The 57,671-nt window shown below is 66.1% G+C and carries 43 protein-coding genes and 4 pseudogenes (2 of these 47 cut by a window edge); 12 read left to right on the top strand and 35 right to left on the bottom strand.

Annotation, left to right across the window (positions count from 1 at the left end):
* From L1080_RS33940 to L1080_RS33950, 3 genes are all read right to left on the bottom strand, one after another.
* A protein-coding gene (locus L1080_RS33940) for an acetate--CoA ligase family protein (protein WP_250776723.1) crosses the window boundary here: on the bottom strand, positions 1-1,497 show its 5' portion. It extends 609 nt beyond the left edge of the window; 1,497 of the gene's 2,106 nt are visible here — the first part of the coding sequence; it begins with the start codon at positions 1,495-1,497; its stop codon lies beyond the left edge, outside the window.
* Entirely contained in the window at positions 1,494-3,197 is a 1,704-nt protein-coding gene (locus L1080_RS33945) for an FAD-dependent monooxygenase (RefSeq protein WP_250776722.1), read from the bottom strand. Before L1080_RS33945 ends, L1080_RS33940 begins: the two co-directional genes overlap by 4 nt.
* Positions 3,198-3,289: 92 nt before the next feature.
* Positions 3,290-4,087, bottom strand: a complete 798-nt coding sequence (locus L1080_RS33950) for a PaaX family transcriptional regulator (protein ID WP_250776721.1) — start codon at positions 4,085-4,087, stop codon at positions 3,290-3,292.
* A gap of 213 nt (positions 4,088-4,300) precedes the next feature.
* On the opposite strand from L1080_RS33950, the gene L1080_RS33955 reads away from it, so the two are divergent.
* Genes L1080_RS33955 through L1080_RS33970 form a run of 4 tightly spaced genes read left to right on the top strand, consistent with a single transcriptional unit; the run spans position 4,301 to position 9,045 of the window.
* Positions 4,301-5,650 carry an MFS transporter gene (locus L1080_RS33955; protein ID WP_250776720.1) on the top strand — a complete coding sequence of 450 codons (1,350 nt, stop codon included), beginning with the start codon at positions 4,301-4,303 and terminating at the stop codon, positions 5,648-5,650.
* Positions 5,651-5,671: 21 nt separating this feature from the next.
* Positions 5,672-6,403 (top strand): alpha/beta fold hydrolase, encoded by a 732-nt coding sequence (locus L1080_RS33960; RefSeq protein WP_250776719.1) that lies wholly within the window; start codon positions 5,672-5,674, stop codon positions 6,401-6,403.
* A gap of 34 nt (positions 6,404-6,437) precedes the next feature.
* Entirely contained in the window at positions 6,438-7,544 is a 1,107-nt protein-coding gene (locus L1080_RS33965) for an NAD(P)-dependent alcohol dehydrogenase (RefSeq protein WP_250776718.1), read from the top strand.
* A gap of 55 nt (positions 7,545-7,599) precedes the next feature.
* Positions 7,600-9,045 (top strand): aldehyde dehydrogenase family protein, encoded by a 1,446-nt coding sequence (locus L1080_RS33970; protein WP_250776717.1) that lies wholly within the window; start codon positions 7,600-7,602, stop codon positions 9,043-9,045.
* Positions 9,046-10,584: 1,539 nt separating this feature from the next.
* On the opposite strand, the pseudogene L1080_RS33975 reads toward L1080_RS33970, so the two are convergent.
* From L1080_RS33975 to L1080_RS34000, 6 genes and pseudogenes are all read right to left on the bottom strand, one after another.
* Positions 10,585-10,911, bottom strand: a pseudogene (locus tag L1080_RS33975) (transposase); the annotation flags it as partial.
* A 48-nt stretch (positions 10,912-10,959) separates the two neighbouring features.
* Positions 10,960-12,009, bottom strand: a complete 1,050-nt coding sequence (locus L1080_RS33980) for a site-specific integrase (protein WP_250776716.1) — start codon at positions 12,007-12,009, stop codon at positions 10,960-10,962.
* A 563-nt stretch (positions 12,010-12,572) separates the two neighbouring features.
* Complete coding sequence (locus tag L1080_RS33985) at positions 12,573-12,890, bottom strand: helix-turn-helix domain-containing protein (protein WP_250776715.1); 318 nt, start codon at positions 12,888-12,890, stop codon at positions 12,573-12,575.
* A gap of 2 nt (positions 12,891-12,892) precedes the next feature.
* Positions 12,893-13,945: a tyrosine-type recombinase/integrase gene (locus L1080_RS33990; RefSeq protein ID WP_250776714.1), complete on the bottom strand. Its 1,053-nt coding sequence runs from the start codon at positions 13,943-13,945 to the stop codon at positions 12,893-12,895.
* Positions 13,946-14,088: 143 nt separating this feature from the next.
* A pseudogene (locus L1080_RS33995) lies at positions 14,089-14,795 on the bottom strand (IS256 family transposase); the annotation flags it as partial.
* A gap of 148 nt (positions 14,796-14,943) precedes the next feature.
* Positions 14,944-15,222, bottom strand: a pseudogene (locus L1080_RS34000) (ATP-binding protein); the annotation flags it as partial.
* Positions 15,223-15,387: 165 nt separating this feature from the next.
* Between L1080_RS34000 and L1080_RS34005 the strand changes: the two are divergent.
* The 3 genes from L1080_RS34005 (at position 15,388) to L1080_RS34015 (ending at position 18,512) form a co-directional block, all read left to right on the top strand.
* Positions 15,388-16,599 (top strand): tyrosine-type recombinase/integrase, encoded by a 1,212-nt coding sequence (locus L1080_RS34005; RefSeq protein WP_250776713.1) that lies wholly within the window; start codon positions 15,388-15,390, stop codon positions 16,597-16,599.
* A gap of 138 nt (positions 16,600-16,737) precedes the next feature.
* Positions 16,738-17,502 (top strand): tyrosine-type recombinase/integrase, encoded by a 765-nt coding sequence (locus L1080_RS34010; RefSeq protein WP_250776712.1) that lies wholly within the window; start codon positions 16,738-16,740, stop codon positions 17,500-17,502.
* A gap of 20 nt (positions 17,503-17,522) precedes the next feature.
* Entirely contained in the window at positions 17,523-18,512 is a 990-nt protein-coding gene (locus tag L1080_RS34015; protein ID WP_250776711.1) for a tyrosine-type recombinase/integrase, read from the top strand.
* A gap of 531 nt (positions 18,513-19,043) precedes the next feature.
* Here the strand turns inward: L1080_RS34015 and L1080_RS34020 are convergent.
* From L1080_RS34020 to L1080_RS34135, 24 genes and pseudogenes are all read right to left on the bottom strand, one after another.
* On the bottom strand, positions 19,044-19,946 hold the full coding sequence (locus L1080_RS34020; RefSeq protein WP_250776710.1) for an SMP-30/gluconolactonase/LRE family protein: 903 nt from the start codon (positions 19,944-19,946) through the stop codon (positions 19,044-19,046).
* A gap of 28 nt (positions 19,947-19,974) precedes the next feature.
* A complete protein-coding gene (locus tag L1080_RS34025; RefSeq protein WP_250776709.1) occupies positions 19,975-21,288 on the bottom strand; it encodes an MFS transporter in 1,314 nt (437 codons plus the stop codon).
* 822 nt (positions 21,289-22,110) lie between these two features.
* Entirely contained in the window at positions 22,111-23,307 is a 1,197-nt protein-coding gene (locus tag L1080_RS34030) for an acyl-CoA dehydrogenase family protein (protein WP_250776708.1), read from the bottom strand.
* A gap of 35 nt (positions 23,308-23,342) precedes the next feature.
* Positions 23,343-24,239 (bottom strand): LLM class F420-dependent oxidoreductase, encoded by an 897-nt coding sequence (locus L1080_RS34035; RefSeq protein WP_250776707.1) that lies wholly within the window; start codon positions 24,237-24,239, stop codon positions 23,343-23,345.
* A 1-nt stretch (position 24,240) separates the two neighbouring features.
* Positions 24,241-25,851, bottom strand: coding sequence for an outer membrane protein assembly factor BamB family protein (locus tag L1080_RS34040; protein WP_250776706.1), 1,611 nt, complete (start codon positions 25,849-25,851; stop codon positions 24,241-24,243).
* Positions 25,852-25,921: 70 nt separating this feature from the next.
* The gene (locus L1080_RS34045) at positions 25,922-27,394 is read right to left on the bottom strand and encodes an aldehyde dehydrogenase (RefSeq protein ID WP_250776705.1); all 1,473 of its coding nucleotides are present in this window, start codon (positions 27,392-27,394) and stop codon (positions 25,922-25,924) included.
* A complete protein-coding gene (locus L1080_RS34050) occupies positions 27,391-27,690 on the bottom strand; it encodes a hypothetical protein (RefSeq protein ID WP_250776704.1) in 300 nt (99 codons plus the stop codon). Before L1080_RS34050 ends, L1080_RS34045 begins: the two co-directional genes overlap by 4 nt.
* Positions 27,687-28,109 carry a Zn-ribbon domain-containing OB-fold protein gene (locus L1080_RS34055; protein WP_250776764.1) on the bottom strand — a complete coding sequence of 141 codons (423 nt, stop codon included), beginning with the start codon at positions 28,107-28,109 and terminating at the stop codon, positions 27,687-27,689. Before L1080_RS34055 ends, L1080_RS34050 begins: the two co-directional genes overlap by 4 nt.
* 2 nt (positions 28,110-28,111) lie before the next feature.
* Positions 28,112-29,242: a thiolase family protein gene (locus L1080_RS34060; RefSeq protein ID WP_250776703.1), complete on the bottom strand. Its 1,131-nt coding sequence runs from the start codon at positions 29,240-29,242 to the stop codon at positions 28,112-28,114.
* A gap of 2 nt (positions 29,243-29,244) precedes the next feature.
* A complete protein-coding gene (locus tag L1080_RS34065) occupies positions 29,245-30,285 on the bottom strand; it encodes an alcohol dehydrogenase catalytic domain-containing protein (RefSeq protein ID WP_250776702.1) in 1,041 nt (346 codons plus the stop codon).
* A complete protein-coding gene (locus tag L1080_RS34070) occupies positions 30,267-31,670 on the bottom strand; it encodes an FAD-binding oxidoreductase (protein WP_250776701.1) in 1,404 nt (467 codons plus the stop codon). The genes L1080_RS34065 and L1080_RS34070 overlap by 19 nt, the downstream gene beginning before the upstream one ends.
* On the bottom strand, positions 31,667-35,194 hold the full coding sequence (locus L1080_RS34075; protein WP_250776700.1) for an indolepyruvate ferredoxin oxidoreductase family protein: 3,528 nt from the start codon (positions 35,192-35,194) through the stop codon (positions 31,667-31,669). Before L1080_RS34075 ends, L1080_RS34070 begins: the two co-directional genes overlap by 4 nt.
* On the bottom strand, positions 35,191-36,162 hold the full coding sequence (locus L1080_RS34080) for a TIGR03620 family F420-dependent LLM class oxidoreductase (RefSeq protein WP_250776699.1): 972 nt from the start codon (positions 36,160-36,162) through the stop codon (positions 35,191-35,193). The genes L1080_RS34075 and L1080_RS34080 overlap by 4 nt, the downstream gene beginning before the upstream one ends.
* Complete coding sequence (locus L1080_RS34085) at positions 36,159-36,560, bottom strand: Zn-ribbon domain-containing OB-fold protein (RefSeq protein WP_250776698.1); 402 nt, start codon at positions 36,558-36,560, stop codon at positions 36,159-36,161. The genes L1080_RS34080 and L1080_RS34085 overlap by 4 nt, the downstream gene beginning before the upstream one ends.
* 5 nt (positions 36,561-36,565) lie before the next feature.
* On the bottom strand, positions 36,566-37,738 hold the full coding sequence (locus tag L1080_RS34090) for a thiolase family protein (RefSeq protein WP_250776697.1): 1,173 nt from the start codon (positions 37,736-37,738) through the stop codon (positions 36,566-36,568).
* Between the two features lie 31 nt (positions 37,739-37,769).
* Positions 37,770-38,750 carry a cyclase family protein gene (locus L1080_RS34095; protein WP_250776696.1) on the bottom strand — a complete coding sequence of 327 codons (981 nt, stop codon included), beginning with the start codon at positions 38,748-38,750 and terminating at the stop codon, positions 37,770-37,772.
* Positions 38,747-40,342 (bottom strand): class I adenylate-forming enzyme family protein, encoded by a 1,596-nt coding sequence (locus L1080_RS34100; RefSeq protein ID WP_250776695.1) that lies wholly within the window; start codon positions 40,340-40,342, stop codon positions 38,747-38,749. Before L1080_RS34100 ends, L1080_RS34095 begins: the two co-directional genes overlap by 4 nt.
* A 644-nt stretch (positions 40,343-40,986) precedes the next feature.
* Positions 40,987-41,724: an MmgE/PrpD family protein gene (locus L1080_RS34105; protein WP_250776694.1), complete on the bottom strand. Its 738-nt coding sequence runs from the start codon at positions 41,722-41,724 to the stop codon at positions 40,987-40,989.
* A 61-nt stretch (positions 41,725-41,785) separates the two neighbouring features.
* Positions 41,786-42,325, bottom strand: a pseudogene (locus L1080_RS34110) (MmgE/PrpD family protein); the annotation flags it as partial.
* Positions 42,322-43,677: an MFS transporter gene (locus L1080_RS34115; RefSeq protein WP_250776692.1), complete on the bottom strand. Its 1,356-nt coding sequence runs from the start codon at positions 43,675-43,677 to the stop codon at positions 42,322-42,324. The gene L1080_RS34115 and the pseudogene L1080_RS34110, both read right to left, overlap by 4 nt.
* Before the next feature lie 230 nt (positions 43,678-43,907).
* Positions 43,908-44,534: a TetR/AcrR family transcriptional regulator gene (locus L1080_RS34120; RefSeq protein WP_250776691.1), complete on the bottom strand. Its 627-nt coding sequence runs from the start codon at positions 44,532-44,534 to the stop codon at positions 43,908-43,910.
* 756 nt (positions 44,535-45,290) lie between these two features.
* Positions 45,291-45,623, bottom strand: a complete 333-nt coding sequence (locus L1080_RS34125) for a hypothetical protein (RefSeq protein ID WP_250776690.1) — start codon at positions 45,621-45,623, stop codon at positions 45,291-45,293.
* Positions 45,624-45,637: 14 nt separating this feature from the next.
* Entirely contained in the window at positions 45,638-45,997 is a 360-nt protein-coding gene (locus L1080_RS34130; RefSeq protein WP_250776689.1) for a histone-like nucleoid-structuring protein Lsr2, read from the bottom strand.
* Positions 45,998-46,465: 468 nt separating this feature from the next.
* The gene (locus L1080_RS34135) at positions 46,466-47,779 is read right to left on the bottom strand and encodes a ribbon-helix-helix domain-containing protein (protein ID WP_250776688.1); all 1,314 of its coding nucleotides are present in this window, start codon (positions 47,777-47,779) and stop codon (positions 46,466-46,468) included.
* A 244-nt stretch (positions 47,780-48,023) separates the two neighbouring features.
* On the opposite strand from L1080_RS34135, the gene L1080_RS34140 reads away from it, so the two are divergent.
* Together L1080_RS34140 and L1080_RS34145 are read left to right on the top strand one after the other, a co-directional pair.
* The gene (locus L1080_RS34140; protein ID WP_374435721.1) at positions 48,024-49,196 is read left to right on the top strand and encodes an IS30 family transposase; all 1,173 of its coding nucleotides are present in this window, start codon (positions 48,024-48,026) and stop codon (positions 49,194-49,196) included.
* A 123-nt stretch (positions 49,197-49,319) separates the two neighbouring features.
* Positions 49,320-49,724, top strand: coding sequence for an Lsr2 dimerization domain-containing protein (locus tag L1080_RS34145; RefSeq protein ID WP_250776687.1), 405 nt, complete (start codon positions 49,320-49,322; stop codon positions 49,722-49,724).
* 544 nt (positions 49,725-50,268) lie between these two features.
* Here the strand turns inward: L1080_RS34145 and L1080_RS34150 are convergent.
* Both L1080_RS34150 and L1080_RS34155 read right to left on the bottom strand, forming a co-directional pair.
* Entirely contained in the window at positions 50,269-50,478 is a 210-nt protein-coding gene (locus L1080_RS34150; RefSeq protein WP_250776686.1) for a hypothetical protein, read from the bottom strand.
* A 200-nt stretch (positions 50,479-50,678) separates the two neighbouring features.
* A complete protein-coding gene (locus L1080_RS34155) occupies positions 50,679-51,953 on the bottom strand; it encodes a DUF7373 family lipoprotein (RefSeq protein ID WP_250776685.1) in 1,275 nt (424 codons plus the stop codon).
* A gap of 275 nt (positions 51,954-52,228) precedes the next feature.
* On the opposite strand from L1080_RS34155, the gene L1080_RS34160 reads away from it, so the two are divergent.
* The 3 genes from L1080_RS34160 to L1080_RS34170 form a co-directional block, all read left to right on the top strand.
* Positions 52,229-54,118 (top strand): dynamin family protein, encoded by a 1,890-nt coding sequence (locus L1080_RS34160; RefSeq protein ID WP_250776684.1) that lies wholly within the window; start codon positions 52,229-52,231, stop codon positions 54,116-54,118.
* Entirely contained in the window at positions 54,115-55,542 is a 1,428-nt protein-coding gene (locus L1080_RS34165) for a GTPase (RefSeq protein WP_250776683.1), read from the top strand. Before L1080_RS34160 ends, L1080_RS34165 begins: the two co-directional genes overlap by 4 nt.
* Before the next feature lie 236 nt (positions 55,543-55,778).
* Positions 55,779-57,671, top strand: partial view of an Hsp70 family protein gene (locus tag L1080_RS34170; protein ID WP_250776682.1) — the 5' portion only. The gene runs 24 nt beyond the window's last position; the window shows 1,893 of its 1,917 coding nt (coding positions 1-1,893); the start codon lies at positions 55,779-55,781; its stop codon lies beyond the right edge, outside the window.

The raw sequence follows: 57,671 nt of genomic DNA on the forward strand, positions 1-57,671 counted from the left end.
GATTCCGAGGGCGTCGAGGAGGTCCTTGGCGGTGGCCTCGTCGGCGGGCAGCGAGATCGCCGGGGCCGTGACGGTAGTGGCCGGCCGGGGGTCGGCGGCGCGCAGGAAGCGACTCCGCGCGTCGTGCACCAGCGCACTGACGCCGGTGGCGAGGGCGGTCGGGCTCGGCAGCACCGGGACACCGATCTCTGCGGCCGACGCGGAAGTCTTGCCGACGGCCTCGGCGGGGCCGCCGATGCCGAGGACGACGGGGATGTCGGTGTGGACTCCGGAGTCGCGGACGGCGGCGGCGAGGTCGATGGCGTCGGGTTCGGCGAGGGCGTAGACCGCGAGGGCGTCGATCCCGGGGTCGGCGGCCGTGGCCGCCAGGACATCGCCGAAGGTGGCGCCGGGCCGTCCGGTGTCGACGGGATTGGCCTGGAACGTCAACGGCGGCAGCAGTTCCGACAAACCGGATTGGGTCGATTCGGTGAGGGTGGGTACCTGGACGTCCTGGGCGAGCAGTTCGTCGAGGATCATCAGACCGGGGCCGGCCTGGGCGGTGACGAGGCCGATGCCGGGGGCCGGGGCGGGCTGCAGTCGGGTGCGGCTGAGCACGGCGAGCGCATCGACGAGGTGCTGCTCGGTGTCGACGACCACGGCGCCCGCCTCGCCCAGCAGCGCCCGGGTGGTTTTCCACGACGTTGCGAGGGCGCCGGTGTGCGATTCGGAGAAGGCGGAGACGTCGCTGCGCCCGACGACGATCGCGACGATCGGCTTCTCGGCAGTGACCTTGCGCACCGCGGCGAGGAGCGCCTGGCCGTCGTCGACTGATTCGACGTGCAGTGCGATCGCGGTGACGGACGGGTCGCCCCCCAAGTAGTCGAGTACGTCGACGCTGGTCACGTCGACGCTGTTGCCCAAGCCGACCCCGAGTCCGACGCCGACTCCCTGCTCGGAGAGCAGGAACGACAGGGCGTGATTCATGCCGCCGCTGGCCGCGACGACCGCGACGGTGCCAGGGTTGATGTGTTCGACCGTCGGCACGAAGCTCACGGTGGTGCTTTCGGGGCGGAAGAAGCCGGAGGTGTTCGGTCCGAGCAACCGGATTCCGGTCTCGACAGTGATGTCGGCGAGCTGGTGTTGCAGCGCGATACCGTCGGGGCCGGCCTCGGCGAATCCGCCGGAACAGATCAGGGCGGCACCGACGCCGCAGTCCGCGGCCTCACGCAGCGCGGCTGGGGTGGCCGCGGCCGGAATGCAAAGCACTGCCAGGTCGATCGGCGTGCCGTGCGATTCGGTGGCGGCGGCCAGCGACACGTGGAATCCGTCGCCCGCGCTGTTGGGGTTGATCCCGTACGCGGTCACGGAGCCGTCGCCGCCGCGAGTGATCGCGTCGAGCATCACCGACCCCAGCTTTCCGGGGGAGGCGGATGCTCCGACCACGGCGATCGAGGTCGGGGCGAACAGCCGATCCAGTCGTGTATTCGTCCTCGCGGGAAAGTGAGTCAATGTCATTTCGCCACCTCGGTGGAAGTGAGGACACGCGGATGCGCGTCGGGGGCGGATTCGAAGGCGACGGCGTCGGCGCGACCGGACAGGATCAACGTTGCAGCGCAGTCCCGTTCGTCGACCGCGCGGCGGGCGCGCAGAGAAGCGGGCTGGTCGATAACGATCACCGGGATGCGGTGGGTGAAGCGGACGTGTTCGGCGCACAACACGCGGGAGAGCGCGGTGCCGCCGCGGACCACGACAGCAGCCGGTGTGCGCGCACACAGCTCATCGAGTTCGGTACGGGTGACCACGTCCAGGGAGGTCTGGTCGGCGTCCGGTGCGGCGAAGATCGCCGCACCGTCCGGTTCGGAGGCTGTACCGGCGGTCACCGAGGTCGTGTCGTCGTTGAACTGCAGGGAGTCGCCGAAGGACTCGGTGATTCGTAGCAGCCGGGAGCTGAGTGTCACGGCTCCGATGGTCAGAGGGGTGTCCAGGGGCGCGGCACTGTGCTCGGTGGTCCAGGAGCGTTCGGCATCGGAGACGAACCGGGGGTCACGCACGCGCATCTTCTCGGCCGAGATGGCGCGGCTGAAGAAATGGAATCCGAACTGCCACGGTTCGAGTGCACGGTAGTACTCCCCGAAGTGGTCCCACCAGGACAGGCTGGGCATCGCCGAGTCCTGGATTTTCGCGACCTGCGGGCGGCGGATGTCCTCGAACGCGGCCAGAGCGGCATTGAGGTCCCGGCGGTGATCGGCGACGGTCTGGGCGAGGACGGCGGCGTCTTCCATGGCCATCTTGGTGCCGGAACCGACCGAGAAGTGGGCGGTGTGTACGGCGTCGCCGAGGAACACGATGGGGGTGCCGTGAGCGGCGCGGGTGTGCCAGTGCTGGGTGCGGCGGGTACGGAAGTTGGCCCATCGGGAGTTGTTGGCCACCAGCGGGTGTCCGTCGATGTGGTCGGCGAACAAGTCCTCGAGGTAGCGCTGGGTCACCAGGTCGGATTGCCCGGGTGGGGTGGACATGTCGAAGCCGTCCAGTCCCGCGCGCCGCCACGTGGCCTCGTCGGTTTCGACGATGAAGGTGCTCAGGCCGGAGCCGATCGGGTAGGTGTGCACGGCGAAGTTGCCGTGTACGGACTGCTTGTGGAGGAAGGTCAGGCCGTCGAACTGGAAGGTGGTGCCGAACCAGATGAACTTGACCGCCGCCTCGTCGACCGAATGCCCGAGTTCGTCCAGGAAGTGCTGCCGCGACGCAGAATTCGTTCCGTCCGCGGCGATGATCAGGTCGTAGTCGCCGCTGGCGTCGAGGGTGTCGACGTCCACGGCGGCCGAGTAGTGCAGTCGCGCCCCCAGCTCGGTGGCGCGGTCACGCAGTGCTCCGAGCAGGACCCGGCGGTGCACGGCGGACATTCCGTTGCCACCGGCGGAGGCGGTGACGCCCTTGCTGCGCACCTCGATGGTGTCCCAGTGCCGACCCTGCTCGGCCAGGGTGTCCCGCAGCACGGGATCGACCCGGTCGACGTTGTCGAGCGTCGCGTCGGAGAAGACAACCCCGAATCCGAAGACGTCGGATTCGTTGTTGCGTTCGAAGACGTCGATGGTGGTTCCCGGCACGGTCTGCGCCAGCGCGATCGCGGAGAACAATCCGCCGGGCCCCCCGCCGATGCAGGCGACTCGCAGCGGTGCCGCGTCAGGTGTCTGGTTGTGATCTGGGATGGACATCGATGTCGGCCCCTCGTGTGACTGTGGCCCGGATCTCGGGCGAACTCTCACTCAACTATGTAACACGTTAGGCGGATGAGTCAAGATTTTTGTTACATGTTGTCAGCGATGTGGACGACGAATTCCTCGGAACCTGCGCGCAGCGTGTCGTGGCATTCGGTGAACACCTCATGGGCGTCCCGGCCACGCCAGCCCGGCGGTAGAAGCGATTCGGGGAGGTCGGGGTCCCGGAAGGGATATTTCCGATACTCCTGGATCAGGTGCATTCGCTCGATCAACGCCTCAGCCCCGCCCAGCCCGCGGCGGTAGCGCACGAGCCGGGGTTGGAACTCTTCGATGAAACCCTGATAGTCGGTGCCGAGTTCCCGCAGGTCCCAGCACCGTTCGGCGATGAGTCGGTCACTCGGCAGGCCCGCGGTCTGGCTGCGCAGGAACTGAATATGGAGTTCGTCGTCGCCGGAAAGCATTTCGCGCAGCTGCTTTTCGCGATCGTGCGGCGAGAACCATGCCGTTCCGCCGTGGTAGCCGAATCCCCACCAGGTCAATGCGGTTTCGATTCGCTTACGCCGCTCTCGATCGAGACTGGACTCGTCGACGAGCGCCTGCGTCCAGGTGCGGTTCCACTCGTCGAAGTGTCGTTCGAAGATGCGGGTGCGGCCGTCGTCGAGCAGGTGCCAACTCTTGTCGTTGAGCAGGTACGACACCTCGCGCCCATTCTTCGCCGAGTCGAACCACCCTTCCTTGCGCAGGCGTGCCATCACCACCCGCACCGTGGCCGGCTCGACGCCGAAGACCCCCATCAGCTCGGTCAGGGCCCCGAGCTTGGCTGCCCCCCCGGTGTAGCGGAAATATTCGCCGTACAAATCGAACACGAGCGCCCGTGGTCGCATGTGTGCCATCCCTTCGCCCGTGATCGAAACTCTCGTCGTCGACCAGCATATGTGTCATCGGTATTGACATCTTATCGAATCATGTCACATAGTGACTGTGCTCACATAGCAACGTGCGGGCGTACCGGGCCGATCAGCACCCAGCGTCTGACCCCCACGCCCTGATCGGACGTCCCGTCATTGCCTCCACACCCCCACATCCGGAGGAAACAGTTGACCCCCCTGACCACATCCGCACCCCACGGCCCCGGCGCCCGGCGTTCCAGCGCTTCGATCGTCGCCCTTTGCTTCGTGATCATCGTCTACGACGGATACGACCTGGTCGTCTACGGCGCCACCGTGCCCTCGCTCCTCGCCTACGAGCCGTGGCACCTCGATGCGGGCCAGGTCGGTGCGATCGGGAGCTACGCGCTCGTCGGCATGCTGCTCGGCGCCTTGTTGTCGGGGTGGCTTGCCCCCCGGATCGGCGCCCGCGCCATCATCCTCGGCTCGCTGATCTCCTTCTCCGTGCTCATGGGCCTGACCGCGCTCGCCCCCAACCCCGAGGTGTTCGGCCTGCTGCGCTTCCTCGGCGGTCTCGGCCTCGGTGGTGTCGTCCCCACCGTCATCGCACTGACCGTCGAGTACTCACCGCCGTCGCGCCGGCAATTCCACAATGCGCTCATGTACAGCGGCTACTCCGTCGGCGGCATGCTCTCCGCCCTCGCCGCGCTGGCACTTCTGCCGGAGAACAGCTTCCGGATAATGTACGCCCTCGGCCTGCTGCCACTGGTGACGATCGTGCCCCTGGCCTGGCGGTACCTGCCCGAATCCGCCGCATTCCTGGCCGGCAAGGGCCGAACCAGCGAAGCGCGGACGCTCGCCGACACGTTCGGCATCGACCTTCCCGCACCGTCGGCCACCACGTCGAACGGCAGCATGGCGGCGCTGGTGACCGGCCCCCGCCGGATCCCCTTGCTCCTGCTCGTCGTCGCCTCGTTCTGCGGCCTACTCCTGGTCTACGGGGTCAACACCTGGTTGCCCAACATCATGCGCCAATCCGGTTACTCCCTCGGGAGCTCGCTCAACTTCCTGCTGATGCTCAACCTCGGAGCCATCATCGGCGCTCTCCTGGCATCGCGAGCCGCTGACCGATTCGGCAGCAAACCGGTGACCGTCACTTCATTCGTGCTGGCTGTGCTCTCAATACTCGCGCTCGGAACAGGACTACCGGTTGCTGCTGCCATGGCCGTGGTCGCTGTCGCCGGACTCGGCACCGTCGGCACCCAGATCCTCGTCAACGGCTACGTCGCCACCTACTTCGGTGAGAACGAGCGCACCGCCGCCCTGGGACTCTCACTCGGACTCGGCCGCGTCGGCGCCATCTTCGGCCCGATCCTCGGCGGCTGGATCGCCTCCTCCGCCCTCGGAGTCGAATGGAACTTCTACGCGTTCGCGGCCTTCGCCGCGCTCGGCTGCCTCGCCGTCACCCTCGTCAGCCGCTCGGCCGCAAGCACGCCTTCGCCGAGCAGCGTTCCCGCCACCTCGCAGCTCACGGCCTCGGCATCGTCGGAACGACTCTGACGCCCCTCGATTGGAGACATCATGTCCACAACCTTCGTCCTCGTCCACGGCGCCTGTCACGCCGGCTGGTCCTGGCGTCCCGTGGCCGGCTATCTGCGCGCTCAGGGACATCGCGTGTACACGCCGACCCTGCCCGGACTCGGCACCGAAGACACGAAATCCGACATCCACCTCGCCGACTCGGTCGATTACCTGGTCGACTACGTCGAGAAGCGGGACCTCACCGACGTCGTCCTCGTCGGACACAGCTGGGGCGGCTTCCCCGTCTCCGGCGCCTCCATCCGACTCGCGACACGCATCTCCCGGTTGGTCTACTGGAGCGCGTTCGTTCCCCAGACCGGAGAGTCGCTGATCGATCTGTGCCCATCCCCCTACGGCGACATGTTCCGCGCCTCGGCGGCAGCCTCCACCGACAACTCGGTGACGTTCCCGTTCGAAGTGTTCTGCGCCGCCTTCATGCAGGACGCATCCCCCGAGACCCAACGCATCGTCTACCCACTGCTCGAAAGCCAACCGTTCCACACCATGAACGAGTCCCTCGACCTCGACGAGTGGGAACGGCTCCAACTGCCCTCTAGCTACGTGCTGTCCAAGGATGACCTCGCCCTGCCGCCCGGGGAATTCGGTTGGGCCCCTCGCTTCACCGAACGGCTTCCAGGCGCACCCGTGATCTACACCCCTGGCAGCCACGAATCCCAGATCACCCAGCCGGAGCCGCTCGCCGCCGCCCTCGTCGAGGCCGCAGCGAGCTGACCGGATAGCCGTTCATTCCGAGAGAAGAGAGTTCATGACCACGACCGTCACCGCCGCCGTCGCCCGGACCACCGGCGAACCACTCACCATCGAGCACCTGCAGCTCGACGGGCTGCGTTCGAACGAGGTGCGGGTGCGAATGGTCGCCACCGGCATCTGCCACACCGACGCCATCGTGCGCGACGGCATCTACCCCCCCCCTCTCCCCGCCGTCCTCGGCCACGAGGGTGCCGGCGTCGTCGAGGCGATCGGAGAGGCAATCACCACCGTCGATGTGGGCGATCACGTCGTCCTGTCCGCCGCCTACTGCGGGCACTGCAGGCAGTGCAGGTCCGGTCGAATGGCATACTGCGAGAACCTCTTCGAAGAAGATTTCGGCGGACACCGACACGACGGCACGACGGCACTATCGGTGGACGGCGCACCGATCTCCTCCCACTTCTTCGGGCAGTCCTCGTTCGCGACGCACGCCAACGTCGTCGAGACCAGCGTCGTCAAGGTCGATCCCGGAGCGCCACTCGCCACCCTCGCCCCGCTCGGCTGCGGCCTGCAGACCGGTGCCGGCGCCGTCCTCAACGACCTGCGTCCCGAGCCGGGAACCTCCCTCGTGGTATTCGGGACCGGCGCCGTCGGCTCGGCCGCGATCATGGCAGCCCGCGTCGCCGGATGCACCACCGTTATCGCCGTCGACCTCCACGATTCCCGGCTCGAGCTCGCCCAGCAGACCGGCGCCACGCACACTGTCAACGCCGGCACCGTCGATGTCGTCGACGAACTGAAGAAGATCACGAACGGGGACGGCGTCGACTACGCCATCGACACCACCGCGGTACCGGCGGTGCTGCGCCAAGCCGCCGACTCCCTCGGAATTCGAGGAACACTGGCCCTCGTCGGTGCGGCCGCCCCCGGCACCGAGGTGAACTTCGAGATCGGCGCATCGCTGGTCAAGGGGTGGACGTTCAAGACGATCATCCAGGGCAGTTCGGTGCCCCAGGTGTTCATCCCCCGATTGGTCGAACTGTGGAAACAAGGCAGATTCCCGTTCGACAAGCTGATCCGCACCTACTCCCTCGCCGACATCAACACCGCGTTCGCCGACTCCGCGGACGGGTCGACGATCAAGCCAGTTGTCGTGTTCTGAGCACACCCCCGCACCGGCAAACCCCAATCCCCGCAACCAGCCAAGGAGCAATCTCATGACCACCACCCACGATGTCCTGTCGATCGGCCACCTCATCGGCCACACCCTGACCGACGTCGACAACTGCGACGAGGTCCGTGACCCCGGCCGCCTCGACGACATCGTCGCCCGCGTCGCAGTCGGCACCCCCGCCGATGTGAACCAGGCGGTGGAACTGGCGCACCGAGCGTTCACGTCGTGGAGGAACGTCCCGCCCACCGAGCGGGCTCAGCTGTTGCTCCGCGCCGCAGACGTGCTCGCCGACTGCGCGGAGGACCTCGCGCCGCTGCTCGTCCGCGAGCACGGCGGTGTGCTGTGGGAAGCTCAAACCGACTTCGCCCTCGGCACTGGTGTTCTCCAGCACACCGCGAGTCTCGTCGACGGGTTCTTCACCCCCGTCCAGTACGACGACGAGCAGAGCTTCATCAGCATCGAGCGCGTTCCCCGCGGCGTCGTCGCAGCGGTCGTGCCGTGGAACATGCCCGTGGTGCTGACCATGATGAAGCTCGCGCCCGCGCTCGCGACAGGCAACACCATCGTGCTCAAGCCGTCTCCGTTCGCGCCTGCCGCGCTGACCCTGGCCTTGCAACGCATCGCGCAACAGCTTCCCGAGGGTGTGGTCAACGTCGTCCACGGAAACGCGGACGTCGGACAGGCACTCACCTCCCATCCGCTGGTGCGCAAGGTCGGCTTCACCGGCGGCACCGCCACCGCCCGGCACGTCATGGCCTCGGCCGCAGGCACGATCAAGAATCTGACCCTCGAACTCGGTGGCAACGACCCGGCGGTCGTCCTCGACGATGTCGACATCGATGCCGCTCTGGACCGGATGCTCAAGGGTGTGTTCACCCGATCCGGGCAGATCTGCTTCGCGGTCAAGCGCATCTACGTACCCCGCTCGCTGTATGGCACCTTCGCCGACGCCTTCTGCGAACGAGTCGACCAGTACGCCGTCGGACACGGCCTGGACGAAAACGCCAGCTTCGGACCGCTGAACAACAAGGCCCAGTTCGACAGCGTCACGAATCTGATCGAGGGGACGAAGAACTCCTCCGCGACGATCTTCCAGCTCGGAAAGAAGCTCGACTCGGCCGGTGACGGGTACTACGTTCTCCCGCACGTGGTTCGCGACGTCGAACACTCCGCGCCGATCAGTAGTTGTGAACAGTTCGGACCCGTCATCCCCCTCATCGCCTACGACGACGAAACTCAGGTCGTGGAGTGGGCGAACGATTCCGAATACGGGCTCGGCTCATCAGTCTGGACTACCGATATCGATCGCGGGCTTTCAATCGCGCGTCAAATCGAGGCCGGCAGTACGTTCATCAACTCGCACGCATTCGAATCCCTCGACCTGCGTATGCCTTTCGGCGGTGTCAAGCAGAGCGGTATCGGACGGGAGTTCGGCGAAGCGGGCATGAGCGAGTACGTCGAGGACCACGCGATCCGCGTCGTAAAGTAGCTGACCCAAGAGTGTGGCGGTGCGTTCGTCATCACGAGCACCGCCACACTCGGCACACTTGCATCCGCCGGTTCCTGGTCGCTCCACTGCTGCACACGGGCGGCGAATGGACCGGGCCGGGACCGGCACCCGCATGACAACTCCGGACCACGAGGTCTTACCGAACACGGACGTACGCATGGGTGTGCTGATCCACTTCCGAGCGCTCCGGCGTGCCGCCGCTCTTGACTCACCAACCGCAATGTTTCGAGGAATTCGAGCGCCCAATTCAAGTATCGTCGCAAGTCACAGCAGATGTTCGGCCGCGCTTTCAGATTGGAACAACTACGGCACCTGTGTCCCCTTCCATGATGGTGCCAAGCAAGTGGCGCACGCCACACCACGCGAGACCGAAGGAACATGTGCCATGGATGCAACCGCCCACGATCAGGTCCAGGAGCTCGACGCCCTCGTCGTCGGAGCCGGATTCGGCGGATCTACATGCTGTACAAGCAACGCAACGAGCTGGGCCTCGACGCCGTCGCCATCGACAAGGCCGGCGGAGTCGGTGACACCTGGTACTGGAACAAGTATCCCGAAGATCTGTCGGACCCCTAGGGCTTCGTCTACCAGTACTCGTTCGACCAGGACCTGTACGAGCAGACCCCGTGGAAGACCAAGTTCGTGACCCAGCCCCGAGATCCTCGAGTACCTCAACGGCGTCGTCGACCGGTACAGCCTGCGTGAGCATATCCAGCTCGAAACCGGCATGACCGACGCCGAATTCGACGAGACCTCGGGCACCTGAACCGTGCGGACCGACCGCGGCGTGACGTACCAGTGCCGGTTCCTGGTCACCGGCCTCGGTCTGCTTTCCGCGACGAATATGCCCAGCTTCCCGGTCATCGAGACGTTCGAGCGCCGCCTGGTGCACCGGCGCGTGGCCCGAGGACCTGGACCTGACCGGCAAGCGGGTCGGTGTCATCGGTAACGGATCGACCGGCAACCAGGTGATCACCGCCAGCGCCCCGATCGCCGCGCATCTGACATCGTTCGAGCGCACCCCGCAGTACAGCGTGCCCGCCGGTAACCGCGAGCTCACCCCGGAACAAATTCAGCATCACCGCGACAACTTCGACGCGATCCTGGGACCAGGTCCACAACTCGAGCACCGCCATAAGTTTCGTAGAGAGCACCGTCGAGACCTTCAACCTCTCCGCAGAGGAACGCGAAGCCGTGTACGAGAAGGCGTGGAACGAGGGAGGCGGGTTTCGGTTCATGTTCGAGACGTTCGGCGACATCGCCACCGACGAGGACACGAACGAAGAGGCGGCAAAGTTCATCCGCCGCAAGACCGCCGAAATCGTCACGGACCCGGAGACCGCCCGCAAGCTCACCCCCACCGACCTGTACGCGCGGCGGCCGCTGTGCGACTCGGGAAACTACGAAACCTTCAACCGCCCCATCGTCACACTGGTGAACGTCAAGGAGAACCCGATCGCGAAGGCGACAGTGAAGGGAATCGTCACCGAGGACGGCACTCTCCACGAACTCGATGTCCTCCCAGGCGTTCTGCCAGAGCCGGATGATCGCCGGATACCGCGAGCCCCACTTGCCGGTGAACTCGTCGAACTGCTCCCGCGCCGCAGCCTCGTTTGCAGCGGTATAGATCGGTCGCAGATCCCGTGACATCTCGTCCCAGTATCTGCGGGACGCGTACCGAAACGTGTTGCGGAGCAGATGAATGACACATGTCTGGACAATCGTTCGATCCCACACCGCGGTGATCGCGTCCGGCAGGCCCTTCAGCCCGTCACACACCACAATGCACACATCGGCGACACCTCGATGCTTGAGCTCGGTGAGGACGGCGAGCCAGAACTTCGCAAAAGCGCACATGTTCGCGCGAACGTGTGCGAGGTGGCGCCTGAACTGTCACGGGTTCGGCAGGCGGGCGGTGTCGACGTGGTCGAAGAGGTAGGCGATGACTGCCTCGTTGGTCATGCCGTAGGCGGCGGCGACGAGTTTGGCGTCGACCGTGCCGACGAGGTCGACCAGTCGGGTGGAGCGCAGGATTCTGGGTTGGATAGCGACCGCGCGCAGGGTGTGCTTGACGTAGCTGTCGGAGGCGGCCGTGCGGGTGGCCTTGGTCTGCATGGTGATCAGCACATGGGGGTTACCGCTGCTCAGGTTCCGCCGGTGCTGCAGGCAGCGGTGCAGCGCGGTCCAGGTCCACGGGTCCAACGGAGTGGGATGCGGTCGACGCCCCAGCCTGATGCGGCGCTGGTCATGGTCGATGTCGTCGTCGGTGAGGTGCTGCAGGTCCTGGGTGGTCGCGCCGTGCAGCAGGGCGGCCAGCCCGACGAACGCCTCATGCGGGTGCACGTCGGGGTCGGTGCTCCATCGCCGGAACAATTCGCGCTGGCGGTCGACGGGAAGCGTCGGTCCGCGGAATGCCATGGTCTGCGGCGCTTGCACCCCTGCGGTGGGGTCGATGAGCAGCAACCGTCGGCGCAGCGCGTAGCGGCAGAACTGCCGCACACCGGTCAGATAGAAGGAGCGCCGGCGGGGATGCGCGTGCAAGAACGCTTCGACGTCGCCGACATCGACGACGGCCCAGTCGGTTTTGCCGCGGCGGGTGGTCAGAAACTCGGTGAAGTCGCGCAGGGCGGTCAAGCGCGCTTCGAGCGTGGCGTGCCCGCGGGGCTGGGTGCCGGTGCGGCGGGCGCGGTCGCGGCCGGCGACCAGGTGCTCGGCGAATCCGGCCACGGCTGGTCGCAGGGGTGCGGGGACCGCGTCGATGCGGGACTGGCGGCGGACGGCGGCGCGGCGTTCGTCCCGGTCCGGCGGCAGAGCCAGCTTGCTCGCGGTGAGGAAGTCCTCGAGGGCCCGCGCGAGCGGCACATCGGTGGCGACAGCGTCCAGCAGTGCCTGCGGATGCACCGGGGCATCGTCGGTCAGGTGTTTGCCGAGTCGGGTGAGCATGGCGCACGCGCGGCTGGGGTGATGGCGGCCGACCAGGTAGGCGGCGAAGGTACCAAGCCAGCCTGGCGGAGTAGGCAGTGCTTCGGCGAGATTGGCGGCGCGGACGGCAATCCTGTGCGGCGAGCGTGCCCAACAGGGTCGGCACCGTCCGGCACCGTAGAGCCGGGTGACCCGGCCGCAGTCGACGCAGACCGCATCCGGATTCGGTGGCCGGCCCGGATGTGAACACGGGCCGCACCAGCCGGTGTCGGATCGCAGTATCCGGCGTTTGCTGCAGCGTGGGCAGTCGGCTCGATCGGCGTCTCGCCGTTGCCGTCGGAGACATTCCTTGCACAGGTCACGGTCGACGAACAACACCGGGGCCTGACACTGTCGGCAGGTGCGCGAGCAGCGCACGCAACGACCGGTGCCCGGCTGCAGGACCCGGTCGGCACCGCAGCCCGGGCAACGATATTTGACCGGAGCGTGCGAGGCCGCCCAGTGGCAGCGTGCACACAGGTCACGGTCGGGTTTGCCGACCGCGCGGCCGCAGCGGCGGCAGTCCCGGATCCGGCGGGTCATGCTCAGATCGGCGGCATCGACCGGCCTCGCCGCGACGCCTGTGTGTCGTTCGCCGCGATCTTGGCCGGGTTCGATGAGATCGGTTGTGTAACTGGGGTGGTATCGATGTCGAACAGGTCGTTCGGTGTGCAGTCCAAGGCGGTGCACAGCGCGATCAGGGTGGTCAGCTTGAGCTGGCTGGGTTGTTTGGTGAACAACGCCGACACCGATGCCGAGGACAGTTCTAATCCGGCCTTCTCGGCGAGCAGCCGTTGCAGCTGGGTGCCGGTCCAGACCTCGCGGTGGGCGGCGGCCATCCGGAGTTTCCATCTGATCTGCATGCTCACTCCTGGCCGGTCAACTCGGTCAGCGTCGACGAGATCGCGCGCTGGTAGGCGTCTTCGATGAACGTTTCGGACGGGCGCACGTACCGCATGGTCGACGCGACCGTCCAGTGGCCTAGGAGTTGTTGGATAGCAACGAGATCCACTCCTCGCTCGTAGTTGTGGGTGGCGCAGGCACGGCGCATCGCGTGCGGGCTGAACCACTCCGCTTGCGGCCGTCCTTCCACGCTCATCAGGTGCCGCAGCCGGTTGCGGATCGTGGCCGCGGCCATCCGGCCGCCGGACTCGTCGCACAGCAGTACCGAGCTGTCCGGGAACCGGCCACGCACGTCATTGAGATACCAACGCAGCACCAGATCCAGCCCGTCCAACATCGGCACCCACCGGGGCCGGGGCCCGGATCCCCTGGCGCCCTTCCCGAACCGCACATGCAGCTTGCCGAACGTGCCGCGCCCGAAGTGCACGTCGCCGCGGTCGAGCATCACGACCTCCTCGGCGCGCAGCCCGGCGTGATACAGCGTGCGGAACAACGCATAGTCCCGGGCGGCCGGGCCGTACTTGCGGGCGGTCGCAATCCGCGCCTTGAGGAACTCGAAGAACGCCGCCACCCGCTCCGGCGCCGGCGGCGCCTCCGCGGCCGGTGCGTCGTCGCTGACGTGGCGCGCGGCGTTGAACTCGTCCAGCGGACAGGCCAGCCGCACCCCGAACGCTGCCTCGATCTCCGCCGCTTTGCGGACCTCGAGGAACCGGTGAAAGCCCTTGAACACTTGCAGATAGTTCCGCCGCGTCGACACCGCCCGGCCCGAGCTGGCCAGCTCGCCCACCACCCGGTCGACATCGGCGGCGGTTACCTCCCATACCGGCCGACCCAGCCCCGCGAGCATCCGCTCCAGCACACCGACATCGTTCGCGATCGTCGAGTCCGCGAATCCACGCACGGTCCACGACGCGACGAACGCCTCCACGCATTCGGCCTGGAACCGCAGCGGATCTCGCGTCGCCACGACCGGCGTGACCTCGCCCGGGATCACCCGCAGTCGCCCGTCACCCACCGCACACCTTCCTCACACCTGGGGTTTCATGGCGGTACCTTAACTTGCGGGCTTACACCTCGAAGATCAACGACACGCCGATCAGTGGGAAAACCTCAGGCAGCAGCACGAAACTCCGGAAAGGAACCTGTGCGCGTTCCATATCCCTCACCACCGTCACCGGCCCATAGCCCCAGGATGTCGCGTTCCCCGTTCACAGTGACGCCGATCGCGACATAGATCGGCCGGTTGGTGACCTGACCGTCCCGGACCTTGACATGGATGGCGTCGATGGAGATCACCGGGTACACCGGGTACACCGGGTCCAGGGGCCGGACGGACCATTCGGCCATCTCCGCGAGGACTTTGTCGGTGGGGGTACCTCCCTGCACGAAGTGCTTGGGGGAATCTTGCTGATCGTCTCCCTGGACACCGAGGCGCCGTAGACGTCATCGAAATGGGCGACGATCTCACCTGTGGTGAGGCCTTTCGATGAGAGCGACAAGATGATCTCGTCGACACCGGTGAGCCGTCTCTGTCGTTTCTTCACGATCTGGGGATCGAACGAGGCATCGGTATCACGGGGTACTTGGATTTCGACCGGTCCGATCTCCGTCAGCACCGTTTTCGCTCGTCTGCCGTTGCGGGAGTTCCCTCCATTTCTCCCTTCGACCTGGTGTTTCTCATAGCCCAGATGCTCCTCCATCTCTGCCTCGAGAGTGGTCTCGAGCACGTTCGCGGTGAGTTGGTTGAGCAGTCCGTTCGGCCCGACCAGTTCCACGCCGTCAGCCTTGGCCTGCGCCAGCAGTTGCTGCGCCAACTTCTGGTGATCGATCTTCGTCTGATCCATAGGATCGAGTGTCTCGGTCATGATTCCGCCTTCCCGCCAAGCAAAGCTCGGCGTGTCGGCCAGACTCAGATCAACCGATTACCGGACAGTCCCCCCAGGGGTGTCCTTCACGTAATTCCCCTGCTCGGGCGTGCTGAGTCGAGGGTAACCCGAGCGGGTGGGGTGCGGATCAAGTTGCGCTGGCGGTGCGGTGTCCGGGTCGTTTTCGGGGTCGGTAGGAGGGTCCGTCCATCAGGGTTTGATGGCTGGTGTTGATGAGCCGGTCGAGGAGGGACTCGGCGACGACCGGGTTCGGGAATAGCGGATACCAGTCCTTTGGGGCGCGGTTGCTGGTCAAAATGAGGGGTTTGCCGGCGATCGCCCGGTCCGAGACCAGGTCGTAGAGGTCGTCGGACTGGGTGGTGGTGTGCTGGCGCATCGCGAAATCGTCGAGTAATCCCGACATCGGGATTACTCGATTTATCCCGACCACGGAATTATCCCGATACGGGTATGGAAGCGGCGGTATTGATGCAGGTGGGTGCATCTCCGGATGAATTCGGGTCGGGATAATCCCGCGTGTTCCAGGCTCTGTCGGTGGGGCAGGTTGCTCCACCGACGGAGGAGGTGTCCGATGGGCACGATTTCATGGATGCGTGGTGCGGGACCGCTGGTGCCGTTCACGGAGGGCTTCGAGGAGGAGTTGCGCAGACTCGGGCACCGACCCGGCGCCATCCGGCACCACATGGTGTTGATGGGACAGCTCGATCGATGGCTGACCGGCGAGGGTCTTGCGGTCGAGGACCTGAGTATTGCTCTGGTGGAAGGATTCTTGGCATCCCGGCGGGCGAGTGGTCGTCGGCGGGTGCCGACGGTGGCGACCGTGGCGCGCCTGTTGGAGTATCTGCGGGAGCTGCAGGTGGTACCGCTCGAGACGCTGGCGACGCCGACGAGTCGTGATGAGATGTTGGTCCGCTATCGCCACCATCTGATTGTTGTGCGGGGACTGGCCCCGACCACGATTCGACGCTACGAGCGGTTCGCGCGCCGATTCCTGGCGGGTCGGGCATCGCGCACCGGAGACGAGATCGGTATCGGGAATCTGACCGGCACGGATGTCGCGGACTGGATGCTCGAGGCCGGTTCGCGGCTGACGGTCGAGTCGGCCAAGCGAGAGGCCGCCGATCTGCGGGCGCTGCTGCGCTTTCTGTATCTGGACGGGATCCTCGAGACGGACCTGGGTGGCGCCATGCCGCCGGTGGCGAGCTGGCGCGGTGCCCGATTACCCGCGACGATGAGCGCCGCCGACGTGGACAACCTGTTGGCCGGATGCGATCGCAGCATCGCGAGTGGACGGCGAGACCGGGCCATCTTGATGCTGCTGGCGCGGCTGGGTCTGCGCTCCGGGGAGGTGGCCGCCCTTCGGCTCGGCGACGTCGACTGGCGGGCCGGGGAGATCGTGGTGCGGGGCAAGGCCCGCCGCCGCGATCGTCTCCCGCTCCCCGTCGACGTCGGTCAGGCCCTCGTCGACTACCTCACCGACGGGCGCCCGGTGTGCGGGTGTCCGCAGTTGCTGCTCACCATCTACGCGCCTCCACGGCCCATGCACCCGAGCACGATCACCGGGATCGTCTACCGTGCGTGTCGGCGAGCCGGCCTGGCACGGGTCGGTGGTCACCGGCTCCGGCACGCGCTGGCGACCGAGCTGCTGCGCCAGGGTGCCGATTTGATCGAGATCGCCCAGGTGCTGCGTCAGTCGGATCTGGGGACCACCTCCGGCTACGCCAAGATCGATCGGGCCGTGTTACGCACGGTCGCCCAGCCCTGGCCCGGGACACGGCGATGAGCGCGCTCCGCCGAGCAGGCCGAACAGTACCTGCGGCTGCGCCGAGCCCTGGGACACCGGCTCGATGAGGCCGCCCGACTGCTTCCCCGCTTCGTCGCCTACCTCGACGCGGCCGGCGTCACGACGATCACCGTCGACGTGGCCCTGCAGTGGGTGCAACGTCCCGATGCCGATCCCACCAGTTCGGTGTGGGCGCGGCGGATGACCGTGGTGCGCGGCTTCGCCCGCCACATGTCCGGCATCGACCCCGCCACCGAGATCCCCCCGGTGGGTTTGATCGTCTTCCGGCAGCACCGGCGGCCCCCGTTCATCTACTCCGCCAACGACGTCGAGGCGCTGATGGCGCAGGTACCCCGCCTCGTCCCGACACCGCTGCGGGCCGCCACCTTCGCCACCATGATCGGACTGCTGGCGGCCACCGGCATGCGGATCGGCGAGGTGATCGCCCTCGAACACGGCGACATCGACTGGGCCGAGGGAGTTTTGATCGTGCGCAACACCAAATTCGGCAAGTCCCGAGAGCTGCCCCTGCACCACACCACCGTCGATGCCCTGGCCACCTACCGGGAGATTCGCGACCGGCACGTGCCCACGCCCGGTCGCTCGACGTTCTTCGTCTCCGCCAAAAAGATACCGATCATCTACACGGACTTCGGGGCCACGTTTCGTGCACTGATCGCCGGTTCGGGTGTCGGCGCCGACGCACCCCGGCCTCCGCGGATCCACGATCTGCGGCACTCGTTCGCCGTCGCGACGCTGGTGCGCTGGTATCGGGCCGGTGAGGACGTCGGTGCCCTACTGCCGAGCCTGTCCACCTACCTCGGCCATCTCACCCCGACCTACACCTACTGGTATCTGTCCGCGGCACCCGAACTCTTGGACCTCGCGGCCACCCGCATGTAGAAGGCAAGGGGGACAAACAGATGACCGCGTTGGCCCCCACCATGCAACGGTTCTTCACCGAACGGATGATCAAGCAGCGTCAGGCCAGCCCCGCCACCATCCGCTCCTACCGCACCACCTTCCGGCTCCTGCTGACCTTCGTGCAGGACCGCACCGGCAAGGCCCCCGCCACGCTCGACTGGACCGATCTCGATACCGAGGTGATCTCCGCGTTCTTGGACCACCTCGAAACCGACCGGCACAACAGTGCCCGCAGCCGCAACGCCCGACTCGCCGCACTGCGGTCGCTGTTCCGCTACGCCGCTCTTCGCCACCCCGAGCACGCCGCGCTCATCGCCCAGGTCCTGGCGATTCCCCAGAAACGTCACGACAAGGCCGACGTATCATTCCTCGAACCCGACGAGGTCGAGGCCGTGCTCACCGCCCCCGACCCGCACCGGTGGGAGGGCCGACGCGACCGTGCCATGCTGACCCTGGCCGTCCAGACCGGCCTGCGACTGTCCGAGCTGACCGCACTGACCCGCGGCGACATCGAACTCGATCGTCACCCGCACGTCCGGTGCACCGGCAAGGGACGTAAACAACGAGGTGTCCCCCTGACCTCTACCACGGCGGCGATCCTGCGAGCATGGCTCCGAGAGCGAGGCGGCACCCGCACGGACCCCGCCTTTCCGACTCGGACCGGTCGCCGGCTCAGTGACGACGCGGTCGAAGCGCGTCTCGCCCTCCACAAGACCACCGCCGCCCGGCGTTGCCCCTCCCTGATGGCCAAACGACTCACCCCCCACGTGCTCCGTCACACCTGCGCCATGACCCTGCTTCGGGCAGGCGTCGATGTCGCGGTCATCGCCCTCTGGATGGGACACGCGGACATCCGCTCCACCAACGCATACCTCCACGCCGACATGAGCATCAAGGAACGCGCCCTGGCACGAACAACCCCGCACACCTCCAAACCGGGCCGCTGCCGTCCACCCGACAACCTGCTCGCATTCCTCGAAAGCCTGTAATTATCCCGACGACATGTCACGCCCACACACCCCAGAACCCCACCCGAACAACACATCCGGGTCACCACCCGATACCCATGTCGGGATAATTCCGTGGTCGGGATAAATCGATTAATCCCGACATCGGGATTAATCGATGACTTCGCGATCCGCCGCGGTGACGTGTACGGCCTCCTCATCTAGACATGGTCATAAGCAGGCCGATCGATCTGCTCGCCGCCCGTATCTCTGACCGCGTCGCTACTCGCTGCCGGACCATCCCTGCGCTGAGGCGGTGCCGTGGCCGCGTCGAGGGCGCCTATGCCGAAGGCATCCGATCCGGTCCTCCGGACGGCCGACCGCTGGCATCTGTGGCATGACTTAGCTTAGGCGAGGCGGTGAAGAGACCGTCACGCGTCCCAGCGCCGACCTGCGTCTACCCGTCGAGGACACCTCGGATGTCACCATTGGGGTCGACAAGTGCGCCCACGCCGCGAGCGAGCCGATCGACGAAAATCGCGCCAGATCGACTTTCGCCGAGCGTCATCATTGCTACGTCGGCCGAATATCGTTCCACTGTACCGGCGGCCGAACTATGTGCGACTCCAGTTTCGATCCAAGTCGTTGCAAGCACTCGGCGCGATCGAGTGACGGTGAAGAGCACAGGTAAAGTCGATCGCCGTCGACTCCGCCCACTGTGCACGCGAGGCAGAGTTGCTCGGTGTTCGTTCGTTCCAGGAGCGCTCCGTTTCTGTCGATACGTTGTGCAGCGCGACCGAATACGTCCGCTACCCACACGCAGCCCCATTGGTCGATCGCGATGCCGTCCGGCGCAAAACCCAGGAACAGTTCTGTCCTGTTTGCCAATCCCCCGTCGGGTCGCAGATCGTACCGACTCAAACGTGCTCCGAAGGATTCGGCCACGAAGAGAAGATTACTTTTCTCGTCGATGACGATTCCGTTTGCGAAAGACAAGCCTGATGTAACTTCCCGATACTCTCCGTCGGGATCGACTAGGAACACGCGACTTGACTCAGGGCACTCGAAGGTTCCGCTCGAAACCCGCTCGATATCAGCGGAGGTCGTCAGATATTCATGGGGGTCGAAGCCGGTTTCCCCGACGTAGCAACGGCCGGAGGTATCGACTGCCAGGTCATTGAGGGTGGTCGCGACTGTTTCGGACAGATCCGCGTGGACCACCAAACCGTTGTCGTCGAGTCGGAGAATCTGCCGTTCTGCCATCAGAACGATCAATAATCGTCCGTCCGGCAACCAACCGATACCACCGGGCGATCCGGGGACTTCAACTGTGGATTCGCCGCTGCCGTCTGGAAGTACGGACACTACTCTGTTCAGATGCATGTCGACGAACCAGAGGCGACCCTCGTGCCAGCGCGGGCACTCGGTAAACGCGAATCCATCTGTCAGCACTGTGCTTGCATCCTGTTGATGCACTTGGTATCTCCTTAAAGATTGGACATTGTCAGGTATGCGAATCAATACTTCCGGCATGGGAGGGATCTAGCTGCCTTCCTACCGCTTGGTCTTTTCTGTTCCTCCGCGGTAGAAGGGCGGCGAGTGCCGCGCCGACCAGGCCAAATGCTGCGAATACGAAGAAGCTTGTTGCCACACTGCTGCCACGCGCGACAAGGAACCCGATGAGCGTTGGCCCTCCCAGTGCTCCAACTCTACCGGCGCATGAGATCCAAGAAAGTGCTGCAACTCGGGAGGTTGCTGGATAGTCAGTGGCGACGAAACCCGACATGAGCAATTGGGCTCCCAGCGTTCCCGCGCCGGCGACGAAAATGAGGATGTACACAGCGACTACCGGAAGCGCAAGGCTCAATGCCAGAATGCTGACGGATGCGGACAAGAAGACGCATAGAATGACGACTCGGGGGCCCGAGATGTCAGCACGCCGAGCAAGTATTGGCGGCACTATTGCCGCGCCCAGGTTTAGCGCTACTAGGAACATCAACGCAGAACCCAGCTCGTAGCCGTTGGACCGCATCAATTGCGGCAGCCAGGTATTGAGACCGTATGTCAACATCAGCCCACAGGCGCTCATCAAACCAAAGATCAGTGTGCGTATCCATGTGCCGCCTGCAAAGAGTGCTATCGGACCCTTCACCACCGGAGTTGTTTCGGCAGGTGGCCGCTTGCTTCCATGCCTAGATGCGTTGGTGGCGCGGCCACCAGATTGGCCTTTCGATGCCAGGATTGATGGCGATTCGTGAAGGCAGAGGACCATCAAAGGGACCAAGGTGACGAGCGGGAGGCTTCCAAGTGCGAAGAGGAATCGCGCGCCGAGTGGCTCGAGGGCAAAGAACCCGATCAAGGCTGCTACGACCCCGCCGATTGGATACCCGGACCAGGCGATTGCGCTGTAGCGATTTCCTTTGCCTTCAGGGGCAAATTCGACCGCAAGGGCCGCCACCAGAGGTACGAAAGCGCCTATTCCTAAACCGACCATGAAACGTGCTCCCCCCAGAATTTGAGCGTCGGGAGCCGCGGCGCATACTGCCATCCAGGCTGAAAACCAGACGCAGGAGGTGATGGTCAGGGTGCGTCTGCCGGTGAAGTCGGCCAACGTTCCGGAGGTAATTGATCCTATGAGCATGCCGACGACCGTCAGTGTGCTGATCAGGCCCGCCTGCGCTGGCCCCATGTTCCATTCATCGGACGAAAGGAGTTGCGGCAGTACAGTTCCGTACGCGACTAGGTCGTATCCTTCGAATGCTAGGCCGAAGAAGCACAATGCTACGACGGGCACTCGGTGCTGTAGTGCTGTTTTCATGTAGACGTGTTCCTCATGTGTTGGGGTGTCAACGGAATTTGATGCCGGAGGAAGTTCGAGTGCGCGGTTTAAGTTCAGGCAGGTTTCTCGGTAAGTGACTGTTTCCCGCGATACCAGCGGTGGTCACTTTGGGTATCAGTGGATCTCGACGCGGCCGGCGATTCATTCATGGTGTTGCATAAGACTGGCCGTGAAGCCGGATGGATCGGGGCGGCCTGGGCGACATCTGGCTGTGCCGCTGCCGATCATTGATCGCTTCGCAGCCGGTTGGCGGTGCCGCTTATCGACCGGGTTTGGCTATCGACCCTCCTTTATCGCCGGGTCGTCCGAGGAAGTTCTTGGGCGAGTGGCATCGCCGCGAGGGCTGCAACGCACTATCGCCGCGGCGGATAGACACTTCCTATCTGATTCGTCCATTTCGGGATGGGAACTGACGTCGCCGAGGATTTGCCAGAGTCTCTCGGCGAAGCGGGCTTCTGACATGCCGAATCGAACGAAGATCTCATCTGCGGGTGGACCGCCGAACGCTGCCCAAATCCGGGCGCACCTGACGATGTCTGCCGCGTCTGGAGACAGGCGATAGTTCTTCTCCTTGCGCAGTTGCGCTCGGCTTCTTTGGCGTCGTGTTCGGTAGGCATGAATCTCGTTTTCGACTTGGGCTGGTCCATCTACTTCTTGAAGGTCGCGCATGCTCGGTCCATCGGCTCTCGCACCCATGTGTGCTCGTTGAGCGTTGTCGTGCGTCTCGGGTGCATCGTGGATGTGGTTGAGGGAGTCACGGGTGGGGGGACGTGGTGACCTGGACGGTCGCCGGGGCCCGATTCATCTGCGGGAGCGGTATTCCCGGAGTAGGCCGCGGCTAATGATGGTTTTCTGGATCTCACTGGTGCCCTCGCCGATGAGCAGGAAGGGCGCCTCGCGCATGAGGCGTTCGACTTCGTACTCTGTGGAGTACCCGTAGCCGCCGTGTATGCGGAAAGCGTCCTGCGTGACCTCGGCGCAATACTCGCTGGCCAGCAGTTTCGCCATTCCGGCTGCCACGTCGTTACGCTCCCCGGTGCCCTTCATCCGGGCCGCGTTGACCATCATGAGATGTGCTGCCTCGACCTTCGTCGCCATCTCGGCCAGCTTGAATGCGATTGCCTGGTGCTCGGCGATCGGCCTGCCGAAGGTTTTGCGCTGTTGCGCATACTCGATTGCCAGCTCGAACGCCCGGATCGCGATTCCGCATGCGCGGGCCGCGACGTTGATCCGGCCGACCTCGACGCCGTCCATCATGAACGAGAAGCCCTCGTTTGGAGCCTCTCCCAGGATCTGGGTGGCGGGGATGCGGAAGCCGTCGAAGACCGCTTCAGTGGTGTCTACCCCCTTGTAGCCCATCTTGGCGATCTTGCCCGGAATGGTCAGTCCCGGCGTCACCTCACCGAAGCCTTCTGGCTTGTCGATCAGGAAGGTCGTGAGGTTGTGATGGGGTTTCGTTGCATCTGCACCGGTGCGAGCAAGCAGCGCGATCAGATTCGACGATCCGCCGTTGGTCAGCCACATCTTCGCCCCGTCGATCACGTACTCGTCACCGTCCCGTGTGGCGCGAGTCTTGATTGCTGCCACGTCGGAGCCCAGCTCCGGCTCTGAGATCGAAAACGATCCCCTGATCTCGCCTGTTGCCATCTTCGGCAGATACTTCTGTCTCTGCGCCTCGGTTCCGTGTCGGGAGATCATGTGCGAGACGATGAAGTGTGTATTGATGACCCCGGACACGCTCATCCAGCCACGAGCGATCTCTTCCACCACCAGCGCGTACGTCAGAAGCGACTCACCGAGGCCCCCGTACTCTTCGGGGATAGTGAGACCGAAGAGACCCATCTCTTTCATTCCCTCGACGATCTCCGTTGGATACTCGTCGGCGTGTTCCAACTCGTGTGCATGGGGAATGATCTCCTTGTCCACGAATGATCGCACGGCGGACAGGATTTCTGATTGAACCTCTGACAGACCTGCAGTCTGAGCCAGACTGGTCATTGCTTAACTCCTTGTTTTGGGTTTGCGGAGGTGGTTCACCGCAGCAACGCGAGGACACGGGCGAAGTCGTGCATCGCCGGCTCCGGCACCGTGAAGTAGGTGATCCCGAAGTTGTCACGGTGGCTGCGGAGGGTGTCGGCGATTTCTTCTGGTGGCCCGGAAAGGATGGTGGGGATTTTCACCAGTTCGTCGTCAGACATCCGGTTGTCGAATCGTCGTAGGTTTGCGACGGCGCGCCGCCTGTCGCCGTCGATCGCGACCGCGTGAACGAGCAGATTGAGTTCGAGCTGCGCGAACCTCTCGCCGGCGGCGTCTTTGACGTGCGCGATCCTGCCCGCAAGCGAGTCCGCGTTGACAAGTCGCAGCCTTCCCGGTTCGTCGCCCGGCGCTGCGCCGCTGAAGCCGATGCTGTTCGCGTGCTCGGCGGCGAGTCGAAGTACGCGGTCGCCGTTGCCGGCGATCATCAGGGGCGGCATCGGATGTTGGGCTGGTTGCGGATGGTGATTCTGGTCGGTGAGAAGGCTGCGTATTTCGAGGACGGTGCGTTTCAAATGGTCGATACGGGCGCCCGTGGGCTGCCATGGCAGGCCGGCGGCATCGAATTCGGCTTTGACGTAACCGGTTCCCAGTGCCACTTCCAGGCGCCCATCTACCATCTGGTCGGTTCCCGCGAGGTCCCGTGCGAGGAGTGCGGGGTTGTAGAAACCGGCGTTGAGAACGAAGACAGCGAGCCGAGGCCGCTCGGTGGCCTCCGCCGCCGAGACCAGCGCCGGAAATGGTGCAGGAAGACCGAGGTGGTCGGGTACAGCGATGACGTCGTACCCGAGGTTCTCGGCTTGCCGGCACCGTCTTTGCCATTCCGTACGCGAGGCCACGGTGAGCAGGTTGACGCCGAATCTGAAGGGAGGTGCGTCCAGTGCGCGTTCGGTCATATCAGGGCCACCTGATCGCATACACCGAGTTCTCGCGGTCGGCGGAGACGAAAATTGTCCCGTCTGATCCGATAGCCAGTCCCCCCGACCGCCCGTACGGCTGGGTGAGGTAGCCGACGGCAAGGTCCTGTGACAGGACCTGATGTTCGTTGGTCAGCGGGTCGACGGACAGTACCCGGCCTGCTGCGGTATCCAATACGGCGAATGACCCGTCCGGTGCAATAGCGATCGCTCGGGGTGCCCCCAGCTCAGACGCGACTTGTGTGACTGTCTGGGTGGTGGCGCCGATCTCGAGGAGTTTGCCGCCTGCCGTGTCTGTTACCAGTACATCGCCCTGCTCGGTGACGGCAAGACCAGTCGGGGTGCCGAGACCTTCGGCGTAAGGACGGCGATCTTCACCGGCAACACGAAGCAGACGGCCTCTCGCGGGTTCCGAGATCACCAGGCTGCCGTCCGCCAACTCCACGGCATCGGCGGGTTTGTCGAATCCGTGGAATTCATGGATAGGCCGTCCCGTCGTGCGGTCAACCACCTGAACCGTGCCGACCAGTTCCGAGGTCAGCACGAGATGCTGGCGAGAGGCGCTGATCCCTGACGGGAATTCCAGTTCGGAAGACAGGCGGCGGGCTATCTCGGTGACCTTGCCGTCTGCCGGGTCCACGGTTCGCAGTGCTGTGCTGTCGGCGACGTATATGGTGCCGTCTTCTACCGCGATGTCCCGGGGGTAGGCCAACGGGCTTTGAGTGAGAGTCCGGGTGTTGCCGTCGGCGAGGTCGACCTCGAGGACACTGCTGTCGGCCATATTGCTCACGTAGGCATGATCTGTCGGACCGATTGCCATGTTGTCGGGTGCGGCGGGCACTACGGCGACCGTAACCTTCTCTCCTGTCGTTGGATCGAGGCGGATGAGTTCGCCGGTTGCCCCGTCGAGTACGTGGAGCTGGTCTCGCGTATCGAAACGGACCGAGACCGGTTGACGGAAACCTGCGGCGAGGGTGACGGCGGCGCCGCTACTCGGGTCGATTCGGACCACCTCATCACGCTTGCCGAGGGGACCGTAGATCATTCCGTCAGGTCCGAAGGTGAATGCGTTGAGTCCCCCGATGTCTCGGGCGACGAGCCGAGGAGGCACGACCCCGGCGGGATCTACCTCCCACAATCCGTCGGCGAAGAACGTCTGCCCGACGTAAAGGCGTTGCCCGGACCGGTCGAAAGCGATCCAGTTGACGCCCGGTAGGTCCTGCGCGACCGTCCGGGTCTGTCCGTCCGAGTCGCGTCGTTTCACCGAGCCGGCCACGGGGTCGGTCCACAGGATGTCCCCGGAGGGTGTGACGACGAGATCGTCGGATCGGCCGTCCGGCTGGGCAACCACCTCGCTGATCTCCCCCGTCTCGGGGTTGATTTCGGAGATCGTCTCGCTGGCGAGGCCGGCCGCAAGAATTCTGCCATCGGGCGCAAGGGCCAGGCCGTTGATGGTGTGCAGCGTGGAACCGGTGGCAATGGGTTCGGCGAGGCGGTCGGTACTTGAATTGCTGGCTGTACAGGACGGGGTCAGAGCGAGGCCGGCAATCATCACAGTGGCCGTCAGGCGGTGTCGAGTGAGGATCGGCAAGGTGGGTTCCTCCGCAGTGGACGTCGATACACCTTCGGGGCCGTGGTCGACGGCCCCGAAGGCAGTGGGCTCATCGGTGGAGCTGATCGGCGCTCGCGTAGATGGACTTGTACTCGAGGTAGTTGTCGAGTGCCTCGGGCCCGAGTTCGCGACCGAGACCGCTGCTTTTCATGCCGCCGAACGGTGCACCGAGGTCCTGAAGGTAGTAGTTCACCCCGATCGTGCCGGTGCGGATGCGGCGTGCCACAGCAAGGCCGCGCTCTTCGTCCGACGTCCAGACCGACCCGCCGAGCCCATACTCGCTGTCGTTGGCCAGCCGTACCGCTTCGTCATCGCCGTCGTAGGGAGTGATGGTGACGACCGGACCGAAGATCTCCTCCTGAGCGATTCGCTCGGAGTTGTCGACGTCGGCGAAGACGGTAGGTTCGACGAACCAGCCGCGCGATAGTGCCGCCGGACGGGCGCCGCCTGCGACGAGGCGGGCGCTGGACCGTTTCCCGGCGTCGATGTAGCCCAGGACACGTTCGAGCTGCGCCTGGCTCGCCATGGGTCCGCATGTGACGGCGGGGTCGAGCGGATCGCCGACGATCATGTCACGGGCGAAGTGTGCGACGGCGTCGACCACCTCTGCGTACCGAGAACGCGGGGCCAGGATGCGTGACTGCACGGTGCAGGTCTGGCCGTTGTTCTGGAAGGACGCGTCGCCGAGCCCGGCGACGAAGGTAGCTATGTCGGTGTCGTCGAGCACGATTGCCGCGGACTTTCCACCCAGTTCCAGGGTGCATCGGCGGATCAGCCGCCCACATTCGGCCCCGATGAGACGGCCCGCGGCGGTCGAACCTGTGAATGCGATCTTGTCCACTAGCGGGTGGGAAACCAGCGCGGCGCCTGCCTCGCGGCCCGCGAGCACGATGTTCAATACTCCCGGCGGCAGACCGGCTTCGATGGCGGCGTCTCCGAGGATGTAGCCATCGAGCGCCGTCTCCGGGGACGGTTTGAGAACGACGGTGCAGCCCGCGGCGAGTGCTGGGGCAATCTTCATCATCGCGAGGACCTGCGGATAGTTCCACGGCGTGATCGCACCGACGACTCCGACAGGCTCCCGGCGGACGATTGTCGCGCCGGACGGGCTGGGCCTGGCCTCTTCGAGCGGCATCGTTTCGATGAGGTCCGCGTACATCCGCAACAATCCAGCGGGCGCGGCACCGTTGAATGCGTTGGACAGCGCGATGGGCATGCCGTTCTCGCGGCTGACCAGGGTGGAGGTTTCGTCGGCGCGCGCGGAGAGCGCGTCGGCGAACCGACGCATGACGGTTGCTCGCTCCGCTGCCGTGGTGTGACCCCAAGGTCCTTCGAGGGCACGGTGCGCGGCGTGGACAGCGGCGTCGATGTCTGCGTCCGTGCCGAGGGATGCTGTTCCCAGCGGTGTTCCGGTCGCGGCCTCGAGTGCCACATGAGTGTCGCTTCCGCGCGGCATGACCCATTCGCCGTCGATGAAGAAGCGGGTGCGCTCTAGTTCGGTTCGCGCTGCGGTAACGGTCATCGTGTCTCCTTGTACTCGTTCTTCGGATGGGCCGGCGAGCCGATATGCCGCCGGTCGAGTGAATCGCCGGTCGCGGCAACGTGTCCGGGCACTGCGCCCCGATAGTCGTCGGTGCCGTGGGCGGGCCCGGTGCATTCACCCGTAGGGTCGTGGCCGTCCACGACGACGTGCTCGGGCAGGGCCGGGCTGAGTTGTTGTCCGCCAGCACATACACCTGGCTGCGCCACGATCTGCCGCTGGTCCCAGCGGCGGAACTCGGACGCGCCGACGGCAGGACTTACCGGTGGGCCCCTCACCGGGCCTCCTCGCGGACAGGTCGGAAACGCACCTCGGCAGCGCCGCCGAGCCCGAAGACCGGCTCGACGGGCATGCCGACGGACAGCTCCGCCGGCTCGGCCGCGACGATGTTCGTGATCAGCTTCGGCCCCTCGTCCAGCTGGACCACTGCGACGGTGTACGGCGGCTGCGGTGCAGGTTCGGGCAAATACGCCTTGTGAAAGACGCAGAACGACCAGACTCTGCCGTGGCCCGAGGCCACCTCCCATGCTCCTGACGCGGTGGCTGAGCAGTCGGGGCAGACGGTGCGCGGGGGAAATTGGGCGAGGCCGCACACGGTGCAGCGGGTGATCCGCAGTTGACCTTCGCGCAGTCCGTCCAGGTAGGAGGCGAGTCGGGCGGTTGTCGGTACCTCGGCTGCGTCGGACACATACGTCATAGTCACGGCTCCGTTCCATAGATGATCGAGGTCACGATCGGCGAGGAGCACGTCCATTGGATGAGCGAGACGTCCGGAACCTGTCGGGGCCCGCATTCTCCGCGTAGTTGGCGAACGGCCTCGACACTCAGTCCCCATCCCTGCAAGTAACTTTCGGAAAGGTGGCCGCCCGAGGTGTTCACCGGAAGGTCGCCGCGGATTCCGATCCGTCCGTCCTGGATGAACTCGCCGGACTCTCCCGGCGCGCAATAGCCCAGCCCTTCCAGCGTGAACAGCACGTTCGGGCTGAAGTTGTCATAGATCATCAACGCGTCGATGTCGGTGCGCTCGCGGCCGGCGAGCCGCAGGGCGCGGGCGCTGGCGTCGCTGATCGCGCCAGCCCAGAAATCCTCTGGCGGAAAGTCGGAATTGACCAGCTGCCCCTGTTGCGCGGCGCCGAGAACGTAGACCGGGGGGCGAGGGTGGTCCGGCGCGGCTTCCGGGACAGTCAGGATCAGTGCCACACCACCGTCGTTGATCAAGCAGTAGTCCAGCAGATGCAGCGGTTCGACGACGTAGCGGGAGGTGAGGTAATCCTGCATCGAGACGGGTTTGCGCATCACGGCGTTCGGGTTGAGCCGGGCGTGTTCACGAAATGTCATCGACACCGCGGCGAGCTGCTCCTCTGTGGTGCCGTAGAGGTGGCGGTGACGCTGCAACATCATCGCGTAGAACGCGCCGGGCGAGGTCATACCGTACGGCAGCATGAGGGAGGGCGACGTGCCGTAGCCCTCCCCGGCGCCCCCATAGGTCGCCCGTGCGGAGGCTCCGTCGTTGCCGTAGACGAGCGCGACGGTCCGGCATTGACCGGTGGCCAACGCGGCCAACGCGGTCTGTACGGCGACTCCGGCCATCCGGCCCTCGGCGGGAAGGTGTGTGACCCAACGTGGTTGAATTGCGTTATCTGAGGCGATTGCTTCGTAGCTGCTGACCCGGCTGGTGATGAGACCGTCGATGTCGGCCGGGGTGAGTCCGGCGTCCGCGATGGCTTCGCGGAGCGCCCACCCTCCCAGGTCGTCCGCGGACAGCCCGGGGAGTCGACCGAAGGTGGTCGTTCCCACTCCGACGACGGCCGCACGTGGTGATGTCGTCACGGTCACCGTCCTCCTTCCTCGTGCCGCGCAGTTCCGTTGGGCACCAGGACGGCACGGCCGATCACCCGGCGTTCGTCGAGGTCGGTGAAGGCCTGCCCGGCATTTTCGAGCGGGTAGGTCGAAAGGACCGGGCGGACTCGTTTGTCGGCGACCATGTCCATGGCGTCGGCGAATGTCGACATCAGGGTGGAACCCGAACCCGTAATGGTGGCTTCTTTCGCGAAGACGAAAGCGGGATGCACCCGCACCGGCTCGTCGCTGACCTGGCCCGTCAGGACGTAGCGCCCAGCGTGGGCGAGGGCGCGGAAGGCCTGCCGGAACACTGCTGGGTGACCGGTATTGTCGAGCACCACGTGGGCGCCGTGGCCTCCGGTGAGTTCGAGGACGTCGCGCCAGGCGGCCTCTCCCGTCGTCACGACGTGATCGGCGCCGAGGTTTGCAAGTCGCTCGGCCTTACCCGTATCGCCGGTGAGGGCGATGACCTGTGCGCCGAGGGCTGCGGCGACCTGGATTGAGTGAAGACCGAGGCCGCCACCCGCGCCGGTGACCAGGACCGTCTCGCCGGCGTTGAGCCGGGCGATGCGACGCAGCGCCTGTAATCCGGTTCCCACTGCGCACGCCACGACGGCCGCCTCTGGAAGGCTCACTGTTGGCGGCACCTTCAGCAGTGCTGTTTCGTGCAGTACCGCGTAGTCAGCGAATCCACCGTAAACAAATTTTCGGTCGGGGCACCGTAATTCGTTTCCATCCATGCATGGGCGGCACCGGCCGCATGTGCTGAACTGTTTCGCGGCAACACGGTCGCCGACGGTGAACCATCGCACGTCTGGTCCGACCTCGACGACCGTGCCGGCGATTTCGTGTCCGAGTACAGCCGGGATCGGGATCGTCAGCAGGCCCGCTCGGTCGGCCTGGTCGTGCCCGCACACACCGCAGGCGGCGACCTCGACGAGGACCTCGTCGGGGGCGGGGTGTGGTCGCTCGGTATCGGCAACGGTGAGGGTGCCGACGCCGTCCGGTCTGGTCAACACAGCGGCGTGCATGGCGCGATCACCTTTCCGGGGTTGAAGATGCCGTGGGGGTCGAGTGCGCGTTTCACCGCGGACTGCATGGCCAGCACCGGAGCCGACAGCTCGCGTGTGAGTCCGTTGCGTTTCAGCAGTCCCACGCCGTGCTCACCGGTGACGGTGCCGCCCAATGCGATTGCTTCGTCGAGGATGGCCTCGAACGCGGTTTCGGCTCTCGCCCGCGCCTCGGTATCTCCGGCGGGGACGATGAGCATCGGGTGTAGGTTTCCATCGCCGGCGTGTGCAACGTTGGCGATGACGATGTCGTGCTGGAGGCCGATGTTCTCGATCCGGGCGAGCATTTCCGGTACGGCTGCGCGGGGAACGCATACGTCTTCGGTGAGTACGGGGCCGAGTCGTTCGAGGGCCGGGTAGGCCAGTCTGCGCGCCGCGAACAGTGCGTCGGCTTCCTCCTGATCGGACGAGATCGCCGCCCACGTGGCGCCCGCTTCGGTGAAGCAGGCCAACATGGCCTCGGCTTCGAGGTCACCAGCGGATCCCGGCGCATCGGTGCGGCCGAGCAGGACTGCATCGGCCTCGTCGGATAGCCCCATTTTCTTCCAGGAGTCAACCGCTGCCAGGGTGTGGCGGTCGATCAGTTCGAGCGCCGAGGGTGTGAGTCCGGCGGCGCCGATGGCGGCGACCGCGTGACCGGCGGCGGTGAGGGAATCGAAGTAGCCGGCGACGGTGCGTTCGGGTTCGCGTGCGGGGCGCAATCGCAGTGTCACCTCGGTGATGACGCCGAGTGTGCCCTCGGAGCCGACCATGATCCCGGCGAGATCGTATCCGGCGACCCCCTTGGCTGTGCGGCGACCTAGTCGGACCAGATCGCCCGTGCCGGTGACGACCTGCATTCCGAGGACGTAGTCGCGTGTGACTCCGTACTTGACGCAGCAGAGCCCGCCGGCGTTGGTGGCTACGTTGCCCCCGATCGTCGACCATGGGGCACTGGCGGGGTCCGGCGGGTACCACAGCGCCTGCTGCGCGCAGGCCGACCGCAGGGTGTCGTTGATCACGCCGGGCTCAACGACGGCGAGCCTTTCGGTCGGGTCGATCTCCCGGATCGCGGTCATCTGCTCGGTGGACAGGACGAGTGCGCCGTCGACGGCGTTCGCGCCGCCCGACAAGCCGGTTCCCGCACCCCTGGGCACCAGTGGCGTGCGGTATCGCAGGCATGCGCGCACGATCTGCTGAACCTCGTCGGCGGTACGCGGCCGCACTACCGCGACAGGCTGCCCGTGCGGCGCCCAGACCGCCTCGTCACGCACGTAGCCGGCGACGACATCCGGGTCGTCGAGGGTCCGATCGGCTGGCAGGATCCGGCGCAGTTCGTCGACCAGGTCCGCGATCACCGCGCTCACCGCGACACTCCGGTCGCAACGACGGTCACGGCATCGTCGGCTTCACGGAACCGCGCCATCCGCTCCGCGAGTTCGGATCGGTAGTTCTCGACCGTCCGGAGCTTGACGTGCTCGTACCCGCGGACGAGATCCGGCAATTCCGCGATCTTCACCCCGAGGTCATGAGTGTCGGGCCGAATCGCCTGCGCGAGTTCAGCGATGATGCACTCGTATTCGGCGATGAGGCCGCGTTCGAGGCGCCGGATTTCCGCGTAGCCGAACAGGTCGAAGCGGGTGCCGCGCAGGCGCCGGGCGGCGACCAGTCCGCGGAACATCGGTCGGAACCAGGGACCGAGCTCGAGTTTGCGTTCCATGCCCATCGCTCGGAGTGCCGGCGGGTGCAGCCGGTAGGAGATTCGGGCGTCCGCGCCGAACCGGGCGCGGACGGCGGCCTCCTGCCCTGGGTCGAGAGCGAGCCTGGCGACCTCGTACTCGTCCTTGTAGGCCATGAGCTTGTAGAGGTTGCGGGCGACCGCTTCAGTCAGGGCCGTCGCACCCGGCACCGCGGTGGCCTCGGCCTGGCGGACACGTTCGACCTGTTCGAGGTAATGTCGGGCGTAGGCCGCGTTCTGGTAGGAGATCAGGTCTGGTACCCGGATGCGAAGTAGCCGAGCGAGTTCGGTGTCCGGGGCTGTCGCGACGGTCGCCAGGAGGGTGCGCGCGGTGGCGTCGAGCGGCGCCGACTGTTCAGGCTCTCCACGCAGGGCGCGGACCGTGACGGTGAACGCGGTCGGGTCGGCTACGAACTGACGGCCTCGCCGGAAGGCCTGCACGTTGTTCTCGACCTTTGTTCCGTTGAGGGTGATCGCCTCTTCGATCGCGGGGGCGGGGATCGGCAGGGCGCCCAACTGGTAGGCCACCCCGGTGAGCACGAGGTTGGCGTATTGGTCCTCGCCGAACAATGTCTCGGACACGTCGCGGGCGTCGAGGGCGGTCAATGATGGCGCGGCGGTCGCGTCCCGGATGCGGTCGAGTAGAACACCCTCGTCGGGGAATTCCACCGTGGGGTCGGCGACCATCGCTCCAGTGGGCACCTGTGCCGTGGAGATCACGGCGATCGTGCGGCCAGGATCAGTGACCGCGAGGTGTCGGGGATCTGCGGCGACGAGCAGGTCGGCACCGAGGTAGAGGTCGCACTCCCCTGCCGCCGCTTTGTTGGCGTCGGCAGTGCCGATCTTGATGTCGGAGATTACGGCGCCGCCCTTCTGCGCGAGCCCGGTCTGGTCCAGCGACCGGACCGGGAGGTCGGCGATGGTGGCAGCGCTGCCGAGGATTTGGGAGAGCGTGACGACCCCGGATCCACCGACTCCTGTCACACGCACGGTGAACCGCTGCGCGGAGGCCGCCGGCACCGGTTCGGGCAGCTCGGCTGGGATGGGGTCGGCGACGGGCCGTGTCACGCTTGTCTCTCCGGGGACGACGGTGAGGAAGGACGGGCAGTCTCCCGCCAGGCAGGAGTAGTCCTTGTTGCAGGATGATTGATCGATTCGAGTCTTACGGCCGAACTCGGTCGTGACTGGCTGGACGGATAGGCAGTTGGACTTCTCTCCGCAGTCTCCGCAGCCCTCGCAGACTCGCTCGTTGATCATTACTCGTTCGACGGGGTCCGGGGCGAGTCCGCGTTTGCGTTTGCGGCGCAACTCGGTGGCACATTCTTGGTCGTGAATCAGAAGCGTGACGCCTGCGGTTCGAGCGAGTGTCTCCTGCGCCTCGGTGAGCCGGTCACGGTGCCAGACCTGCACGCCCCTGGCGAGTCGGGCACGGCGGAAGCGGCTGGGGGTGTCGGTGGTGACGATGATCCGGCGTACGCCCTCGGCGCGCATTGCTGTAATGATCTGGGGGATCGTCAGGACACCGGTGGGCTGTTGTCCGCCGGTCATCGCAACGGCGGAGTTGTAGAGCAGCTTGTAGGTGATGTTGACCTTGCCCGCCACCGCGGCCCGAATCGCGAGGCTGCCGGAGTGGTGAAAGGTGCCGTCTCCGAGATTTTGCAGTAGGTGCTCGCGTGTGAGAAATGGTGCCATGCCCACCCATTGGGCGCCCTCACCGCCCATCTGTGTGAGCCCGGTGATTTCACCGGTCTGGCCGGGGTCCATCATCAGGACGAGGCTGTGGCAGCCGATCCCTGCGCCGACCAGCGAGCCGTCGGGTGTCTTCGTCGAGGTGTTGTGCGGGCATCCCGAGCAGAAGTAGGGCGTGCGTGTGGCCAGTGGAAGCAGGGTGCGCGGCCGTGCAGGGCGCCGTGCCTGCGCCCAGGCCTCGATGGAGGGGAAGTCGCCGTGTGCGCGGAGCCGGGCGGCGAGGGCACCGGCGATGATGTCCGGGTCCAGCTCACCGTCGGCTGGGATGAGTGCGGTGCCGGCGGGGCCGCGTTTGCCGCTGACCACTGGTGCGTTCGGGCGGCCGTAGAGCAGGTCTTTGAGCGCAGCCTCGATGAAGGAGCGCTTCTCCTCGATGACGATGATTTCTCGTAGGCCTGCAGCGAAGCGGTCGATGATCTCCGGTTCGAGGGGATGCACCATCGCCAGGTGCAGCAGGCGAACCCCGCGGCGGGCCAACTCGGCGTCATCGAGGCCGAGGATGCGCAGCGCTTGGCGCAGATCGTGGAAGGTCTTGCCGGGGGCGATGATTCCGATCCGGTCGTCGGACCCGGAGGCGATGATGGTGTTCAGGCCGTTGGCCGCGGCGTAGCGCCGGGCCAGCTCGAGGCGGGCACCGTCGCGGCTGCGCTCGAGTCTCCCGAGGTCGGGCTGCAGCATCCGTGCGGTCATCTCGTGGGTGAACGGGCGCCCGTCGATGACCGGATCGGGTGCAATCGGGCGGATCCGCTCGGGGTGTACCTGAGCGGTGCCGGTGCCGTCCGCGACGTTGGTGGCGATCTTGAAGCCGACCCAGAGGCCGCAGGCCCGTGACAGCGCGACGGCATGCAGTCCCAGATCGAGTACCTCTTGCGGGTCGGCGGGGTAGAGCGTCGGCAGGCCCAGGTCGGCGAGCAACATCTCCGAGCTGCCGGGCACCGTGGAGGACTTCGCCGACGGGTCGTCCCCGACGAGGGCCAGCGCTCCGCCGGTGGGGTGGGTTCCCATGAGGTTGTTGTGCCGCAGTGCATCGGAGGCCCTGTCGAGGCCTGGGGACTTGCCGTACCAGTAACCGGTGATGCCGTCGACGCGCTTGTCGGCCGACATTGCGGCCAGTTGGGCGCCTTGCACCGCCGTCGCGGCCAGCTCCTCGTTCACGCCGGCCCGGAACACGACGTCGTGCTCGGCGAGCAGATCGGACTGTCGGCCCAACTCGAGGTCGTACCCGCCGAGCGGTGATCCCTCGTAGCCGGATACGAACGCCGCCGTCTTCAGCCCGGTGCGCTGGTCCGATCTGCGGACGTCGATCGGGAGCCGGGCCAGGGCCTGCACACCGGTGAGGTGGATGAGTCCCTCGGTGAGGGTGTAGCGGTCCTCGAGAGTACGACGGGGGGCGGGCTCGGTCATGAGGTAAGTCCTTCGGTCGCGGGACGGGCCGACGTGAGTGGGCGTTTGTCGCGGGCGCGCGTGTGCAGGGATAGAGCGGGTGTCAGTTCGCGGAGCTGGTCGAGGACCCGCGACAGTCTTTGACCTTGCGTGGTCAGGGGGTGGATCGCCACCTGGTCGGCGCCGGCGTCGAGGTGCTCCCCGATGCGGGCGGCGACGGTAGCGGGGTCGCCCCACGCGACCAGCGCGTCGACCAGGCGGTCGCTGCCGTGGCACGCGAGGTCGTCGTCTCCGAACCCGAGGGCGCGCACATGGTTGACGTAATTGCGCAGGGCGAGCCGGGTCGCGACGTGTTCGCGTGCGACGGCGCGTGCCGTCTGAGGGTCCGGATCGACGACCACGGCTTGCTCGGGGACGAGTAGTGGGCCGGGGCCCAGGCGGTCCCGTGCCACCGCCGTGTGTGTCGGTGGGACGAAGAACGAATGCACCCCGCTGGTGCGGTCGCGGGCCAGCTCTTGCATCCGCGGCCGCAGAGCTGCCAGGACTCGGGGCACTGTCGTGGCAGGGCGCGGTCCTCGGTACGGGGCGCAGTCGAGGGCGTCGAGGTAGTCCCTTACGGCAGTGAGGGGTCGGTCGTGGCCGTGGCCGCGTCCCGCCTCGGCGTGGCTTGCGCCCAGGCCCAGCACGAACCGGCCGGGATGCGCCTCACCGAGCGTTTGCGCGGCGGCGTTGGTGGCGGCGGCGTCCCGGGCCCAGATAGAGGCAATTCCGGTAGCCACGGTGATGTGTGAGGTCGCCCCGAGCAACAGCGCGCTGTGCGTGAAAATCTCCTTGTGCACCGGTGATTCACCGACCCACAGCGTTCCGTACCCGAGCTCTTCGATCTCCGCGGCGGCGGCCATGCCGGTCACGGCCGGAGCCTCGGCGAGCGCGGCCAGCCATACTCCCACCGGCCCGATCCGATCCGCGAGCTCCCGCGCCGGGTTCACGAGGGCACCCCAGGCCCGAATTCGGGCAGGGTGACCGAAGCACCGATCTGCCGGAAGGACACCACGACCGGCTCGTCGATCACCGGATCGGTCGGGCCCGTCCAGGTGGTGGTGAGGTTCGGTCCGCTGTCGAGCCGGACCTGGACCACGGTGTAGGGCACGTCATCGCCGGTGAAGTACCGTTTGTGGAACCGCACCCAGCTGTTCACTCGCCCGGTGCCTGGGTCGGTCACCCATCCGACGTCGGCGGTGAAGTCACGGGGGCACACCGGTCCGGGCGGCCAGAACTGCTCACCGCAGCAATGGCATACCGGGATGCGGAGTTCGCCGCGTGCCGCGCCGTCGAGGTGTTCGATGTCCTCGGGGTAGCGCGGGGGTTCGGGTCGTGTGCTGGTCATTGTGGTCACCGGTCCTTGGAGAAGATGAGTGAATCTCCGAATGGCGTGGCCCATTGGACGATTTCGCAGTCTGCGACCTGCCGTGCGCCGGCTTGTCCCCGGAGTTGTCGGGCGGCCTCGATCATGTGCCCCCACCCGCAAATGTGGGCTTCGGAGAGAAGTCCGCCGGCGGTGTTGGTCGGCAGATCACCACCGAGCTCGATGCGACCGTTCTGAAGCCATTCGAGCGCCTCGCCTTCGCCGGTGAACCCGAAGCGTTCCAGGACGAAGACCAGGTTGGGAGAGAATGCGTCGTAGAGCTGCAGTGAGTCGACGTCGCCGGGTCCGGCCAGTCCTGCCATGGCGTAGACGGGGTTGTCCTCGACCCGACGTGTGTCACTCTGGGAGAAGACGCCGAGACCGGGTGGCGCGAAGATGAACTCATCCCTCCCGGCGTGCAAGCCTTGCATGCCGGAGACGACGACCGCGGGCTGGCGGAGGTCGCGTGCCCGTTCGACGGTGGTGACGAGGAGACATCCACCGCCGTCGCTGAGCAACGCGAAGTCCGGGCGCCGCAGCGGTTCGACCACATAGGGCTGTGTGTCGTAGTCCTCACGCTCGAGTGGCTTGGTCATCTGGGCGTTCGGATTCAGCCTGGCGTGCCGCCGGAACGCGATCGGCACCGCGGAGATCAGGCCGGGATCCTGCCCGTAGCGGGCGCAGTACCGGCGGAACGCCATCGCTGCCCCCGCACCGGGTGCCGTCATTCCGTAGTGGGGAAGTTCACCGTGCGACCCCCCTCCCTGGCGCAACCCCTCGGCATCTCCTGCACCGCCCACGAGTCCCAGTCCGGAAAACGACACCCCGGCTAGGCAGGCCGCGACGTCCGTGGTGCCGAGCGCGACCGCCTGGACTGCAGATTGCAGGGTGGGGCCGACGAAGCGGCCGTGGGTCCAGGTCTGCACCGCGGCGCGGATACTCAGGCCGAAGGCTTCGGCCATGCGGTCGTAGTCGACGGCGAGTGGGTAACCGACGTTGGTGAACAGGCCGTCGACGTCCTCGGCTCGCAGGCCTGCATCGTCGAGGGCGAGTCGGAGGGCCTCGGCCGAGAAGTCGAGGGCGCTGCGTTCGGAGACGCGCGACACCTCGGTCATTCCGATCCCGACGATGGCCACCTGGCGTAGGGGCCCGAGTGGCATGGTGAGTGTTCCTTTCCTGGGATGGGTGGTGTCAGACGATCGCGTGGGCGTTGGCCGGACTTCCGACGCCGCGTGGCAGCGGCAGCACCCCGGAGACGAGCAGGAACTCGTAGGACCTGCGGGCTGCGCATACTTCGGCGAGGCGGCGTAGGTGCCACAACTCCCCCAACGGCATTCCCTGCAGGGCGATGAGCCGGCGGTGCAGAAAACCCTTGTCGCGGTTGACGGGGAACACCTCGACTCCGACGTTGTCGACGGCGACCGCTGCGAACTCGTTGTCCCACAGGTAACCGGCCATGTCCCTGCTGGACTCCAGGCCGGGGCAGGCGAATCCGGCGCCGATCGTGCCGCGCATTCGCATCCGCTGCTCGTGGGGTAAGGCCCGATACCACTCGGTCCAGCCTGTTCGGACCACGAGGATGTCGCCGGATTCGAAGGTCGTTCCCTGAGCCGCGGCGGCCTCGTCGAGCATCGCGGCGGTGATCTCTACCGGTTGGTCCATTAGCAACGGGGCGCCGTGGACATCTGAGTGCTGTGCGATGTCGACGAGGACTCCCCGGCCGCCGAAGCCGTGCTCTGCCCAGCGGTCGATGCCGAGCACATCGGTGCTGGTGAGGTCCGACTCCTGTCGGCCGCCCCAGTAGCCGTGCCGACCGGCCTTGATGTGGCGCAATCCATCCCACTGCGACGAGCACTGCAGGTAGAAGTCATCGAGTTTGTCGTCGTGTCCGGCCACGGTGTCGTCGATGATGTGGCGGTAGTGGGCACGCTCGTCGAACAGACCAGGATCCGGTTCGTCCAAGGGGAGTGTCAGAGAGAGCATGTCGCCGGTCCGGACTGTGCGGGTGGCGGAGAGTCGTTGCTCGGGACCGATGAGGTTCAACGTACCGATCTCGTCGTCGCGACCCCAGACGTCCCAGGCGTGGCGCTCGTCGCGGCCGGGCAGGGTGGGCAGCTCGGCGAAATCCGGGGTGCGCCGAACGCGGCCTGCCCGCGCGGTAGTTCGAGTCATCGTGCGGCCTCGAGCATTTCACGCAACTTCAGTTTGCTGACCTTGCCGGTGTCCGTCTGCGGCACCGACCCCGAGTCCATCACCACGAACCGGGCGGGCACCTTGTAGCTCGCGGCGCGGCCCCGGATGTACTCGGTAAGCCCTTGGATGAACCCGTCCTCGTCGGGTACGGAACCGTTCTCGGGGACGACGACGCAGGCCATCTCCTGGTCGCCTTCGGTGGTGGTCAGCCCGATGACATAGGCCTGGTTGATGTCGGTATGGCCGGAGACGATGCCTTCGATCTCGAGGGGCGCTACATTGATGCCCTTGATCTTGAGCATTTCCTTCCAGCGCCCACCGAAGATGAGGCGACCGTCGGTATCGATCGCCCCGAGGTCCCCGGTCCGGAACCACCCATCCTCGGAGTGGGTGCCGGCGTTGACCTCCTCCGAGCCGAGGTAGCCGTCGATCACGCAGCCCCGAATCTCGATTTCGCCGGTAACATCGGGTGGACACTCCACTCCGGTGTTGTCGATGATGCGGATCTGCTGGGTTGGCAATACCGTTCCCTGGGTGTGCAATTTGATATCGAGGGGGTCGTGGGCGTCGGTCATGGTGACGAAGCCATACGACTCCGTCAGTCCGTAGGCGCTGCACGCCTCGGAGATCCCGAGGCCATCGATGGCCAGCCGCTTATCCTCTGCGTTGAATCCCACTGGCCCGGTTCGCAGTGACGATATATCCCTGCGCCCGAAGCTCGGTGCGGCGAGTAAGGCGCGGACCGCCGTCGCGAGACCGTAGAAGACTGTGCAGCGTTCGCGCTCGATGAACTCGAGTGCGGCGTCTCCCTCGACCTTCTCCTGGAGACAGAGGGTCACCCCGTGGGTCAGTGCGACCGGGACGGCATTGCACGCGCCGTACCCGAAGAACAGGGGCATAGCGAGCCACAGCCGGTCACCCGGGCGCAGGTCCATGCATTCACCCATGGCCCGGCCGTTGCGCAGGAGTTTGCCGTGCTCGAGCGGAACGGGTTTCGGCAATGCGGTGCTGCCGCTGGTGAAGAGAATCATGGCGACGTCCTCAGCCGACACAACGTTCGGCGCCGGCACCGGTCCGCGCACTGCGGTGGGAGGGAACGGCTGGGCTGCGGGCCAGAACAGTGCCCCCCGATAGCCGTCGTCGGATCGGCCCGGGTCGAAGATCTTCCCGTGTCCGGCCGCACTGAGTTCGGCGAGGATGTCCTTGCCGAATACGTGCTCGTCGGTCACGATCATCCGCAGTTCCGCGGTGCCGATCAGGTGTGCCATCTCGCTGGACCGGTACCAGGTGTTGATCGGGACTGCCACCAGGCCTGCCCGTTGGGCGCCGAGAACCGCCACCAGCCAGCGCAGCCCGTTGGGCAGCAAGATGCCGACTCGCTCCCCGTGCCGGAGCCCGGCGGCCGCGAAGGCGCCGGCGATCTCGTCGCAGCGCCGAGCCAACTCGGCGAAGGTGACCCGCCCTTCGGGGGCAACCACAGCTTCCCGATCGCCGTAAAGCTCCGCCAGCCGTGTCACGGTCGCCGGGAAGGTGGCGGCCCGGGTGCTGTCGGTTGTCGTCACAGTGGTCATGTCCGTCCTTACATCTTTGAGGGGCCAGCCGTGGGCGGCGTCAGGGCTTGCGCGGGTCGACGATGACGTCCGAGCGAAGCAATCGCTCCGGTCTCGGATCGGCGATTCGATAGACCGGGCACCCTGCCCGGAACCACTACCCGCCTTCTTGTTGTGATCGTGAAATTCGTTGTGGTGCAGTTGATCTATACCGATTGGTCCGATTCGGCGAGGTCGTTACGGGTGCGCTCACGCTTGCTCGCCGCCCCGCCGTGGCGAAACTCGTTACCGAGAGCCGTGGGCAGCGCATCACCGGCATCCCGGGCCGGCTATGCAGCGACGCAGCGGATCTCACCGTGGTGCCGCCTGACGCACTGCCCGCCTTGGGAATGCGGGGCCACCCCTGTACGTGAGGCGACCGGCGGCGGTGAAGTGTCACCCGGTACAGCAATCGATCCGGAGTGTGACTGATAAGTGCATTGCCTTACTCTTTCCTGCCTGGCGCGGTGCATAACCCTCGCCACTAGCTCTCACTCACTTTAGAGACAACACCCTGTCGAGTCAAGCAGCAGTATGTCGACCCGAAGGGGCGAGCCGAAGGCTTCTACGCGCGTTGAAGCACCGGCCGTCCTCCCATTGCGTATACCTCTGTTCGGTAACGCTTTTCAGGACAGAAGAGACGCGAATTCGGCTACATCGCGGCAGCCATCGGGATTCCGGACCGATGCCACCACCGCGGCCACATCGGCGCCCAGCACCTGGGCCGAATAGTCATGAAATTTCCCTGCTACGGCAGTCCCGGCCAAGTTCGTGTCAGGACGACTGGTAGCCGACACGGTCCGGCCCTCTGTCAGCCGAAGCTCCACCCGCGCCATTCTGCGGTCGGGAAAAGCGAGGTCGGCAACCGGATCGACCACCACCCGAAGACGCTGCGCCAACGCCGCGATGCCGGGGTCCAACGGTTCCGAATAACGATGTGGACGGACGGTGCCATCGGTCAGCGCCGCGGCGACCGTAAACTGCAAGCTCATCTGCCGGGAGATCGCTGCTGTCAGGGTTGTCGCGTTGTCGCATCCCGGATATCGCGCCGCGGCACCGGAGGTGTGAATCGTGCCGCCGACTATTGCACCGGAACCGACCCCGTGCTCGGCAAGCTGCCGGGCGGCGTCAATTGCATCCTGGGTGAGCGCACATGAGGGATAGGCCTTGAAAAAAGTTGCCGATACCGCCATCCGGTCCAGCCGAATCTTCGGTTTGTCGACATCGTTTCGGATTCCGCCGAACGCCTGCCGCAGGCCGTACGTGCCCTCCACCGCTGACGTGGCCCCAGTCGCACCCTCGCGGGCCAGCAATGCCGCGACAAGGCCGGCGCGGGCGGCGTTCGCGTTTCTGGAAGAAGACATCCGTGCTGCCGTCCTCGGCCCACTGACAGATGCCTGCAGAGAAGGTGGCAGCCAGCCCGAGGGCGTGAACAGTGTTGATCTTGTCCAGCCTTAACAGGTGGGCGGCCGCTGCGGCAGCGCCGAAGGGACCGAAAACGCTACTGGCCCGCCACCCGCGCGCGATGAACTCGTCAGTCATCATTGTCGCCGCCACCTGAGCAATTGCTTCATACCCGACCACAATCGAATGGAGGACATCGACCATCGATGAGCCGGTCCGTTCCCCGATCGCGAGCGCCGCGGGCACCACGACAGTCCCGGGATGCACACGGCTCTCGGCGTGAGTGTCCTCATGGAGCACCGAATGACTGCCGACAGCATTGGCGAACGCCGCATCCGCTGCTCCCGCTTTGCGGCCGCCGCTCGCCCAGATCGTGCATTCACCGGTATCACCCGCGCCAGCGACCGCCCGGGCCTGCTTCACCCATGGAAGATCCTGTCCGCCATAGGCGCATGCGAGGGCATCGAGCAAACAGGTACCAGCCTGGTCGAGTAGATCGGGGGTCAGCTGTGGCGCCAGGGCATCGAGTTGCTCCGCTAGGTCAGCGAGAAACACGATCACACTCCTTGCTGCGAGCGAGCCGTAGGCGCGCCGTCCGCTGCGGCGACTGCAAGGTCCGGCGCCAAGACTTGCGGACGCTGGCGCCGCACGACCAGAGCAGCGACGAGACTAACCAACGCGCCGAACATCAAGAAGTACGCCGGCGCCCGGTTGTCGCCGGTCAACCGTACGAGGAATTGACTGACGTAGAGCGCAGGGCCGCCGAGGAGCGCTGCAGCGAGCGCGAACCCCACCGCAAAGACCGTGGCCCGGACCCTGGCGGGCACGACCTCGATGTAGGTGGCGGGCGCTACCGAGGTGTACAGCGCCGGCACCACGCCAAGCAACACAGTGAAAAAGACCACCGCGGCAAGGCTCGTCGCGGACGACAGGGCCGCAAAGAGCGGGTAGGCCAGCACTAGCATCGCCGCAGAGAGCCACAGGAGCATCGGCCACCGCCCCCACCGGTCCGACAGGGGTCCGCCCACAGCGACAAGCACTATGGCAACGGCGATGCTGATCACCGTCGCCAAGGTGGCCTGCTTCTGGGTGAAGCCCAGCTGGATGATGTAAGACTGCGCGTAGGTAAATGCAACGTAGTAGCCGATCTGCTGAAACGCCGCGATGCCGAAGACGAGAACGATGAGCCGCCAGTGCTTGGCGAACGACTCCTTGGCGGGTGAGGAGGTGACCGCACCCCGCTGCTCGAGAGCCCGGAATTCCGGTGACTCCTCGAGGGTGGCCCGGATCCACAATCCGATCAGGCCGAGCGGCAAGGCGATCAGGAACGGGATCCGCCATCCCCACGTCTCCATCTGCGCGGGCGTCAGGATCGCATTGAGCAGCAGGACCATCCCCGCGGCCAGCAACAGGCTCGCCACGCTACCGATCTGCACCCGGCTGGTCATCGCCCCCCGCTTGCGCTGCGGGGTGAACTCGGCGGCGTAGGTCATCGCGGTGCCGTACTCCCCACCGGCGGCGAGCCCCTGCAGCAATCGGCACCCCACCAACAAGATTGGCGCCCAGACTCCGACGGATGCGGCCGTCGGCAGCAGGCCGATAGCCGTTGTCGCAAGCGCCATCAGGACCAAGGTCGCCACCAGGGAAGGCCGGCGCCCGATCCGGTCGGCGATCGACCCGAACAACAGCGAACCAAGGGGTCGTACCACGAATGCCACACCGAACACCGCGAACGCCGACAACAGGGCGACGCCCGGCTGGGAATCCGGAAAGAACAACTTCGCAAGGACGATAGTCAAGAAGCCGTAGACCGCGTAGTCGTAGGTCTCGATGGTGTTCCCGATGGCAGCGGCGAATGTCACGCGCCGCATCAGCGCCGGAGGCGGCGTGGCCGAGTTGGAAATCGAGGACATCTGAAGCTCCCAAGTCGTCGCAGACGGCTAGGGCATACCGGTGGCAGATGATGCCCTTCCCTGGCGGCGTGTCGATCCCATCGACGAACGCAGGCAGAGCCCGGTCTGCAGGCCACAACCGTCCGACCTGATCTGACACCCGACACGAAATGCGCGAGTGACTCAGGTCTCATCAGAGACTAAGGGCGACAGGGTGTCGAGTCAAGCGTCAACCTGACGCCTGACATGCATTACTTCAGACCTAGAGCATCCCTCCACAGACTCGCCACGACGTCGAGCAGCGCTTCCCTCTCCATGATGAGGACCTTCTGCACGATGGCCCGGAAACAGAGTTGGTCGAGCTGCACCATGAGCAGCTCGACACGCAACCGCTGCTTCTCGCGACGGTCTTCGGGGAACGCGGCGAGGTACTCGTTCAACTCGCCCGCCAGCTCGTCGAGCTGATACTTCCACCGGGCAGCCACGTCGAGATCGCTAGCCATCGCTTCGTGAATCGCAGGCAAGAGGGGCGATTGGTCTTCCCACCAGACAAGCGCGAGGTCGAGCCACTCGCGGACCGCCGCCTCAGTGCCGCGCACCAGCGCTTCACCAAGAAGCGACCAGTAACGGACACTCTGCTGGCGCCGGACAACTTCGTACACCTCGATGAAAACTTCGGCCTTTTTTGCGAAATGCAGATAGAAGGTCGCCCTGTTGACCTGTGCCGCCTTAGCAATGTCCCCAATGGACGCCTGTCCGTACCCATGCTCTTCAAAGACTTGCCGTGCGGCCACCACGATCCGCTGACGCGTCATCCGTCGCTGCTGCTCACGCACGGGCAATAAATCAGTCGACTCACTCGACACCATGTCGTCCATACGCTGAATAATAGGCGGGTTGGACCGTAGACGAACACTCCGAGGTTGACCGGTCGTATGTCCATTTTGACCTGGCGGGTCCGAACACACACAGAGCATGAGGAAAGCAGTCATGGCGCCCGACTACGGACAGACGTCACCGAATCCGACGAGACGGACAGATCTCTCGAACAGCAGACGACCCGTCGGAAAGAATCCCAGGACCCCGTCGTGGACGTCGAGGACACCCCACCGCCGACTCCTTCGAGCTGCCCGGCACCAACCTGCCCCACAATGAACTCACCGTCACCCTCATCCGAACTGCGCCGGACAAACTAATTCACCTGCACCACTTGCTTCCTGGTCCATCACCGCAGTCACCCCACCGATGGCTAGCATCGGGTCTGCCGGGACTGCGCCTGAGAAGCCGTCGAGGAGGGTCTCGACACGATCCTGCGCCTATCCCAGGTTGGCGAGAGTGCCTGTGGCATCGATGGTTATCGTCCGGTGGTGTGGCCCATTAACCCGGGATGACGGCGTGTTCGTCTTTCCCCTGTCGGCACCGATACCGCACCCCCGCCGAGTCGGAGTGCCGACCAGATATTCGTGCAAGTGATGCCGGAGTCTCGGTAGTCACGCCAGGCGCATCCGGCCAGTAAGCCGTTCTGGTTGATCGCCGCCAACCCGGCCTGGGGGTCGAGGACCGCGACCGTGATGTCCTCACCCTCTTCCTGCCCGTTTGCGCAGCAGCTTGCTGCGTAGATCTCCGTTTCGGCGCTACCAGTCCGCGGAGGTCGCGGCGATCTCGCGGGCACGTGTCGGCCATCCCGGATCAGTGGCCAATGTGTGGATGACCTCGGCCATGTAGGGATGGTGGCCGGCGACGTCCAGGCGGACCAGGAGCCCGGTGATGCGTGACGGTCGCGCGGGCCAGCGCCCGCCCGTGGTTTCCACCAGGGCGGCAAGCACGGTCGCGGCCTCGGTGTCGTCGAGTTCGACTGGTTCCCCGGTCATCCCGCGCAGGCCCCGGCTACCGATGGTCAGCCAGTGGGCACTCGCGGCCGTCCTGATCGACGCCCGGTACCAGGGATTACGCAGCGACCGCCTCATCTTCCCCGGGCTTTCTAGTGGGCGTCGCGGAACGCCTGCTCGACCTCGGCGGGGATCCGGCCGCGGGAAGAGATGTCGTAACCCTGCTCGGCCGCCCACGCCCGGAACTCTTTGACTTCCCCGCGCCGCCGCCCCGGAACGTCGCCAACGACGGGAACGACGGGGCGGTCGGAGCGGCGTTTGCGGCCACCGGTGCGCGTGGCGTAGTCGATGAAGTACCCGATCTGCTTGTGGAACTTGTTGGCGTGCTTGTCTTTCAGGTCGATTTCGTAGTCCACCCCGTTGACGGAAAAGGTGATGTTCTCCCCTTCTCCGTCACCGAAGATGGTGCCGTCGATGTCGTCGACGAGTTCGACTATTACCTTGCGCGCCACAGTTCCCCGATCTCATGTTTTCTTTCACAGCAGGACCGAACCCTACTGGCGGTCGCGCTTCACCGGGGGAACAGGTCCTGGGAGTGTCATTTCCGTAGGGCAGAGCATGGCTATCGGGTGTGCACGGTGGGGCCGAGCCCGAGGTGGAGGGGTGGGCACAGCGCAATGGAGGGCAGGGATATGGGGCCTCGGGTCCCCATACAGGAAAGTGCATATAGGGGAACGCACCGAGTAGCTGGCAATGTAGCTCCACCTGATGGGTGTTCACCGTCCCGGAATCGCACGTCGACATGGCACCGATCGCGAAGTACTGCAGTGCGCATCCACTCGGAACAGGCGGTGGTGTGTGCGGGTGCCGCGGTCAGGGAGAGGTCCGCGGCCGCCGTGGTCGCGATAAGGGCCGGGCGCAGAAACCGGGACATGGGATCCTCCGGTGGTGCGGGCCCGACCCACACACATTCTCGCAGGTCACGCACCATCGCCGTAGCGTGTTCGGCGTCTTCGCTCGCGGCGGGCATGTCTGGTGATGAGTTTCTGCCGGTTGCCCGGAGCCCGGTACATCTCGTCGAGCATCAGGGTTTCGATGCCGGTGTGCTGGCGAAGGATGCGTGTGGCGGCCAGATACACCAGTTCCTGCCGGGTCGAGCCGAGCCGGCCGGCGAGAGCATCGAGATGCACGAGGAGCTCGTCATCGAGGGCGACAGCGATCCTCGCCTTGGGCGGCTCGGGCCGCAGATCCTGCACGGGGGCAACGGTGGTGAGGTCGGCCGTCAGGTTGCTTGGGTTGTCGAGGAGTCGGCGGATCCCGACCCGCACCAGCGCCGAGACCCGGCGGGGCCCGTACTCGTCGGCGAGCTCGTGCAGTCGGCGTTTGGTGTCCTCGTCCACCAGGAACGAGTGCGGCCTCCCGAACGGGCGCCCCGCCGGTGACGGCGTCTTCACCACGGGCATAGTGGCGGCGGTAATGGTGGTTTTGCGGCGTTCGTTGCGGGCGAGGAGCTGACCGCGGTTCGACTCCCCCCGGTAGATCTCGTCGGTCACCGCCTGCTCGAGGTCCCGCGGATGGGCCAGGAGCCGGTGGGCGGCCAGGCGCATCAGTTCAGCCCGATCGGACCCCAGTTGGCGCGCAAGGGCGTCGAGCTGATCGCGGAGTTCGTCGTCGAAGTGCACATTCGTGCGCAGGCCGAAGACTTCCGGTGCCAGGTCGCGGACCGCCCCGAACGCGGCCAGGTCGGTGGTGAGATCGCCCGGGTCGTCGAGGAGGCGGCGCAGTGCGACCCGCAACGCGGCGGCGGTGAGGACGTCACCGTTGCGGCCGGTGAGCCGGTCCAACCGGTCGAGCGTGCAGCGGTTGACGTGCAGGCGGGTTCGGCAGGTGAGATCGCCGCGAGCGTCCTCACGAAGCACGTGGGGGCGGAATCGGCCCGCCGCGTGAAGGAATCGGTGGGCGGCGACCCGGACGATCGCGCTGCGTTTGGTGTGATGGGCCCGGGCCAGCTCCTCGAGGCGCCGGTCGGTCGCCGGATCCAGGTCGAAGAATATTTCCACCCGTGGGAGGCTCCGAGCGGCGGCGGAGACGCGGCGGTACTCATCGAGTGCGGCGGGAACGCGGTCCGGGTCGGCGAGGAGGCGGTGGGCGGCCACCCGCACCAGGGCGCCGAAGCGACGCGGCCCGATCCCGCCGGCCACCTCGTCGAGTCGCTGCTTGGTCTGCGGATCGAAGCGGAGGGGGATCGGATCGCCGACAGGGACGCGGCCCATGCTGGTGGCGGTCTCGGTCATCGCTGTCATTCTCCGCGAGGGATTTTCCGACGCTGGTTCGGGATAGGAAGACCGAGCGTCGGAGGTTGTTGGTCGATGGAACGCAATGCGCCCCAGCACCGGGGGCTTGGGTTCCATCGGTCGTCGCAACACCCGACAGTTCAGGGTGGCGATGGAATTCGAAATACGCAAGCAACGGGGTCCCTCGCGTGGCGAGACCTTGCATCGGGAACGGCGCGCCTATTTTGATCTCGTGAACAAGGGCGTGAGCAGTCAAGAGGCCTGCCGAATCGTCGGGATCAACTACCGCACCGGCAAGCGGTGGCGCAACGGACACAAACCGTCCGGCGGCCACCCGGGAGCTCCGCCGGTAACAACATCCTCCCTGCACACCGAGTCGGGCCGGTACCTGGGCACTACCGAACGCATCCGTATCGCCGACCGGCTCCGGGAAGGCGCCTCGATCCGATCGATCGCCACCGAGTTGAACCGGAGCCCCTCGACGATCAGCCGGGAGATCCGCCGCAACAGTGACCCGTCCGATGGGCAGTACCGACCCTATGCCGCCCAGCAACGTGCCGGCGCACGCCGCCCACGCCCCAAGACAGCCAAACTGATCAAGTACCCCACGCTGCGGCGACGTATCCAACGACATCTCGGCAAGGGCTGGAGTCCCGAGCAGATCGTGTACAGACTGCGCCGAGACTTTCCGCACCTCACCGACATGCATCTTGCACCCGAAACCATCTACCAGGCGGTCTACCAGCCCGCCCGCGGCGGCTTGACCCGCGGGAAGAAACCCCTCCTGCGGACCGGTCGCACCATGCGCCGGCCGCGCCGCCAGGCCCAGGCACGCAGACCCCGGTTCGTGGCGCCGATGGTGATGATCGGCCAGCGTCCGGACGAGGTCGCCGCCCGGCTCGTACCCGGTCACTGGGAGGGGGATTTGGTGATCGGTAAGGACGGACGATCCCAGATGGGGACCCTGGTCGAGCGGGTCAGCCGCTACGTGATGCTCTTACACCTACCCTGCGGGCGGTCTCCGGAAATCGTCCGGGACGAGCTCATCGCCATGATGGAGGGGCTTCCGGCGCAGCTGGCGCGCTCGGTGACCTGGGATCAGGGCTCCGAGCTGGCCCGCCACCACGAATTCACCGCCGCCACCGGCATACCCGTGTACTTCTGTGAGCCGCACTCGCCCTGGCAGCGAGGAACCAACGAGAACACCAATGGGCTTCTGCGGCAGTACTTTCCCAAGGCCACGGACCTGTCCGGCCACACCCGTGCCCACCTCGACGAAGTCGCCGCCGAGCTCAACGATCGGCCCCGGAAAGTCCTCGGATGGGACACCCCGGCGGAACGACTCGCCACACTGATCGGCCCAAGCCATGGCATCTTCCGACGCCTTACCGAACCGACTTCGCTGGCGATCGGGTAGCGACGGCAACACCGCTTTGGCGGACGGACCGGGCGCTCGACGACGTTCACCCCCTTTTCGCGCAGCTCCCAGTACTGTGCGCTAAAACTGTATCGAGACATACACGAGGAATCGGGGGGCACTGTGGCTCGTAAGAGGGTTGTCGAACTCGTTGACGACATCGACGGGACAGTGTTCGGCGACGATGGTGAGAAGATCACCTTCGCGGTCAACGGTGTCGAGTACGAAATCGACCTGAAGGACGAGCACGCCAGCGAGTTCCACAGGAAGATCGGTTACTTCATCGAGCATGCCACCCGATCACTCGAACCGACGACTTCGTCCAGGTCTGCTCCAACGTCCGTAGGTGCTACGACGCGTGCGCAGTTCTCCGCCCGCTTGGACCCAGACTTGCTGCAGCAGGTGAAAATCGAAGTAGCCACCCGTGGGACGACTCTGCAGGAAGCGACGGCCGAAGCATTCAGGCTTTGGCTGCCCTCGAAGGTGACTACTCGCCCGCAAGGGGTGCGGCCACGCGCACTGGGGTAATAGCCCTCAACCATCCGCAACCGGGAACCGTGCGCGGAAGCACTCGAAGTGCCCGCCAAGCGTGCGCCAGTCGGGATGTATGACGATGATGCGTACGCGAACGAAATTTCACGAGCAGCACTATGCTTCACCAAACCATGCGTGTTGCGACGACCGCTGGAATCCGCCGGGGGTGGCACTGGGGCGCGGGTGTCCAGGTCGGGGGGACGCTGGACACGGTGGGCGTTCAACAGTGCAAAATTTGCGGGGATGCTCTGCGAACGTCGTTGAGTGTACTTCCCACGAAACGGTCGCGCACACACGCCTCGGCAACAGCCCATCACCCACACACGATGAGTTCCGGTCCTGCGCCCGTCTGCGGGAGCTCACACCATGGTCCGGTGTCCGGTGTCGGGGTTATGAGTTCCGGGACAATGCCGAGCCCCGGCCTGGGTAGCACCGTCGGGAGATCCGATCCACGGCGGCGGCGAGAGCGGGAAACCCGGGGACGGCCGCCGCGGAGCCCGCGGTCGCCGTCCCCGGCGAATCATCTACTCGTGCAACATCAGTTGTGCTTGTATCCCATCTCTAAACCGTCGAGGTCAAGGTGCTGGAAGACGCCGTGCTCCTGCGACCAGCAGGTGCTGCCGTCGTGGAGGCCGCTGCACTGGTTGTACTGACCCCCGGTGTCGAGGGCCGAGGCGGCCGGCGCCAGCGCGAGGCCGGCCGAGGTGACGCCGGCCAACAGTGCGGCACTGGCGATGAGCTTCTTCATGGGGTTCTCCCTGCCTGGGTGGATTTCTGCTGATGGTGCGGATGTGTGGCCGGTCAGGTGCATTGGCAGGCCAGTGATCGAGGCGTTCAGCGCGGGACCGGGTTCGCCGAGGACCGCCCCGGTGTCGGCGACCGACCTGTGCAGCTGGAGGACGGGGACGGGACGGGGCGGTGCCGGCGGACAGGGCTTGCCCGGTGGGGTTATTCGGCGTCCTGGTCGGCGTGCTCCAGGATCAAATATTGGGCGGAGATCTGCTGATCGACGTCCTTTTTGTTGTCGGTGCCGCTGGCTTCACCGACGTAGCGACCGTTGGCGACCATGCAATAGTCCTGGGTGCCGTTGACGGTGTCCTTGGTGACGCACTTGGCGTCGGGCAGACCGGGCGGGGTGGGAGCGGTGATGAAGCCCTCGGCGAGCAGATCGTTGTGGAATTCGGTGAGAATGTTCTGGGCGCCGGCGTCGTCCTTGGCCCGGTAGACCGACGTTTTGTAGACGGCGTTGTGCTCGGACCCGGCAGCGGTGAGGACCTTGTACGTCAGCGGTGGGTTGGTGGAGCGGTGCGCCATGCCGCGGGGGCCGTAGGCGGCCATGTCGTCGCCGAGCTGGGCTTGGGCGTCGTCTTCGGGGATGGCGTAGATGAGGACCTTGTCCTGGTCGATCATGGGCAGTTCCGGGGACTGGCCCCCGTTCTGGGCGCGGGTCGGGGTGGCCGGGAACTGGTCGATCAGCGGTTCTTGCACGGACAGGGCCTTCGCGACGGCTCGCGCGGTCCAGTCCTTTTCGGCGGCGGGGGCTTTCGCCCAGGTGTAGAGCAGGTAGTTCCCGTGGGGGGTGAACGCGTTGACCGAGACCTCGGGGCCGGCGGAGAAGTTCGTCTGGCCGGTCGAGACGAGGGTGTTGGGCAGGATGTCGATGTTCTCGGCGGTCTCGAGGCCGGTGCCGTCGTCGACGGTGAGCAGGTTCTGGTGGATCTCGCGGGCGGTGGCGGCGGCGTCGTCGGGGTTGTTGAACCGCATCACCGCTTGCACGACGGATCGGGACGGGTCGGTGGTTTTCGTGGTGGGGGTGGTGGCGGTGGAGACGTAGCCGTAGAGCATTTGATGGTTGTGGGCGATGTCGCCGGCGGCGTCGCTGAGGACGACACCGAGGTTCTTGCCGCTGCGCATCACCATGGTGGGCATCTTCACCGAGGTCAGTTCGGGGTCGATCTCGAAGGGGACGACGGTGAACTCGGCGAGCCGCTGCCCGTCGACGTCGAGGATCGTCTCCTGGGTGGCCCGCCCGAACTCCGGGGCCGGGGTGATCGGGTAGTCACCGGTGTCGAGGGCGGCCGGATCGACCTCCGCGGTTTGGGCGGTGTCGCCGCCGGATTTACCGGTGGGTTCGGCGGGAGCGTCGTCGGTACTGGCGCAGCCGGCCAACAGCACGGCGGCGGCGAGCACAGCCGCGGCCGGCCTCCACATGGTGGTCCTCATCGTCTTTTCTCGGTCCCTTCCCTGTTTTTCGCCCCCCGCTGGTTGTGCGTGTCCGGTTGTCGGTGTCGCCGGGCGGGGGCGTGTGTTCTGGTAGTTGGAGGCTCCGGCCGCCTGGAAGGTTCCCACACCGCATGAGTGTCCTGCGTCACACCCAATGTGGCGGTGGGAGGGGGCCGGGGTTGACGGTGCCGGTCCGGGCCCGCTCACGCTAGGGTTTCGACCGGCACCCACATCACCGGTGCGCGCAGGTCGACGACGGGAAAGGGGGGGTGGGTGTGGACAGTGCCGCACGGGCCGGGCGGCCGGCCGATGACCTCTCCCCCGCCGCCCCGGCGCCGCCGCGGGAGCGGGCCGAAGCGTTGCTGACGTCGATCACCGGGAAGATTCTGCGGCCGTTCGGATATGACGCGATCAGCGATCTCGCCGAGCAGCGGGCCGCCGCCGTGGGGCAGACCCGGTCGGTGGTGGTGGTCGGTGAGGTCAAGCGGGGCAAGAGCTCGTTGGTCAATGCGCTGGTCGGGTGGCGGGATGCGTCCCCGGTGGGGGTGGACGTGACGACGTCGACGACGATCAGCTTCGGTGAGGCCACACCCGAGCAGCCGGGTGGGAGCGCGCAGATCCTGTTCCCGGACCGGACCGAGCAGATCCCGCACGCCGACCTGGCGGACTGGGTCTCGTGCGAGGGCACCCATGTCACCGACAACCGAGCCCAGGAGTTACCCACCCGGGCGATCGTCCCGGTTGCCGGCAGCCGGCTAGGTGATGTCACCGTCATCGACACCCCGGGGGTGGGCGGGCTGGATCCGTCCTACGCCGCCTTGGCGGAAGCGTCGGCATCGCAGGCGTGTGTGTTGGTGATCGTGTGCGATGCGAGTACACCGCTGACGGCACCGGAGATGGCGTTCATCGAGCGGACCGGGTCCGCGGTGGAGTCGCTGATCGTGGTGGTCACCAAGACGGACAAGAACATTCGCCGCTGGCGGCTGATCGTCGAAGAGAATCGGGAGCTGCTGGCCCGGCATCTGGGCCGGCAGGTTCCGGTGGTGGGGGTGTCGAGCCTGCGGGCGGTGATCGCGGCGGAGATGCCGCCCGGCCCGGACCGGGACGCAGCGGAGCTGCGGTCGGGGATCACCGAGCTGCGGGAGCTGATCGGGTCGAAACTCGGGATTGCCGAACATCTTCCGGCGATCACCGGGTTGCGGACCGCGGCCGAGGGGTTGGTCTCGTTGGCGGCGGATATGCGCACTCAGATCGGGGCGATCACCCGCAGCGGTGAGGTCATCCCGGATCTGACCGCGCAGTTGGCGCAGTTGCAGGGCCTGAAAGACCATTCGGCGCAGTGGGAGCAGTATTTGCAGCGGGATCTGACGTTGATTCGTCAGCACGCCACCGATGATCTCGACCGCAGCCTCGACAGTATCCGGGAGAAGTGGACGACCCGGATCAACAAGAACGGGATGGCGGTGTTGCGACGGAACCCACAGCATTTCACCGCGGAGATGGAACGCGATTTTCAGGCGGCGATGGCCGGGGCGGTGAATCTGTTCCTCGAGCAGCTCTACACTCAGATCGTGCAACCGAGGTTCGCCTCGGAGGTCATCTGGCACGAGATCTCCGAAAAGGTCCTCGCGACGTTGTCGAACCGCACCCTCGACACCCATCAGGTGGCCGGGAAACGGCAGGGACTGCTCGATCCGTCGATGATCACCATGGGGGTGATGGGTTCGTCGATGCTCGGTGGTCTGATCGGGGTCTCGGCGATGATGGGGGTCGGGGCGGTCGTCGGCGTGGCGTGGGTGGGGTTCAATCTCGGGTTCAAGGCGATGCGGGCCGGGAAGACGAATCTGCTGGCCTGGTTGCGGGAGACGATCGCGACGACGAAGACGACCACCGCGCGGATGCTCGAATCCACCCTCGCCCTGGCCCGCCCGGAGATTGTGATTCGCTACCGCGAACACGTGAAGACCTCGATCGAGACCTTGAAGAAGCAGATCAAGGACGCCGAGGACACCATGCGGACGGACAAGGCCACCCGGGAGAAGAAAGTGACCCGGCTGGAGAACAATCTGCGGGTGGTCGAGAACAACATCACCCGCGCCAACGCGTTGATCGCTGAACTGTCCACCCCCGCTCCCCCTACCGGTGTGGGGGGTGGGGTGCGGTGACGGCCACCCCGACCGCCCCGGGCTGGGATCCGGTGCGGGTCGGTCTGGATCGGGCGTTGCATGCGCTCGCCGGGCTGGCCCCGGATCTGGCCGTCCACGCCAACCGGATCGGGCAGATCCTCTGGTCCCCGCCGCGGATTGTGATCGTCGGCCGCCTCAAGGCCGGCAAATCCACGCTGGTGAACGCGTTGATCGGGGCGCCGGTCGCCGAAACCGCCGCCCTCGAGGCCACCAGCATCGTCGCCGTCTACCAGGACGGTGCCCCCTCCCGAGCGGAAATGGTGTTACTCGACGGTGGGCGGGCGCCGGTGCATTTGGCCCGCGGGCACACCGCCGAGCTGGGGGTGCCGCCGGAGCAGGTGGCGTATGTGCACCGGTGGTTACCGTCCGCGGCGATCCGCGATTTCACCCTGGTCGACACCCCCGGGCTGGCCACGCTGACCGCCGAGAACGAGGCCCGCACCCGCCGGGTCCTCATCGACGGCTACGAGCAGACCCGCACCGCGTCGGTCGACGCCGACGCCGCGGTGTTCCTGTTCGACTCCGCGCCGCGCGCGGACGAAATTTCCTTCCTCAAACAGCTCGGGTTCACCCCGCTGAACACCCTCGGGGTGCTGTCGCGGGCGGATGGGTTCGGCGAAGGCGCTCTCGGGCAACGCAACCCGCTCGAGCATGCCATTGCCCACGCCCGGGTGTTGGCCGGGCGGCTCGCCGACACCGTGATGACGGTGATGCCGATCGCCGGGTTGCTCGCCGAAACCGCCCACACCGGGGCGCTCACCGAGGCCGACGCCCGCGTCCTGGCGTCGCTGACCGGGCACGGACCCCTGGAGGTCCTCGACCCCCTCGACACCGATACCCCTACCGCCCTGCCCCCCGCGGTGCGGGATCGGCTCCTCGATCTGCTCGGCGAGTACGGGATCGTTCATGGCCGCGACGTCGCCGCCCGCGGCGCCGCCGCCCTGAACGAGTGGTTGACCGCGCATTCGGGGATCCCGCAGCTGCGGGGGGTGCTCTCCCAGCATCTGGGCCGGTTCGCCGCCGTGCACCGGGCCAGCCGGATCATCCGCGAACTCGACCAGCTCGCGTTCACCCACCCCGCCCGCGACCAGATCCGGGCCGTCGTGGACACCCTGCGCCGCGACCCCGCCCTGCACACCGTGGTGCTGTTCGAACACCTGCGGTCCATGCTCGAGGCCGACCCCCGCTCCCCCGTCACCACCGAACTACGCCGCCTCCTCGAACACCGCACCCCGGCCGGGCAACTCGGCCTGCCCGACAGCGCCACCCCCGAGCAGGTGCGGATCACCGCGCAGCAGAAGCTGAACTGGGCGCACACCCAGGCCCTGTCGACCATGACCGCCGCCGAGGACGCCGCCCTGATCGTGCTGGCCCACACCTACAGCACGATCGCCGCCACCTGACCCACCATGAGTACGAACCTGATTTTTGGTGTGGGCGGGGTGGGAACCTTTTCCCCGCGGCGCGCATCGAACTGATACCCGCTCGATCAAGAAGACCCCTTTTTGTGTGGAAGGACCCCTTGTGATGTTCTACCGACCGTGGAAGCCGCTGCCGGTGGACCGGCGTGACATGATGCCCGGGCGCGGCCACGCCGTCGCCGGATGTTGTTCGTGGGGTTTGAGGTCGGGGGGTTGCAATGTCTAGGCCGGACTGGTTACTGGGGATCGACTTCGGCACCTCCAACACCGCCGCCGCGCATACCGGTGCGGTCAGCGGTGCGGTGGAAGCGCTGCAGCTCAGCCACAACCGCACCACGATGTCCTCGGCGGTGTTCGTCGAATCGCCGCACCAGATCGCGGTCGGGGACGTGGCCACCAACCGCGCCGAGACCAACCCGGCCGCCTACCTGCCCTCCCCGAAACGGGTGATCGGTCAGGACGTGGTGCACGTCAACGGGTACTCGATCCCCTCGTCGGTGCCCGTTGCCGCGGTCCTCGATTCGGTGATGGCGCGGGCTCGGGCCGCGCACGCCGGGCAAGCCCCCGCCCGACTGGTCCTCACCCACCCGGAGGCGTGGTCTCCCCGCGAGATCCAGGTCCTCCTCGACGCGGCCGCCCAGCTCGGCCTCGATGCCTCGCAGGTGACGACGGTGTCCGAGCCGCGGGCGGCGGCGCACTACTACTCGCGCTCGCACACCCTGTCCCCGGGTGCGAAGATCGCGGTGTTCGACTTCGGTGGCGGCACCCTCGATATCGCGGTGCTGGCCGCGAACGAGCACGGCACCTTCGACGTCGTCGCCGCCCGCGGTGACAACGGGCTCGGGGGGAAGAACTTCGACGCCTACATCCGCCGGTGGGTCGACGAGCAACTCGAGGCCCGCAACCCCGAACTCGGTGACTATCTGCGGTCCGCGCCGATCGATATCCGGCACGCCCTCGACGATTCGATCCGCCGCGCTAAGGAACTGCTCTCGGAGGCGCCGTCGGCGACCATCACCGTCACCGGCGGCGGGCACACCGAAAAGTTCCAGATCACCCGGGAGGAGTTCGAGGAACTCATCACCCCCGCCGTGGAGAAGGCGGTCACCCTGACTCGGGCAACGCTCGCCGACGCCCACGTCACCGACCCCACCGGGCTGCACGCACTGTATTTGACCGGCGGATCCTCCCGGATCCCGATCGTGCAGGACCACCTCAAGGCGTTGGGGCCGATCGCCACCCTCGACGACCCGAAGACCGTCGTCGCGCAGGGGGCGATCGCCGCGGCCGCCCCGATCGTCCGCGGCCTCGGCAACACCACCGTTGTGGGTGGGGCCCCGCGGTACACGCACCCAGGCCCACCACCGGCCGCCCCACCCCGCACCCCGGGCGGTCCGGCGGCGACCGCCCCCATCCCGAACCCCGGACCCGGACCCGGCCCGGCGACCACCTGGCAACCCACCGACACTCCGGCGCCCACCGACACTGATGCCGGTGCCGGCGGCGGGAGGAAGAAGGCGATGGTGCTCGGCGCCGCAGCCGCCGCGCTGGTGGTGATCGCCGGGGTGATCGGAGCGATCACCCTCACCGGCGGCGACGAGAATGCCGCCGATCCCCCGGCCGCCGCCGACACCCCCGTGGCCGGTGATCCCGCGACCGCGGAGCCGGCGGGTGCCTCCGGGAACGGGGCCACCGAGGTTCCGACCACGAAAGAGGCTGTCCTGACCGCCCTTCCGGCAGCATTGCGGTCCGACCTGACCGAGTGCAAGAGCACCGGGGAGACCGAGAACGGTGGCGTGGAGATGCAGTGCACCCTGAAGGAGGGCAGCGCGTTGACCGCCGGGATCTCCGATCAGGACTTCCAGTCGATCATCGTCAGCGTCGACGCCGCGGAAGCGAAGAAGCGGGTCCTCGGGATCCGGCAGGGCTTTCACAACGACACCACCTCCACCGACAACGAGATCGTGGAGAACATTCCGCGGACCGCGGCCGCCCACATCGACGGTCCGGGCTACGCGGGCACCTACTCGATCTGGTACGCCAACGGCTCGACCGGGGTGATGGCCAGCTTCGGCGACGCCCAGGGCATGGCCGGGGCGAAAACGTTCCTC

The organism is Rhodococcus sp. MSC1_016 (assembly GCF_023667485.2).
Lineage (GTDB): Bacteria > Actinomycetota > Actinomycetes > Mycobacteriales > Mycobacteriaceae > Rhodococcus_F > Rhodococcus_F oxybenzonivorans.

What these genes read in the sequence shown, in the direction of transcription:
- L1080_RS33945 (WP_250776722.1), bottom strand. Translation starts at nt 3,197, where the DNA reads ATGTCCATCCCAGATCACAACCAGACACCTGACGCGGCACCGCTGCGA.
- L1080_RS33950 (WP_250776721.1), bottom strand. Translation starts at nt 4,087, where the DNA reads ATGCGACCACGGGCGCTCGTGTTCGATTTGTACGGCGAATATTTCCGC.
- L1080_RS33960 (WP_250776719.1), top strand. Translation starts at nt 5,672, where the DNA reads ATGTCCACAACCTTCGTCCTCGTCCACGGCGCCTGTCACGCCGGCTGG.
- L1080_RS33965 (WP_250776718.1), top strand. Translation starts at nt 6,438, where the DNA reads ATGACCACGACCGTCACCGCCGCCGTCGCCCGGACCACCGGCGAACCA.
- L1080_RS33970 (WP_250776717.1), top strand. Translation starts at nt 7,600, where the DNA reads ATGACCACCACCCACGATGTCCTGTCGATCGGCCACCTCATCGGCCAC.
- L1080_RS33980 (WP_250776716.1), bottom strand. Translation starts at nt 12,009, where the DNA reads ATGCTCACCCGACTCGGCAAACACCTGACCGACGATGCCCCGGTGCAT.
- L1080_RS33985 (WP_250776715.1), bottom strand. Translation starts at nt 12,890, where the DNA reads ATGCAGATCAGATGGAAACTCCGGATGGCCGCCGCCCACCGCGAGGTC.
- L1080_RS34005 (WP_250776713.1), top strand. Translation starts at nt 15,388, where the DNA reads ATGGGCACGATTTCATGGATGCGTGGTGCGGGACCGCTGGTGCCGTTC.
- L1080_RS34015 (WP_250776711.1), top strand. Translation starts at nt 17,523, where the DNA reads ATGACCGCGTTGGCCCCCACCATGCAACGGTTCTTCACCGAACGGATG.
- L1080_RS34025 (WP_250776709.1), bottom strand. Translation starts at nt 21,288, where the DNA reads ATGAAAACAGCACTACAGCACCGAGTGCCCGTCGTAGCATTGTGCTTC.
- L1080_RS34030 (WP_250776708.1), bottom strand. Translation starts at nt 23,307, where the DNA reads ATGACCAGTCTGGCTCAGACTGCAGGTCTGTCAGAGGTTCAATCAGAA.
- L1080_RS34035 (WP_250776707.1), bottom strand. Translation starts at nt 24,239, where the DNA reads ATGACCGAACGCGCACTGGACGCACCTCCCTTCAGATTCGGCGTCAAC.
- L1080_RS34045 (WP_250776705.1), bottom strand. Translation starts at nt 27,394, where the DNA reads ATGACCGTTACCGCAGCGCGAACCGAACTAGAGCGCACCCGCTTCTTC.
- L1080_RS34055 (WP_250776764.1), bottom strand. Translation starts at nt 28,109, where the DNA reads ATGACGTATGTGTCCGACGCAGCCGAGGTACCGACAACCGCCCGACTC.
- L1080_RS34065 (WP_250776702.1), bottom strand. Translation starts at nt 30,285, where the DNA reads ATGCACGCCGCTGTGTTGACCAGACCGGACGGCGTCGGCACCCTCACC.
- L1080_RS34075 (WP_250776700.1), bottom strand. Translation starts at nt 35,194, where the DNA reads ATGACCGAGCCCGCCCCCCGTCGTACTCTCGAGGACCGCTACACCCTC.
- L1080_RS34085 (WP_250776698.1), bottom strand. Translation starts at nt 36,560, where the DNA reads ATGACCAGCACACGACCCGAACCCCCGCGCTACCCCGAGGACATCGAA.
- L1080_RS34090 (WP_250776697.1), bottom strand. Translation starts at nt 37,738, where the DNA reads ATGCCACTCGGGCCCCTACGCCAGGTGGCCATCGTCGGGATCGGAATG.
- L1080_RS34095 (WP_250776696.1), bottom strand. Translation starts at nt 38,750, where the DNA reads ATGACTCGAACTACCGCGCGGGCAGGCCGCGTTCGGCGCACCCCGGAT.
- L1080_RS34100 (WP_250776695.1), bottom strand. Translation starts at nt 40,342, where the DNA reads ATGACCACTGTGACGACAACCGACAGCACCCGGGCCGCCACCTTCCCG.
- L1080_RS34105 (WP_250776694.1), bottom strand. Translation starts at nt 41,724, where the DNA reads ATGTCTTCTTCCAGAAACGCGAACGCCGCCCGCGCCGGCCTTGTCGCG.
- L1080_RS34115 (WP_250776692.1), bottom strand. Translation starts at nt 43,677, where the DNA reads ATGTCCTCGATTTCCAACTCGGCCACGCCGCCTCCGGCGCTGATGCGG.
- L1080_RS34120 (WP_250776691.1), bottom strand. Translation starts at nt 44,534, where the DNA reads ATGGACGACATGGTGTCGAGTGAGTCGACTGATTTATTGCCCGTGCGT.
- L1080_RS34125 (WP_250776690.1), bottom strand. Translation starts at nt 45,623, where the DNA reads ATGAGGCGGTCGCTGCGTAATCCCTGGTACCGGGCGTCGATCAGGACG.
- L1080_RS34135 (WP_250776688.1), bottom strand. Translation starts at nt 47,779, where the DNA reads ATGACCGAGACCGCCACCAGCATGGGCCGCGTCCCTGTCGGCGATCCG.
- L1080_RS34150 (WP_250776686.1), bottom strand. Translation starts at nt 50,478, where the DNA reads ATGAAGAAGCTCATCGCCAGTGCCGCACTGTTGGCCGGCGTCACCTCG.
- L1080_RS34155 (WP_250776685.1), bottom strand. Translation starts at nt 51,953, where the DNA reads ATGAGGACCACCATGTGGAGGCCGGCCGCGGCTGTGCTCGCCGCCGCC.